This is a genomic window from Janthinobacterium sp. HH106 (assembly GCF_001758725.1).
Taxonomy (GTDB): Bacteria; Pseudomonadota; Gammaproteobacteria; order Burkholderiales; family Burkholderiaceae_D; genus Janthinobacterium.
On record NZ_LRIC01000025.1, the window covers coordinates 113,728 to 160,363 of the forward strand.

The following is a 46,636-nucleotide window of genomic DNA, read 5'->3' on the forward strand; positions in this document are numbered from 1 at the left end:
AAGTTTGCCGCCACCGTCGAGCGCAATCCGAATCTGTTCATGAGCGTACGGGGCTTTTTTGACGACCGTACCGATGACCGCTGGCCCGAGAAAATGCGTGAGCCCATGCTGGGCAAGATGGCCGATATCGCCGCCTATGTGCGCGAACACAATATCAAGATGATATTCATCAGCCAGCCCATTTCGGCGCAGCCGCGCATCCGTAAAATGCTCGATGAACTGCAGGATACGACGGCGTCCGTGTACTTCTTGCCGGATATTTATATCTTCGACCTGATGCAGGCGCGTTTCGACAATGTGGGCGGCATGCCGGTGATCGCCATCCGCGAGTCGCCGTTTACCGGTTTTAACAGCATGGTCAAGCGGGGCAGTGACATCGTGCTGGGCTTGCTGATCCAGATCATGCTGTTACCAGTGATGTTGGTCATCGCCATTGCAGTCAAGGTAACATCGAAAGGCCCCGTGATCTTCCGCCAGCGCCGCTACGGCCTGTATGGCGAGGAAATCATCGTCTATAAATTCCGTTCGATGACGGTCAGCGAGGATGGCGACAAGGTAGTGCAGGCCACCAAGAACGACCAGCGCGTGACGCGCGTGGGCAGCTTCTTGCGCCGCAGTTCACTCGATGAGTTGCCGCAGTTCATTAACGTGCTGCAGGGACGCATGAGCATTGTCGGGCCGCGTCCGCACGCCGTGGCGCACAATGAGCAGTATCGCAAGCTGATCAAGGGCTATATGCTGCGCCACAAGGTCAAGCCGGGCATTACCGGTTGGGCCCAGGTGAATGGCTTGCGCGGGGAGACGGAGACGCTCGACAAGATGGAGGCGCGCATCCATTTCGACCTTGACTACCTGCGCAACTGGTCGCTGTGGTTGGACTTATGGATCATTTTGCGCACCGTCAAGGTGGTGCTGAAGCGCGACAATGCGCATTGAGCGCGCATTGATGGCGGGCCGCCACACCGGACTTGAATATTTTTTGCAGAGATTTAATACGCGTTAAAATGGCGCAATCATGCGAGATGTCCAATAGCCGGTTCCTGGAGCCGGCCGAACAGTGATTCGATGAGCCAGACGACCCTATGAGGCAAGCACGGCGACATGATGTGCACGGTGACATGCTCCGCCTGCCTGACGGCGGGCCAGCTAGTCGACCATGGCATGCGCGCCATGCCCGCTGGAACCTCGCCCTGCCAGCATGGCGTCGGTCTGCTGTTGAACAGCGGCAGACCTCAAGGCACCGGCCCCATTCCTGCCGCTTTCCCATGTTTGCCCGCCTCCGATTATTGTGCGGCGTAGTGCAGGTGCCCCTCGCTACGCAATAAATATTTTCCTGTGGAAATTATTTATTGAGGCATCGCTATTGCAAGGCTTGTGTTTCTGATGAAACAGTTGTTTTTAAGATCTTTTAATAGTTTTTTAAGCAAATATTTCCCTAGTAAGCTAGTACACTGTGTATCATATTTATAATATTGACAATCATGTGGTCGCAAGCCCATAATTTCAATCGAAATCTGCTTTTTTTGACAATGTTTTGTTGCCAAGTGAGTTATCATCACATTCACAAAATTATCAGCGGATTTCCTTACCTGAACTGAAGGAGTCATTTTGAACCAAGTGCAAATCGCCCGTGTGTCTTCGAGCACGTCCGCCATGCCTTCCCGTCTGCTGTGCGCAGGCCTGGTTGTGCTGGCCGTCGCAGGATTGTCTGCTTGTGGCAATAAAGAAAAAAAGCCCGGCCAGGCGCTGGCGAGTGTAAATGGGGAAGAAATCACCGTCCTGCAGCTCAATGAAGAGATGCAGCGCGCCAATGTTCAGGCGCCGCAGCAGGAAGCGGCGAGCAAACAGTTGCTCGAATCGCTGATCGACCGCCAGTTGCTGCAGAACGAGGCGGCCAAGGACAAGACGGACCGCGATCCCAAGGTGGTGCAAGCGATCGAACGCGCCAAGGCGCTGATCGTCGCGCAAGCCTATATGCAAAAGCGCATCGGTACGATCGCCCGCCCCACCAAGCAGGAAGTGGAAGAGTACTTCCAGAAGAACCCGCAATTTTTCAGCGAGCGCAAGCAATTCGACATGCGCGAACTGGTGATTGCCAGCGCGGACATGAACGACCAGTTGAAGGCGGCCATGGATAGCGCCAAGACGCTCGACGACGTGGCTGCCTGGCTCGAGGCGCATAAGGTCAAGTTCGCCCGTACACAGTTGTCGCGCACCAGCGCCGACCTGGCGCCCGAGCTGAGCGCGAAATTGCTGTCGATGCCGAAGGGCCAGTTGTTCATTATCCGCGAAGGGGACCGCACCTTGCTCATTTCCCTCGCCGATATCCGCGACAATCCCGCGACCCTGGCACAGGCTGCGCCGCAGATCGAACAATTTTTATTCAACAAGAAAAACAAGGATGCCGCCGATGCCGAACTGAAGCGTCTGCGTGCCGCCGCCAAGATCGAATACCTGGGCAAGGACGGCCCCCCGGCCGCCGCATCGGCAGCGGCCAGCGCCGCGGCTCCGGTGCCTGCACCTGCTTCGGCGGCCCAGGCAGCACCGGCGAAGAGTTCCTCGGAAGCAAATGATCGTGGCGTTGCTGGCTTGAAGTAAGTCGCAGCATTTTAGGTAAGTAACTCTATCAATGGAATAAGCGAATCATGAAACGACTTTTGATGTGGTGCATGGCCACCCTGTTGGCCCTGAGCGCCGGCTTCGCCGGTGCTGCCGATGTACAGCTGGGCGCCGGCGACGTATTGAAAATTTCCGTCTATGGCAATCCCGACCTGGCGCTCGAAACGCGCGTCAGCGAGGCGGGTGAAATCACCTTCCCCCTGGTCGGCAATGTGGCCCTGGGCGGTTTGTCGGTCTCGGCAGCGGAAAAAAAACTGGGCGGCTTGCTGGAAAGCGGCGGCTTCCTGCGCAAGGCACAGGTCAACATCATCGTGACGCAGCTGCAAAGCCAGCAAGTGTCGGTGCTCGGCCAGGTCAACCGTCCCGGGCGCTATCCGATTGAAGGCAAGCGCAGCCTGATGGACATGCTGGCCATGGCTGGCGGCGTCAGCCAGGACGGCGGCGATGCCGTCAGCCTGATTCGCAAGCGTAACGGCAAGACGACGCGCGAAATCGTCGATATCGTCGAGATGGTGCGCTCGGCTGACCTGAACCGCGACCTGGACGTGGCTGGCAACGACGTGATCTTTGTCGAGCGCGCGCCGCGCTTCTATATCTACGGCGAAGTCCAGCGTCCGGGCGCCTTCCGCCTCGAGCGATCGATGACGGTGCTGCAGGCTTTGTCCGTCGGCGGTGGCCTGACGCAGCGCGGCACCGAGCGCGGCATTCGCATCAAGCGCCGCGACGAGGCTGGCAAGCTGGAAATCATCAACGCCAAGCATGATGACCTGCTGCAAGTTGACGATATGGTGTACGTGCAGGAAAGCCTGTTTTAAGCCTGTGTCCGTATCTTTCCGGCGCAAGCCGGATGTTTTTCATTCTGTGTTGAGGTTTTCCCATGAATTTGTCACAGCTCCTACTGATCCTGCGTGCGCACAAGAAGTTGATCTTGGTCACGCTGCTGGTCACTGTTCTCGGCACGCTGTCGGTCAGTTTGCTCTTGCCTAAAACATACAAGGCGACAAGTTCGTTGCTCTTGAACTACAAAGGGGTCGACCCGCTGACGGGCCTGGCCATGCCGGGCCAGTTGTTGCCTGGTTTCATGGCGACGCAAATCGACATCATCAGCAGCAAGAACGTTGCCTTGCGCGTCGTCGACCATTTGAAACTGGCGGAAAGCCCGGCCGTGATTGCGCAATTCAATGAGGCGACCGAAGGCAAGGGCGGCACCGTGCGCGACTGGCTGGCCGATCTGCTGCTGAAAAAAGTGGAAATCGTGCCATCGCGCGAAAGCAGCGTGGTCGACATCAGCTTCAAGGGCAGCGACCCGCAGTTCGTCGCCGCCGTGGCAAATGCCTTTGCGGACGAGTACCAGAAGACCAGCATCCAGCTGAAGGTCGATCCGATGCGCCGCGTCTCGACGTATTTCAGCGAACAGACCAAGTTGCTGCGCGATAACCTGGAAGTGGCACAAAGCAAGCTCTCCAAATACCAGCAGGACAATGGCATCGTCAGCGTCGACAACCGTCTCGATGTCGAATCGAATCGCCTGAATGACTTGTCGGCGCAATTGGTCATGGCGCAAGGGCAGACGATGGAAGCGTCGTCGCGCCAGCGCATGGCGCAGGGCAGCAATGGCATGGCCTCGCCCGACGTGTCGTCCAATCCGCTGATCCAGAACTTGAAGATTGGCCTGGGTAACGCCGAAGGCAAGCTGGCCGAAATCGCCCAGCGCCTGGGCCGCAACCACCCGCAATACGAGAGCGCCAAGGCGGAAGTCGACAAGCTGCGCGCCGACCTGCGCGAGCAGCTGGCCAATACCTCCAGCAGCGTTGGCAACAATGCGCAGATCCTGCAGCAGCGCGAAGCGGCGGTGCGCGCCGCCCTGCAGGCGCAAAAAGCCAAGGTGCTGGAATTGAACCGTACCCGCGATGAGATGGGCGTATTGATGAAAGATGTCGAGAGCGCCCAGCGCGCCTTTGACGTGACGTCGCAGCGCCTGTCGCAAACGCGCATCGAGGGCCAGGCGGAGCAGTCGGATATTTCCGTGCTCAATCCGGCTGTGCCGCCGATCGATCCTGCCGGTCCACGCGTGCTGCTCAATACCTTGCTGTCGATTTTCCTCGGCACCTTGCTGGGCGTGGGACTGGCCATCGTGATCGAGATGCTGTACCGCCGCGTGCGTTCGGAAGCCGACTTGCAAGAAACGCTGCAGATTCCCGTCTTCGGCGCCATCGACTGGAATGCCCGCAAGTCGCCGCGCAAAAAAGGTGTGTTGAACGGCATTCTGCCGCGCCGCCTGCGCTTACGTTAAAACATGGATATGACGATGAACCAAGCCGCGCTCCCCATTTCGATGAACACCGTGCCACGTACCGGCGACTCCAGTATTGGCGGTCTGCTGCTCGAGTCGGGCAAGATCACGCCCGAGAACGCCGAGCGCGTGCTGCGCATGCAAAAGGAACTCGGCATCCGCTTCGGCGAAGCGGCCCTGCGCCTGGGCCTGATCACGGAGGCCGACATCCAGCAAGTGCTGGCACGCCAGTTCGATTATCCCTACCTGCAAAAAGGCGAGGGCAAGTATTCGGAGCTGCTGGTGGCTGCTTATGAACCGTTCAGCCCGCAAGTGGAAACGCTGCGCGCGATCCGCAGCCAGGTCATGCTGCGCTGGTTTGCTCGTGGGCACAAGGCGCTGGTGGTGCTGGGCGGTGCATCCGGCGACGGTGCCAGCCTGTTTGCGGCCAACCTGGCTGTCGTGTTTTCGCAGCTGGGTGAACGCACCCTGCTGGTCGACGCCAACTTGCGCAATCCGCGCCAGCATGAAATTTTCGATGTTCAGACGCGCCAGGGCTTGTCCGACATACTCGCTGGCCGCGCTCAGCTCGACGCCATCACCAAGGTCGAATCGTTCGTCGATCTGTCCGTGCTGGGATCCGGTACACTGCCGCCGAATCCGCAAGAGCTGCTCAGCCGTAGCTCGTTTGCCAACCTGAACACGGAACTCGAGTCGCTGTTCGACATCGTCATCTATGACGTGGCCGCGTATGCGCTCGGTTCCGACGCGATGGCCATTGCGGCCCGTGCCGGTGGCGTGCTGATCGTGGCGCGCAAGAATCAATCCCTGTTGAGCGACATCAACGCCATGGCCGAGCAGATCGTGCAGAGCGGTGCCAAGGTGGTCGGTTCCGTGATGGTGGATTTCTAAATGAATACCCAAGCCAAGCGGTGGTCGGGCCTGAACTTGCAGCAATGCAAGGAATACTTGCCAGAATGGCTGCCGTTGGCCATCGGACTGCTGGCCATGTACATTCCGTCCTTTGCCGGCCTGTTTGGCGGCATCTGGGCGACGGAAGAGCAGGCGCACGGTCCCATCATCCTGTTTTTGTCGCTGTGGCTGATCTGGCGCAACTGGCCGGACATGCTGGAAAAAACCCGTGGCAGCGAACCCAGCGCGCTGGGCTGGGGGATGCTGGCCATCGCCCTGGTGCTGTACGTGCTAGGCCGTTCGCAACATATCATCGCCTTTGAAATCGGCTCCTTCATCTGGATGCTGGCAGCCGTATTGTTGCTGAAGCGGGGCCTGCGTGCCTTGAAAATATTGTGGTTCCCGTTCTTCTTCATGCTGTTCATGGTGCCCTTGCCGGCCCAGATCGTCATCATGCTGACGATGCCGATGAAGATGGCCGTGTCGTACGTGGTCGAGCACCTGCTGTTTTTTGCCGGCTATCCGATCGCCCGCACGGGCGTGATCCTGCAGATCGGCCAGTACCAGCTGATGGTGGCGGACGCGTGCGCCGGCCTGCAGACCTTGCTGTCGCTGGAGGCGCTGGGCCTGTTTTACCTGAATGTCGTGCGCCACACGTCGGCACTGCGCAATATCGCACTGGCTATCCTGATCATCCCGATCTCGTTCTCGGCCAACGTCGTGCGCGTCATCGTGCTGACCCTGATTACCTATTATTTCGGCGATGCCGCGGGGCAGGGCTTCCTGCACGGTTTCGCCGGCATGGTGCTGTTCATTACGGCGCTGATCCTGATCCTTTCTGCCGATACCCTGCTGCAATGGATCGTTAAATTGCGTGAGCGTAGAGTGTCGGGGAGCCAGGCATGAAATCGATGATCAATTCCGTCAAGGTCAGTGTGCTGGCCGGCATCCTGATGGTGGCGTCGGCCGGGCTGGCCAAGCACTTGACGCCCAGCGTCAAGATCGCCGACAGCAAGAGGCAGTTCCAGCTCGCGGATATCATCCCCGTGGCCTTTGGCGGCTGGACCATCGACACCACCATCATTCCGCTGCAAGTCGATCCGGAAACCCAGGCGCGTCTGGACAAGATATACAATCAGACCTTGTCGCGCACGTATGTCGATCCGCAAGGAAACCGCGTCATGCTGTCGATCGCCTATGGTGGCGACCAGAGCAGTAATATGGCCGTGCACTTGCCGGAAGTCTGCTATGGCGCACAGGGCTTCGAGGTGCAGAAGTCGGGCCGCAGCGAGCTGCGCACCGATTACGGGACCTTGCCGGTGAAACATCTGTATGCGACGAATGGCCCGCGCCAGGAACCGATCACCTACTGGATTACCGTCGGCGACAAGGCGCTCACGCCGGGCCTGGATCAGCGCATGCAGGAATTGCGCTATGGCTTGAGCGGGGCGATTCCCGATGCCATGCTGGTGCGCGTGTCGAGCATCGACAGCGATACGGGCGCCGCCTACGCAATACAGGAAGGCTTTGTGCGCGCCATGTTGTCGGGCATGAAGGCGCAGGACCGTGCGCGCATCATCGGCAACTTCCATGGTTAAGCGGAGCGCGCCGGCGCTGCCTGGCCGTAGCCCCGATATTTTTGTCGATAGGAATTGCCATTAACCTTACGTTGCAGCGCCAGTGCGCCTCCTCCTGTCCTGCGTCGCGCCATGTCTGCCAGCGCTGACGTCAAGAAACGCGCGGTAAGCGCCGTCAAATGGGCCGCGCTCGGCACGGTGACGCGCTTCGTGCTGCAGATGGGCGTGCAGATCGTGCTGGCGCGCCTGCTGGGGCCGGAAATCTACGGCCTGTTCGCCATGGGCTTGCTGGTCATGACACTGAGTACCTTCCTTGCCGATTTCGGCTTTGCCTGGGGCCTGGTGCAAAACCAGCAATTGCATGACGACGACATCCGTTTCGCTTTCACGTGGCAATGCTTGTCCGGCGCGGCGGCCATGCTGGGCCTGTACCTGCTGGCGCCGTGGATCGCCGCCTACTTCAAGGAGCCACGGCTGGTGTCCATCGTTTGCTGGCTGAGCCTGACGTGCCTGCTCAGCGCGATGACGGCGCCCAGCAGCAACCTGCTGCGGCGCCAGCTCAATTTCCGCTGGCTCAATATCGCGCAGATCCTCAGTTATGCGCTGGGCTACCTGTGTGTGGGCATTCCGCTGGCACTGATGGGCGCTGGTGTCTGGACCCTGGTCAGTGCCTGGCTGGTACAGGCGCTGAGCTTGCTGATCCTGACATATTGCCGCAATCCCCATACGCTGCGTCCATTGCTGTGGTACGCGGGTGCGCGCCGCTCGACGCATACGGGCAGTACAGTATTTATTACCAACCTGAGCAACTGGTTCTTGAACAACCTCGATCGGGTTTTCCTGGGGCGCATCCTCAATGCCCACGCGGTCGGGGTATATGCGGTGGGTTACAACCTGGCTAACACGCCCAATTCGCTGTTCCTCAGCGCCCTGCAGCCAGCCTTCCTGGCGGCCGGTGCGCGCTTGCAGGACGACGTGGCCGGCTTGCGGCAGGCGTACCTGTCCGTCATCGCGGCCACCTGGATCGTCATCGGTCCCGTCTTCGTGGTGTTGGCCTGCCTCGCCGGCGACCTGATCGCCACCCTGTACGGCAATGCCTGGCGCGAATCGAGCCGCGTGCTGACGGTGTTGGCGCTGGGCATGCCCGCCTACGTCACGTGGGGCATGTCGACGCCCATCTTGTGGAATACGGGCGGCAAGCACTTGGAAGCGCTGCTGCAGATGCCGCTGATCGTGCTGGCGGGTATCGCACTCTGGCAGTTTTCCAGCCTGGGTGTAGTGGTGGTGGCCGCCATCGCGTCAGGTACCTTGCTGGCGCGCGCGCTGGTGATCGGCATGACGGCATGCCTGCGCTTGCATTTGGGCATAATCGACTTGTGGCCCAGCGTCTGGCGCTCCGTCGTGCTGATGCTGCTGGCGGCGGCCGGCGCCCATGGCGGCTCACTGCTGGGGCATGCCATCGGCCACGGGCCGCTGCCTGCCTTGTTGTTTGGCTCTCTAGGTGGCGGCGGTCTGTGTTTGCTGGCCGGTTTGCTTCAGCCACAATTGCTGGGACGGCGTATCGTCGACCTGCTTGGACGCTTCAGTCCGCCGGTGCCGGCACGGGTCGGTGTTTATCTTCGTAGTAAATGTTCAGTATGATGAGATTGATATGATTGAATTTATTGGCGGCTTGGTGGTGTTGATCGCCGCAATCCTGGTCGTGGCGGGCATGGCTTTGAGTGCCCACTGGGGACACAAGCGGGAATTGGGGTTGATGCAATATATTGCGTACCCGATTTTCCTGACCTATGCCTTGACCATTTTCTTGTCGGGCCGCGACCTGGCTTTTCCAGATGATGTGCTGGCCATTGTCGTCAACAAGAGTTCCATCGTTTCTTGGCTGGGCCGCCTGAGTTCGGTATTTCTGATCTTCTCATGTGGCGAGCGCATATTGCGCTACGTGCTGAACTCTGGAAGCGAGCACAAACGCATGCCCGGCATGCTGCTGTTTGGCTTCTGGATTTTTTACGCGAGCAATACATTGACCCCCGCCCTGTTCGGCATGTATCCATATTTTTCCCATGAATTCCTGTATGCGCTGCTGGCTTGCCAGGCGGCCCTGATGGCCAATACCAAGGCCGACGTGGACGCCATGACGGTTGTGCTGCGCAATGCCCTGCTGGCGTTGCTTGTCGCCAGTGCCGCTTGCATCGTATGGAAGCACGGTCTGGTGATGAGCACGAACTACCACGGTCTGGTACCAGGCCTGAAGCTGCGCTATGCTGGGCTGACCAGCCACGCCAACAGCCTGGGGCCATTGTGTGTGCTGTTCATGCTGTGCCTTTGGTATCGGCCTTTCAAAAATGTCTGGCTGATGCGCGGTGGCTGGATGCTGGGCGGCATCAGCCTGCTGCTGACGCAGTCGAAGACTAGCTGGATCGCCTTTATCCTGTCGGTGGTGGTGCTGGCCTGGTATAGCCGCCGCGATGAAATCAACGCCCGCATTCAGGATTTCCGGCGCCCCCATCTACCAGTATTATTAATACTGATGATGATGTTTGGCGGCGCCCTGCTATGCTTGATTTTCATGTTTGGCGGCGGCGGCGACAAGATTGCGCGCTTCTTCACGACCCGCGACGGCGCCGAACTGATGACCTTTATGGGGCGCGATCAGATCTGGCAGATCGCCGTCGAAGAGTGGCGCAAGAATCCTGTGTTTGGCTACGGACTGAATATCTTCGATGAGGCTTTCCGCAACAGCATCGGCATGCCGTTCGCCACCCATGCTCACAGCCAGTTCTTCCAGAGCCTGTCGAGCGCCGGCAGCGTCGGGGCGTTTGGCCTGCTTTTCTACACGCTGGTGATCGCTTATTTCGTCGCCAATACCGTCCGGGCCAGCCAGGGGCTGTCGCTGGCGCTGTTTATCCTGCTCATTTGCAAGTCGATCAGTGAAGTGCCTCTGTCGCTAGCCAGCATGAGCCCTGATTTGCCGATTCATATGCTGCAGCTGGCGGTGCTCGTCCGCTACTATGTACCGGCTGCACAGCAGCGGCGTGAGAAAGCCTTGGCACGGCGCAATATGATGGAAGGGAGTTTGTCTTGATGTTGTGCTCCGTCATTATCCCACTATATAACAAGGAACAATATATCGTCTCGGCGATCGCCTCTGTGATGTCGCAAAGCCACCAGGATTTTGAAATTGTGGTCGTCGACGATGGCTCGCGCGATGGCGGCGCCGCTCTCGTGGAAGCGATGGACGATCCGCGCATACGCTTGATCCGACAAGCGAATGGAGGCGTGTCACGCGCGCGCAACGTGGGTATCGCGGCCTCGCGAGGAGAGCTGGTTTGCTTCCTCGACGCCGATGATTGGTATGCTGCAGATTTTTTATTGGCAATTGTTTCCATGTACCAAAAGTATCCGGAAAACAGTTTTTTTTCTACATCATTTTTATGCATGAACGATCCATCCGATGGCCTGCTCGACCAGTTTGCCGATGCGCGGTTTGAGCCGATTAAGAATTTCTATGCCTACCGGGCAGCCCACGGAGTGTTCTATTGCACTAACTCGATTGCCGTGCCGCGCCGCCATTTAATGTCCATGTCTCAATGTTTTCCCGAAGGCGATCAGTTTGGCGAGGACCAGGATTTATGGTTCCGCCTGGCCGAGCGCCTGCAGCTGGTCTTCACGCCTGCCAGACTTGTAGCATATCGCACGGATGTGGCTGGCAGCCTGTGTGCCGTGCATGACTTGCGCACCTTGCCACAGGTATTTTTTCGGTTGGAGCAGCGCGCCCTGAGCTTGCCTGCCGGCGACCCATCGCGCCCGGGCGCCTTGAGCATCGTCGCCGATGCGCGCATCAAGGTGGCGCGCTATGCTTTGCAGGATGGGCGCCGTGGCGATGCCTTGGTGGAATTATGCAAGGCATTGCGCGGCGGCATGTCGATGCGCTGGCTGGTGACTTTCGTCATGTGTACCGCTGGCAACGCTTCTTTGCTAAAACGGTGGGAATTGTGGCGCGAATTGAAGCAGAGCAACTAAAGTCATAGTAACCGAAAGTACTTTCGGTATAATGGGCATTGCGCCCATGCAGTGTTGAGGACTTGCAATTCACGAGTCCTTTTGCTCGAGGCGCGCCGCTCCGTCTTGAGGGAAGGCGATTATGCAAAATGAAGCTGCCCCAGAAAAGATGTCATCCTATCTCATGGAGGCTATAAGCATGAAAGCCGCTAAACGTACCTTGCTATGCAGCGCAGCCTGGCTGCTGTTCCCTTATAGTCATTATGCGCGTGCCGACTGGGCCCAGTCGGCGGATGCACTGGTCGTGAAGGCGATGCCGACGAACCGCCAGCTGCAGGCGCAGAACCCGCCGACATTTACGTGGGCGCCCTACTCGGCGACTACCACTTCCTATACGCTCGAGATCCGCATCGGCACCACCGTGGTGCGCACCTATACGAGCAGCCGCAACTGGTATTTGCCCAGCGAGCCGCTTCCTGTCGGCAGCTATACCTGGCGCGTGCGCCCCACCGTCAGCTCGGCATGGTCGGATGACCGCGCCTTCGAGATCGGTGGCAGTTCCAAGCAATTCATTTTGCCGGCCAATGATGTCTTGCGCGCCAATATCCTGAAACGTCCGCGTCCGCGCGGTTTGCCTGCCAGCTTGCCGGTAGCGAGCGCCTGGACCGCTGCCATGAAGGCAGAACGGGGCCCGGCCTTGCAGGGGATGAGCAATGAAGTTGTCCTGCAAACGACCAATGTCGCGCTGCCGTCCGACGCCAACTGGCCCCTGGTTGCCAGCAGCGTCATGACTGCTGCCTATGCGGCGCAGATGACGTCGGTACGTACTTCGATCGTCTTGAACAGCCGCCAGCTCGAGGCCGCCGCGCTGATGTTCCGCCTGACGGGCGAGCAACGCTTTCTGACTGAGGCCTTGCGGCGGGGGGATGCCCTGACGGCGCTCAATCCCAATGGGCCGACCAGCTATGTCAATCAGGCGCAGGGCAGCCGCTCTATTGCCCTGGCGTTGAGCAAGGCGCTTGACAGCCTCGGTTCCAACCTCGACGCGACCCGGCGTGCTGTCTGGATGGCGATGGTCAAGACGCGTACGGCCGTTATCTACCAAGAGCTGCTGAGCAACAATGGTGGTATCGAACAGAAACCTTACGATGCCTTCACGGCTACCAATATCGGTTTTCTTGCCGGTATTTCCGCGCTGGTGCTGGGCGAAATCCCGGAAGCGACCACGTGGTTCGACTTTTCCGTACGCTACTTCTCGGGTTCCTTGATGGTATGGAGCGGCCCGGAGGGCGGTTTTTCGGAAGGTACGGCCTACGCGGAGTTCAGCGCGGATAACGCCTTGCAGATATGGCAGCCCTTGCTGCAGGCCAGCGGCATCGATTTGTTTGCCAAGCCGTGGTCCGCAGGGCTGGCTCGTTTCTTCATGGAATTTGTTCCGCCCGGCGCCAAGACACATATGTTCGGCGATGCGCAGGAGATTGAGCCGGTGTACCGTTTGCTGAAGGCCTATGTATCGCGCTTTGCCACGCCGGAAGCAGCCTGGTACGTCAAGAATATCACTGTGAACGAGGACATGCTGACCTTGCTGCAGGCGCCGTATCCTATGCCTGTATCGACCGTGACGGAAACGCCGCGCCCGCCGGCCAATGGCGCCCTTTTTCCCAGCATCGGCTGGAGCGCGATGCACAGCAATCTTGCTGATTTGAAACGCACTTCCGTGTATTTCAAATCTACGCCCTATGGTTCGTTCTCGCATAGCCATGGCAATCAAAATTCCTTCGTGCTGACGAGCGCCAATGTTCCCCTGCTGATCGAGACGGGCTGGTATGACTGGTTCGGTTCGCCCATGCACACGACATGGTATCGCCAGTCGAAGTCGGCTAACACGATTACTTTCGATGGCGGCGTCGGTCAAATGGTGGATGGCTACCGCGAAACCCTGGTGCGCAACGGCGCCATTACGGCCTTTTCCACGACACCGTCGGTGGACTACGTGGAAGGCAATGCGACCCCCGCTTATGGCGGTGCGTTAAGCCTGGCGGTACGGCAATTGTGGTACTTGCGCGACAGTGATGCCATCGTCGTGCGCGACAAGCTGGCTGCGCCTGTCCAGCGCAGCTTCGAATGGAATTTTCATGCGGCAGCACCAATCTTGGTAGATGGCAGCGGCAATATTTCCATCGTCAACCAGGGCCGCTCCGTGTGCATCAAGCCGATAGCCGATCCGGGGGTGCGCTATGAGAAACGAACAGGGCCGCCACCAAAGGCGGGTAGCTACGAAGAGCACGGCGCCTTGGTACGCACGACCAGTGCCAGCAGCGGCGAATTCCTCGTCCTGCTCGACGTTGGGTGCAAGAACTTGCCCGTAAGTATCACTGCAACGGCAACCGGCAGGCAATTGACAGTCGGCACGCAGAAAATCACCATCGCCAACTGATTACCTGCCGGCATGTCCAGTAAGCCGCTTGCCTTCAAGGCAGGCGGCTTTTTTTATGCCCTGTTCATAGCGATGCAAGCAGGAAAATCAGTTAATCATGGTATTATTGCAATAAATGCATTTATGTTATGAAGAGGTTCACTTGATGAGTACACCGGTAGCTGCAGCCCAGGACAATGCTTCTACGCTGCGTCTCTTGCAATTGGTTCCCGAAGCCTTGCCTACGTTCCGCGTGGACGTCACTACCTTGTTTGGCGACTACCTGCCGCGCCACGGCATCGAATGCGAGCTGGTTGGCAAGCCCGTGCTGGGCGTATTGCCGGACCGCAGCGAAGGAACCCGATTCGCGCGCGTCAGGACAAGTAGCGCGCAGGGCGGGCGGCTGCGGAGGGAAGGGGCTTTTTTACTCACCTGCCTGAGTGCCTTGCTCAAGGTCAACCGCGCGACCTGCGACGTCATCCAGGTGCGCGACATGGTGTCGATCGGCTTGCTGGCGCTCGTCATTGCCCGCCTCAAGGGCATTCCCTTTGTCTTCTGGGTTTCCTTCCTCATGTGCGAGGCGCGCATTGCCAGGGCGCGGGCACAATTGGCGGCGCATGGCGGCTTGCGCAATCGCTTGATATTACTTAAAGGTTTGTTGGAGGAGTGTCTGCTGTACCGCGTCGTGTTACCAAGGGCGCAACACGTCTTCGTGCAAAGCGGGGCGATGCTGGAGATGATGCTGGAGAAGGGCATCCCGAAATCGCGCCTGAGCGCGGTACCCATGGGCGTCGACACGCAGGTGCTGGCCGCTGCGCCTGTGCAGGCGGAGCGTCCGCAAGGGTGGCAGCATGGACCGTTGATCGCCTATCTTGGGACGCTTGATCCCAGTCGCCAGATCGGACGCATGATCGAGGCGCTGGCCAGCGTGCGCGGCACCTATCCTGATGCGCGCCTGCTACTGATCGGCAGCGCCGGTTCGCCAGCGGAAACGGCTGCGCTGCAGGCACAGGTGGACGCTTCCGGCTTGGGCGCCGCCGTGCGCATTACCGGCTGGCTGCCATCGCGGCAAGCTTGGGCCTTGCTGGCCAGCGCCGATGCCGCCGTATCCTATTTTCCCCGTGGCTTGATCCATGACACCTGTTCGCCCACCAAGTTGCTGGAATACATGGCGCTGGGAATGCCGGTGGTGGCCAACGACAACCCCGATCAGGTACGCGTTCTCAAGGAGAGTGGCGCTGGCTGGCTGGTCGACAGTTCGACGCCGGCGATGGCGCAGGGACTACTCGACATCCTGGCCGATCCGGCAGCGGCGCGTGCCCGCGCGGCCAGCGGCCCGGGGTATATCGAGGCGACGCGCAGCTATCGCGTGATCGCGTCGGCCGTTGCCGCACAGTACCGGCGCCTGGTGCGCCGCTAGCGTTACTTCAGGCAGCGGGACGCCGGATCACGAAGCGGTGCTTGCCGTTCGCCTGCACCAGGAAGGGCGCGTTGTGAATGAAGTCCAGCTGCTCAAATGCCAGCGATGCGCCGATGCGTCGGCGATACTCGTCGTCGAGCGCCTGCCTGCCATTCGCTGTGCCATGCAGGTTGATTTCCAGGCGCTGCTCGTCGAACACCACTTGAAACGCGTGAATATGGGGGTCTTCGCGGAAAAGGTGGGTGAAAAATTCTGAATGGACGGCCGCGCCGTGCGGGTCGACCACCATGTCGTTCTGCCGCCCGCCGACTTCATCGATCAGTGGCAGGCTGCGGCCGCACGCGCACAGCCGGCTCGACATGCGCACCAGATCCCCCGTATCGCAGCGCGGCAGAAACATCGCGCGATTTGCCATGTCCGTCGAGATCAGCCGCCCATCAGGCAAGATTTCCGCGTGGCTACGCGACGAGATTAGGTGGAAGCCGTCGCGGTGCTCGCATTCGAAGGCTGAAACCCCAGCTTCGTTGCAGCCATACTGGCTGTAGCATGGCACGCCAAAGGCGGCTTCGATATCGGCCCGCATGGCCGGCGTCAGTACTTCTGCCGTACACACAATGCCGCGTAGCACGTGGTGCAGGCGCTGGCCAGATGCCAGCCTGTGCCGGGCCAACCGGTGGACGGCCGAGGCATAGCCGTACAGCAGCCGGAAGCCGCCCTGGCTCAGGTTAGCATCATATTCATCCATGCGTGCTGGCGACATGTCGAACGCGGACAGGACGCTGACATTCAGCAAGCGGTAGTAGATGCGCTGTTTGTAACCGGTGCCAAACAGGGAGGAGCCGGCAAGAAAAGCCACCTTGTCGCCCAACTGGTAGCCGGCCGCTTCCCAGGCGAGGAAAATGCCGGCCCACAGGTAGGACTGGGCTTCATTGCCTGTGTAGTACACCAGCGGTTCGCCCGTGGAGCCACCTGTTTTCTTGCGCACGACCTTGCCCTTGTAGTGGGGGTTGATCAGTTGTTCGCGATGGGTATTGATAAAACGCTTGTCCAGCACGGGCAGCGCTTCAAAATGGCTGACGTCGCGGAACAGGGGCAGGGCGTGCCGCATTGCATCAAAGTAGTCATTGAGCTGACTGCGCTCCCTGGCCTGCATGGTGGTATGGTCATCGTATTGCCAGTGGCGCAGTGTCTTGAGCAAGCCGATCGAATCGGTGCCGCGTGCAAGGTCGATCAATTTGTAGCGCAACGCTAAAGTCATTCTTGTACTCTCTATTCTTGCGCCGCACGGGAACGCTGTCCCCGTATGTGCAGCTAATTGCGTGTCTCGGGTCGGGTGTTGCTAGTCTGCACGCCGAACCTGTGATTCTTCCGTGCATGGCATGACAATTATTCATAATACAATATTTTTTTGACTGCTGTACGCATTCTGACGTATCCAGGCAAAGATGTCGCGTTCCGCGATTCGATTGAAAAAGTTAATTTTAAAGAAGTATTTTTGTTGTACAATAGTCACTCTTTATAAGCACAACAATAACAGTTTTGCTGTGGTGCAAAATGTATCGCGTGCGCGCTACGGGAATATGTGAGAATAAAAAAAATGCAATGGTTGTCGTAGTCCGACATGTACTGGATAAAAAATTTGGGGGCTGGATGAAGGCTGGATGCAAGGTACTGATGGTAGGCACCCATCCTGGCGGAAAGGGCGGCATCGCCACCGTTGTCGCTGTGCTGCAACAACAAGGTTTTTTTAAAGAGAACGCGGTGCGCTATATCGCCACGCATGCGCAAGGGGGGGGCGTGCGCAAGCTGGGCACGGCCATTGGCGCCGTGTGCACGGTAGCCTGGCTGTGTCTGACGCAGCGTCCGGCCATCGTGCATGTGCATTCTGCGTCGCGCGCCAGCTTTTACCGGAAATCATTGATATTGCTCACGGCGAGGCTGTTGGGCCGCAAGACGATCTTTCATTTGCATGGCGCCGAATTTCGGCAGTTTGCCAATGTCGAATCGGGCCCGCTGGCCCGCTGGTGGATACGCCGCACTCTGGCCAGCAGTTCCATGGTGGTGACTCTGTCGGAAAGCTGGAGCGGTTTCTTGCGTGAACTGGCGCCGACGGCCCGCCTGCGGGTGGTGGCCAATTCGGTCTCCATGCCGGTGCTGCAGGAGCCGGCGCGGGAAGAGGCGGGACGCATTCTGTTTCTGGGAAGGGCCGAAAAGCGCAAAGGCATCTTTGAATTGCTCGACGCTATTGCGCTGCTGAAGCAGGAGTATCCTGAAGTCATGCTGGTGATCGGCGGTGACGGCGACCTCCAGGAGATCGCGCTGACGGTAGAGCGCTTGCAGATCGGCGCGCATGTGAGCATTCTCGGCTGGATTGGCACGCAGGAACGCGACGAGCAATTGGCCCGCGCGGCGGTATTTACCCTGCCATCGCACGACGAGGGCTTGCCTATGTCGATGTTGGAAGCGATGGCCACTGGCAAGGCGATAGTCGTGACACCGGTCGGTGGAATTCCCGAAGCCGTCTATGACCAGGTCAATGGCTTGCTGGTGCCGCCGGGCGATGTTGAGGCGCTTGCCGCGGCATTTAGCCGTTTATTGACGGATATCACGCTGCGCCGCCGCATCGGAGAGCAGGCGCGTGCCACCGTCGCCGAGCGTTTTAGTACGCAAGTGGTAATGGCTCAGCTGGCCAGCCTTTACCGGGAGCTGGAAGGACCGGCGGCGCCGTAGCCAGGTGATGGATAGGCTTGCTGCTGGAGCGTAATGCCGCTGTCAGGATGGCCAGGTATCTGCCTGGCAAATATTGAATTTTTTGAAGGTTTTGTTATGACAACAATTGCAGTGATTGGCCTGGGCTACGTAGGCCTGCCCTTGGTCGTGGAGTTTGGCAAGCTGGGGCGTACCATTGGCTTTGATATTTCCGTCGAGAAAGTTCAGTCTTGCCAGCGCGGCACGGATCCCTCGCGCGAACTGAGCGACCAGCAAATGGCCGCGGCCGTGCAGGCCGAGTATTCGTCCGAGCCGCAAATACTGGCCGAGGCCGATATTATCATCGTGGCCGTGCCGACCCCCGTCGACCAGGCCCATAATCCGGACTTCTCGCCCTTGATCGGCGCCAGCCGCACGGTGGGCCAGTACCTGAAAAAGGGCGCCATCGTCGTCTATGAATCGACCGTGTATCCGGGCGCGACCGAAGAGGTGTGCATCCCCGTGCTGGAAGAGGTCTCCGGCTTGAAGTGGAAGCAGGACTTTTTTGTCGGCTATTCCCCCGAGCGTATCAATCCGGGCGACCGCAAGCATATGTTGACGAATGTCATCAAAGTGGTCTCGGGCGATACGCCGCAGACGCTCGAGCGTGTTGCCACCATGTATGAAAGCATCGTCGAGCCGGGTGTGCACCGCTGCTCCAGCATCAAGGCGGCGGAGGCTTGCAAGGTGATCGAAAACACCCAGCGCGATCTGAATATCGCGCTGATGAACGAGTTGGCGATCATTTTCGACAAAATCGGCATCGATACGTCGGAAGTGCTGAAGGCGGCCGGCACCAAGTGGAATTTCCTGAAGTTCTCGCCGGGCCTCGTGGGTGGCCATTGCATCGGGGTCGACCCGTACTACCTGACGCACAAGGCGGAAATGCTCGGCTATCACCCGCAGGTGATTCTGGCCGGGCGCCGCATCAACGATGGCATGGGCAAGTATATCGCCGAGCAGACCATCAAGAACATGATCGCCTCGGGCAGCTACATCAAGGGCGCCCGCGTCAACGTGCTGGGCCTGACGTTCAAGGAAAACTGCGCCGACCTGCGCAATTCGAAGGTGGGCGACGTCATCCGCGAACTGAAAACCTACGGCGTGGAAGTATTCGTGCACGATCCATATGCGGAACAGGAAGAGGCGATGCACGAGTATGGCGTGCGCCTGTTCAGCTGGGAAGAACTGCCGCGTGCCGACGCGATCGTGGCGGCCGTATCGCATCAGCAATTGCTCGATCTGCCGGTGGAAGAGTTGCAACGCAAGCTGATCAAGAGCGGCTGCTTCATCGACGTCAAGGCGTGTTTCGACCAGCAGGCGCTGGAAGAGGCAGGCATCAAGGTCTGGCGCCTGTAAGGGCCGGCGCCGCGCAGCAGCGCGGCATCTTTTTTCATTGTTGCAAGGGTAATTCATGCGTATCTGGTTTGAACTGACCAACTCGCCGCACATCAATATGTTTGCGGCCATGATCCGCGAACTGGAACGCGAACACGAGGTCGTGATCACGTGCCGGCCGCTGGCCAATACGGTCGAGCTGCTCGACTTGCATGGCTTTAAGTACACGGTGGTGGGCAAGCATTACGGCGGCCAGCTGTCGGCCAAGCTGTTTGGTTTCCCCGTGCGCGTCTACCAGCTGTGCCGCTTTTTGAGCGGCAAGAAAATCGACGTGGCGATCTCGCAGAGCTCTTTCCATTCGCCGGTGGCGGCACGCCTGATGGGCATCCGCTCCATCTACATGAACGATAACGAGCATGCGGCAGGCAATATCCCCGCGTTCTTGTTTGCCAACCGCATCATGGTGCCGGAGTTTCTCGGCATGGAAAAACTCAAGAAGCAGTGGGCCAATCCGCGCAAGGTCTTGCATTATCCGGGCGTCAAGGAAGGGATTTACCTGTGGGAACTTGATCAGCGCCTCGGCGCCAAGGGAGTGCAGCAGCGGGCAGGGCGCGCGCGGCACGTGGTGTATATCCGTCCGGAACCATGGACGGCCCAGTATTACAAGGGCAGCCGCAACTTCCTTGATGAGTTGCTGTTGGGTATGAAAGACCGGGTCGATATCGTGTTATTGCCGCGAGGAAAAGAGCAGGGCGTGCATTACCAGGATCCCAAGTTTGCTGGCGTGCGCGTGGTCACCACTGCCCTCGACATCGCCGATATCGCGCCCGATTGCGACCTGTTCATCGGCGCCGGCGGCACCATGACGCGCGAGATGGCCGTGCTGGGCATTCCCACCATCTCCGTTTACCAGGATGCCTTGCTCGACGTCGACCGCCACCTGCTGGAGGTAGGTGCCTTCGAACACCGGCCCGACCTGACGGCTGCGCAGGCGCTGGCCTACCTGGACAGCGCCACGCAGCAACCACCGAATCGCAGCTTGCTGGAAAAGGGCCGCGCCGCGTATGACCTGGTCAAGCGGCAGCTCGTCAACGGCTAAATTTGATTAACAACATACGGGACGATGGCGGCACAGGCCGTCAGCGTCCCGGCAGCGCTAAAGGACAGGACAATATGATACGCCTCGCAGTAGTAGGCTTGGGCAAGATGGGCTTGTCCCATCACTCGATGATCAATGCACATCCCGGTGTCACGCTGGCGGCCGTCTGCGACGCCACCGGCTACATGCTCGACATCCTGGGTAAATATACGGGCGTCAAGACCTATACGGACTTCGACCTCATGCTCAATGAACAGGAACTCGATGCCGTGATCATCGCGACGCCGTCCAGCATGCACGGCAAGATGGTGCTGGCCGCGCTGAACAAGAATATTCACGTGTTTTGCGAAAAGCCTTTCTGCCTCGATACCGAGGAAGGCGAGCAGGCGACCCGCCTGGCGGCGGAAAAAGGCCTGGTCAACCAGGTCGGCTACCACTACCGCTTCGTCGGCGCCTTCCAGGAGGTCAAGCGCCTGCTGGACCTGGGTGTGATCGGTGAAGTGACGCATATGCTGGCCGAGGCCTATGGCCCGGTAGTGCTGAAGCCGAAAGGCTCCACCTGGCGTACCCAGCGTTCGGAAGGCGGCGGTTGCCTGTATGACTATGCGGCCCATCCGCTGAACCTGCTGAACTGGTATTTCGGCGCGCCGCGCGGCGTGGGCGGCTCCGTACTCAACAAGATTTTCTCCGCTGACACGGACGATGAAGTGTTTTCCACCCTGTATTACGCCGATGGCAAGAGCGCCCAGCTGTCCGTCAACTGGAGCGACGAATCCTACCGCAAGATGTCGACGAAGATCAGCGTGTGGGGCAAGAATGGCCGCATCACCGCCGACCGCCAGGAAGTCCAGGTCTACCTGCGCGACGCCAGCGGCGCACCGGAAGGCTATGGCGAAGGCTGGACCGTGCGCAATACCACGGAATTGACGGAACCGGTCGACTTTTACCTGCGCGGCGAGGAATACTCGGCCCAGCTCGATTACTTCGTCCGTTGCATCGTCGACAAGCGCGCGGACGACAATGTCAACTCGTTCGCCTCGGCGCTGGCGACCGACCGCGTGATCTCGATGCTGATCGCCGACGCGGAAAAAGGTCCTGGCGTGCTGTCCGGCGATGCCTTGCCAGAACAGCCGAAAAAGAAAAAAGGTTTCTTTTTTGGCCGCTGACATGCCGCGCAGCAGGATTTCGATACGAAATATGAATGGAGCAGGAAATGGATCAACTCGATCGTTTGTTATTTGGTGATAATCAGTTCTTCGGTGTGAATCATATGTCGGAGGAAAAAGCGCGGGCCCAGGCCATGCGTTTCCAGGATATCAAGGCCGTTATCAGTGTGCTCGATAATGCTTACGATGAAGGGGTGAAATCCTTCATGTGCACGACCCATGACCGTATCGCACAGGTGTGCGATCACATGCGTGCCGACCCGGTGCGCTACAAGGACTTCAAATTCATGCCTTGCATGCCGTATGCCCACAAATATGCGAATGCCGTCACGGAAGACGGCATCATGGGCGCGCTCAAGCGTTTTACGCCCGATGAAGGCTTCCTGAATGCCGCCCTGCGTGGCGGCAAGGCATTGGCGACCAAGGATATCGAAGGCATCATTACCCTGCTGGTGGATGCGGAAATGAAGATGTTTGCCGGCCTGAATACGCCCGTGATCTTCCTGCAGAACGTGGTGGTCGACCTGCTGCTGGGCCTGGGCTTCAAGGACGCCTTCTCGATCTTCGCCAACCACGTGCGCAAGCGCTACAACGCCGAGCCCGGCTTCATCACGATGAACCTGCCGATGCTGCTCGACGTGCTCGAAGAGCAGGGCATCGACAATCCCATCGTCTGCTCGAACATCAACAAGGTGGGCTTCCGCATGTCCGGCGGCTTCGATGCCTACCAGAGCGCCTTGCGCGACCGCAAGTTCCGCGCGATCGCCATGTCCGTCTTCGCCTCGGGCGCGATCGCTCCCGAAGAAGCGATCGAATGGGTGTGCCAGCAGCCGAACATCGAATCCATCGTCTTTGGCGCCTCCAGCCGCGGCAATATCCGCAATACGCGCGAACTGGTGGACCGCTACTGGCCAGTGGCACAGGGGGAGGCATCATGAAGACGGTCTACCTGGTGGCCGGCGCACGGCCCAATTTCATGAAGATCGCGCCTATCGTGCGCGCGTTGCAAGGCCATGCGCGCCTGGCATTCAAGATCATCCACACGGGCCAGCACTATGACCGCGAGATGAACGACGTGTTTTTCGAAGAGTTGGGCATTCCCGAACCGGACGTCTTCATGGCGGCAGGCGGCGGCACGCACGCGGAACAGACGGGCAAGATCATGCTGGCCTTCGAACAGCTATGCAAGGCCGAACGGCCTGCCGCCGTGCTGGTGGTGGGCGACGTCAATTCCACGCTGGCTTGCTCCATCGCGGCGAAAAAGCTCGGCATTCCCGTGGCACACGTGGAGGCCGGCCTGCGCAGCGGCGACATGGGCATGCCGGAAGAGATCAACCGTCTCGTGACGGACAGTATCTCGGACTGGTTCTTCGTTACCGAGCCGAGCGCCGTCGAGCATTTGCGGCGCGAAGGCAAGCCGGATGCCGCCGTGCATTACGTGGGTCACGTAATGGTCGACAACGTGCTGTACCAGGCTGAAAAGCTGGGCCGCGAATCGCCGCGGCAATTTGAGGCGTCGGCCTTCAAGGCGGCGCACAGCGGCGCTGGAGCCCGCTATGGCGTGGTGACCCTGCATCGTCCGAGCAATGTCGACAGCGCCGAAGACATGCGCAAGGTGGCTGGCGCGCTGGTCGAGATCGCCGCAGAACTACCCCTGATCTTTCCCGTGCATCCGCGTACGCGCGCCAACCTCGACAAGTTTGGCATCGACCTGGGGCCGAACATCACGCTGGTGGGGCCGCAAAGCTACATGGCCTTCCTCGACCTGTGGAAGGATGCGGCGCTGGTGCTGACCGACAGCGGCGGCTTGCAGGAAGAAACTACTGCGCTGGGCGTGCCTTGCATCACCATCCGCGAAAACACGGAGCGTCCCATTACCGTCGACGAGGGCAGCAATGTCCTGGCTGGCACGGATCCGCTGCGCATCGTGGCCGAGGCGCGCAAGGTGCTGCGCGGCGAAGGCAAGCAGGGCCGCCGTCCGTATCTGTGGGATGGCCAGGCCGCGCAGCGCATCGTGGCGCAACTGGACCAGGAACTGGCATAGGCAGCGGCAGGCAAGGGATAGGCTGAAAGAGGATTGGACGGGCGCACAGGGCGGACATGGATAGCGCCGCCCATGCGCTTGCAAGATGGCCGATGGCTGGCGATACGCCGGCCGGGCGCCGCATCCACCCCAAACAACGATGGAAAGCGATCGACGATGAAAGCAATGATACTGGCTGCAGGCAAGGGCACTCGCGTGCGCCCTCTGACCTATGATTTACCGAAACCGATGATACCCATCCTGGGCAAGCCGGTGATGGCTTACCTGGTCGAGCATCTGTCCCGTTACGGCATTACCGAAATCATGGTCAATGTCAGCTATCTGCATGAAAAAATCGAGGAGTATTTCGGCGAGGGGCACCAGTTCGGCGTGCAGATCGGCTATTCCTTCGAAGGTTACACGAATGACGCAGGCGAAGTCGTGCCCGAGCCGCTGGGGTCGGCAGGCGGCATGAAGAAGATCCAGGAATTCGGTAACTTTTTCGATGAAACCACCATCGTGCTATGCGGCGATGCCTTGATCGACCTCGACATCAAGTCTGCCCTGTTCGAACACCGCCGCAAGGGCGCGCTGGCGTCCGTCATCACGCTCGAAGTGCCGTGGGACAAGGTGTCGAGCTATGGCGTGGTGGTCAGCGATGCCGACGGCCGTATCCGCGCCTTCCAGGAAAAACCGGCGCAGCCTGATGCGTTGTCCAATTGCGTCAGCACGGGCATCTATATTTTCGAACCCGAAGTGCTGGAACTGATTCCCAGTGACCGGCCGTTCGATATCGGCTCGGAACTGTTCCCCCTGCTGGTCGAGAAGGGATTGCCTTTCTATGCGCAAAAACGCAACTACAACTGGATCGATATCGGCAGCGTCAAGGATTACTGGGAAGTGCTGCAAAGCGTGCTGATGGGGGAAGTGGCCCAGCTGGACGTGCCCGGTATCCAGATCGACGACGGCCTGTGGGTCGGCTTGAATACCAGCATCGACTGGAGTGGCGGCACGCGCATCGAAGGCCCCGTCTACATCGGTTCGGGCAGCCGCATCGAGGCGGGCGCGACGATCATCGGACCGACGTGGATTGGCCACGGCAGTCACGTGTGCGCGGGCGCCGAAGTGGTGCGCAGCGTGCTGTTCGAGTACACGCGCGTGCTGCCCGGCGTGGTGCTCGATGAAATGATCGTCTTCAAGGATTACAGCGTCGACCGGGCCGGCGAGATGCGGCACGCATCGCAGTATGAGCCCGATGCCTGGGCCAATGCGCGCGACCGGCGCAACCGCCGGCGTGCCGAGATGTCCACGCAACTGCGCGCAGTCAAATAACCAGGAGCCCCGACATGAACATCTATCCAGTGATCTTGTCGGGAGGCTCCGGTAGCCGTCTATGGCCGCTGTCGCGCCAGGCGCTGCCCAAGCAATTGTTGCCGCTGGTATCAAGCCAGACGCTGCTGCAGGAAACCGTGTTGCGCGTGCGGGACCTGGGCGATGTCGGGCTGGCGGTCATGCCGCCGCTGCTGGTGTGCGGCAATGAGCACCGTTTCATGGTGGCTGAACAGCTGCGCCAGGTCGGCGTCGCGCCGCTGGCCATTCTGCTGGAGCCGCTGGGACGCAACACGGCACCGGCCGTGGCGGTCGCCGCGCAATATCTGCTGGCGCACGATGCCGATGCCCTGATGCTGGTCATGCCGGCCGACCATCTGGTCGGCGACGTGGCCGCGTTTCACCAGGCGATCGCGCAAGCCGCGCCGCTGGCCGACGCGGGCGCGCTGGCCACCTTCGGCATCTTGCCGACCGCCGCCGAGACGGGCTACGGCTATATCCTTGCCGGCGCCTCCCTGCCTGGTTCGGCGCAAGGACGGCAGGTCGAGCGCTTCGTGGAAAAACCGGACTTGCCCACAGCCCGCGCATTTCTTTCCGATGGCCGTTACCTGTGGAACAGCGGCATGTTCCTGTTGCGCGCCGCCGCCTGTCTCGGCGAGTTGCGGATGCTGGAACCTGCCATGCTGGGGGACTGCGAGCTGGCCGTCGCGCACGGCTGCCGCGACCTCGACTTTTTTCGCCTCGATCCTGCCGCCTTTGCCCGCTGCCGCAGCGTTTCGATCGACCATGCAGTGATGGAACACACGCAGCGGGCCGTGGTCGTGCCGGCCGCCATCGGCTGGAGCGATATCGGTTCCTGGTCGGCCTTGTGGCAAGCCTTGCCCGGCGACGAGCATGGCAATGTCGTGCGCGGCGATACCTATCTCGATGGCGTGCACAATTGCCTGGTGCGTGCCGGCAGCCGCATGCTGGCCGTACTCGGGGTGGATGACCTGGTGATCGTCGAGACCGATGACGCCGTGCTGGTTGCGCACCGCGACCAGGTGCAGCGCGTGCGGCAGGTGGTCGAGCACCTGGAGCGGCATGCGCGCACGGAACACGTCCAGCACCGCCTCGTGTACCGGCCTTGGGGCAGCTACGAAGGCATCGATATGGGCGAGCGCTTCCAGGTCAAGCGCATCGTCGTCAATCCCGGCGGGCAACTGTCGCTGCAGATGCACCATCACCGCGCCGAGCATTGGGTAGTCGTGCGCGGCACGGCCCGGGTCACCTGTGGCGAGACTGTCAAATTACTGACGGAAAACGAATCCACCTACATTCCCATCGGTATGACGCATCGCCTGGAAAACCCCGGCAAGCTGCCGCTGCACCTGATCGAGGTGCAGACCGGCAGTTATCTGGGAGAGGACGATATCGTGCGCTATGCCGATGCCTACCAGCGCGCCTGAGGCTCAGGGCACGCGGTGCATTACGTCCGGCGTGCAGCCGCTCTTGACGACCTTGCCAGGGTTGCCCACCACGATGGAATACGGCGGGATGTCTTCCGTGACGACGGCGCCGCCTCCGATGCGGCTGCCGCGCCCGATGGTGATGCCGCCCGTGATGATGGCGTGCGGGCCGACCCACACCTCATCTTCCAGGGTCGGGTAGCCGGTGACGCGCTGGCCATCCCTGGCAATGCGGTCGCGACGGCCCAGCGTGACGCCATGGAACAGCGTGACATTGCGGCCGATGACGGCACCCGGGCTCATCACCATGCCCCAGCCATGCGTGAGGGCAAATCCGGGGCCTATCTGCGCCCTCCAAGGGAAATCCACCCCCGCCTGGCTGGCCGCATAACGATGCACGAGCTTGCAGAATGGAAGAAATACGGGCCACAGGCCGCGCGCCTGCGATACCGCCTGGCAGAGGCGGGCGGTGGCGACGACACGGAAGGTTCTACTGCGCAAGATTTCCTTGAAGGTCAAGGGCCAGCTGCTGCGACCGAATAGCCGATACGTGTCTGCCTTTAATGCTGTCCAGGTTGTCATACATTCACCACGTCTTCCCTCCTGTTGTCGTTGGTACTGATTATATCTTTACTATGTTTGCGCACGCCACGGTAACAAGCCGGCATCCGAATTTGATGCTATAAAGAAACTATTTATTAAAAAAAGAATAATCAAATAAATTGCTTTATGATATTATTCTTCTTGGTTAAATTAATTCAATTCCCGTAGGCAATTTATTGTCTGCAATTACGTTTGGTGGAATCGCATGAAGAAACATATTTGCTCAGCTGTGGCCACCGTGGCATTTGCCGGTGCCGCCCTGTTTTCCCAGGCAGCAGCCGCCGCCGTTGTCGACATCAGCTCCGTGCCGACGGCCGTGACGCTGGCGAATGGCGGATCGCTGACCTTTGGCGACAAGTTTAAATCCGGCAATAAAGACAACTTTTTCAACGACCACTTCACGTTCAACGTGGCACAGTTCAGCAATGTGAGCCTGGTGGTCACGTCGACCAGCACGAGCGCGGCGAATGGCTTGAACCTGACGGGCCTGGGCCTGTACGACAGCGCCAATCACAGCCTGTTGCAGGGCGCGCAGGTATTGACGGGCAAGGATGACAAGTGGACCTTGTCTTTTGCCAACCTGGCGGCCGGTTCCTATTACGTCAAGGTTAGCGGCAACCTCGTTTCGGGCGCGGGCGCCACCTTCAGCGGCAACGGCAGTCTGGTGTCGGCTGTGCCGGAACCGGCAAGCTACGGCATGCTGCTGGGTGGCCTGGGTCTGCTGGGCTTCCTGGCGCGCCGCCGCCAGAAGTCTGCCTGAGCATCGCTGCACCGCTTTCCTTCCGCATTTTTATCTTGCGGCCAGCCTGTGCCGGCCGCTGTTTCCTTGGTGAAAAGTATGAACAAAATTCTCAAATCCCTGTTCCTGGCGATCATGCTGGCCGGCAGCAGCCTGGGCGCGCAAGCCGCCCCCGTCGACATCAGCCACGCGCCTGTCGACCTGACGCAGGACTTGCTCGATTATTCGGGCAGCAACCTGTTCGGCTCGTTTACGCTGGCACCGGGCCAGTTGGCCGGCGTCGAGCACAATTTCTTCAGCGACAAATTCCTGTTCACCTTGACCGGTAGTAATGATTTTAGCGGCCTGGCCACTTCCCTGAAGCCCAGCCTGAACTCGGGCCTGACCTTGACGGGTTTCAGTCTGAAGAATGCCGGCGGCGTCGTCTTGCAAGGAACGCTGGACCTGTTGAACTTCACGGCGGCGGACCAGGCCTGGGTGCTTTCGTCGAACGCAGCGCCGCTGGGCGCCGGCGACTACTTCCTGGAAGTGAATGGCTACGTGGCCTCGGCGGCCGGCGGCAGCTATAGCGGCAACGTGTCCGTCAATCCCGTGCCGGAACCGGAAACCTATGCCATGTTGCTGGCAGGCCTGGGCCTTGTGGGTTTCATGGCGCGCCGCCGCAAGCAGCAGGCGTGATGGCCGTGGCGTGAACGGAAAAGCGGAGGCCTCGGCCTCCGTTTTTTTTTGCAGCGCTTCCGCGGCTATTTTCAAGGCTATAATTGTTGGCACCATGGGCGGCCGGCAAACGGCCGTTTTGATCAATCGCACGTGTATTTTTCCCGGTACCCCATTGCGTATTTCATTCTGTCTGTCGCTGGCATTGCTGGCCAGTAGCGCCCATGGCGCCGCACCCGGCTTGCAGCCGTCACAATTGGCCATCGTCATCAATGATGCTGAACCGAACAGTATCGAGGTGGGGGCGTATTACCGCCAGGCGCATGCCATTCCTGCCGCCAATATCGTGCATGTGCATATTCCAAACCGGCCGCGCAAGCTGAGCATGGACCAGTTCGCTCAACTGAAGGAGCGCATCGACGGCCAGCTGAAGCCAGGTATCCAGGCGGTGCTGATGGTATGGAGCGCGCCGTATGCGGTCGAATGCAATTCCATCACCTCGGCCTTTACCTTGGGATATGACGCCGGGCAGTGTTCGAAGAGCTGCGGCGCCGGCAAGCCCAGTACCTATTTCAACAGCGATACGGGCCAGTCATTCAGCCAGCTGGGCATGCGTCTGTCGATGTTGCTGCCCATCGATTTTGTCGAAGAGGCCAAGGCGGTCGTCGATCGCGGCACGGCCAGCGGTTTTGCCGTGCCGGCCGCCAGTGCCTATTACCTGAACACGAGCGAAGGCGCGCGCAACAGCCGCGCGGCATTTTTTCCACCGGCCGGAGTGGTGCGCCAACGCAAGCTGACGATCAAGAACATGAAGGCCGATGTGCTGGAAGGCGCACAGGACATCATGGTGTACCAGACGGGCATGGCGAAGGTGGACAAGCTCGATACCTTGCGTTTTCTGCCGGGCGCTCTGGCCGACCACCTGACGTCGTTTGGCGGCGATTTGCAGGGCACGGCGCAGATGAGCAGCCAGCGTTGGCTGGAAGCGGGCGCGACCGCCAGTTACGGCACCGTCAGCGAGCCCTGTAATTATTGGCAGAAATTTCCTAACCCCACGGTGCTGCTGCGCCGCTACCTGAGCGGCATGACGGCGCTCGAAGCGTACTGGGGCAGCGTCGCCTGGCCGGCGCAGGGGCTGTTCATCGGCGATCCTCTGGCGGCGCCCTACGCCAGCTTCCGCCGCTGACGGCATGCTGGCGTGATTGAAGGCAAAAAAAATGGCTCGTATGAGCCATCTTTTTTATGCCTTGCCGTTGCGGCGGCGGCCGATCCAGCTCAGCAGTCCCAGGCCTGCCAGCAACATCACATAGGTTTCCGGTTCCGGTACGGGAGGAATCGGCGGCACTACGACGCCACTGCCGCCCGTGCCGATCGCGCCGCCGCCGCTGCGGTCGAAACCGCCGCTGGCGCCTCCGCCGCCGACACCGCCGCCACCGGCCGGCGGCGCGATGCCGCCGCCAGACGAGACCAGCAGCGGTTCATACACGTCGCCGGCACGCAGGCTGCGGCCAGCTTGATAGCCACGGCCCTCGATGGCTGGTTCTTCCTGCGCATACACGAAATCGCGGCTGCCGAAATGGTGCTGGCCGGTGCTGGCCAGCAGGCTGGCATTGGCGCCGTATCCTGCATCGGCAGGCTGTCCCAGAGCGTTGGCCAGACGATGGCCATTGCCGGAAAATGCAGGCGTGCGCAATACCTGGTCTGACTCGCCGGTACCAAATTCGGGCGTCGAGCCAACGCCGTCATTGCTGCGCGCGCCAAAGTTGACGAAACCATTCGCCAGGCTGCAGGCGCTGCTTGAACTGTCGGGGTTGAATTCGGCGCCCTTGCCGCCGCCATCCGCATTGCCCGCTTCGCAGCGCTTGCTGTCCGCATTGGCCTGTGCCGCAACTGTCTGTGCCTGCGCCAATCCGGCCGTCATGAACAGGGCTGCCGCCATGGCGGCGCAGAAAACGGAGTATTGCTTGCGTGGTTTTAACATGGTCTATCTCTTCAGAATGCATGCGAGCGTCGCGCCGTGCGCTGTCCGTTCGTGATGCGATTAATATTGCTACCGGTAATGCGACCTTTGTGTGCATGGCCGGATGTGCATCCCAAGAGGCAAGCGAGGCTGGGGCCTGCTCTCATTGTTGCGAAGCTGGTTGTTGTTGTCAGGAACAAAATTTATTTGCCTGAAATATATCACATTTTTCCTGGCGGCGTCTTTTTGACTTGCCACACGGTGCCATATGTTGTTCATAAAATACGTTTCAGCAGGCATCGGAAATAGCTGACGGACGAGGCTTTACTCCATTCGGCTTAATCAAATGTCATCAAGTCGTCATCCCCGGCCTTTAATATGCAAATAACAAGTCTGAAATACTTTTGTTAATTGTGGCGCGCCGGCCCATCATGCGGGACCGGCGTCACTTATTTACCGACCGGGATCCTCATGCACACCTCGTTTTCCCCCTTGCGCACGCCGCTGCGCCTGACCGTCATGGCTACCCTGCTGGCCAGCCTGTCCGTGCCGGCCCTGGCGGCTTCCGATATTGTCATCAGCCAGGTGTATGGCGGTGGCGGCAACAACGGCGCGCTGTATCGCAACGATTTTATCGAACTGTTCAACCGCGGCGCCAGCCCCGTGAACCTGAGTAACTGGAGCGTGCAATACGCGTCCGCCGCCGGTTCGAGCTGGGCCGTGACGGCCTTGCCGGCTATCGATTTGCAACCGGGCCAGTATTTGCTGGTACAGCAAGCCAAGGGGACGGGCGGCACGCAGGACTTGCCCGCGCCGGATGCCTCGGGCAGCCTGGCCATGTCCGGCACGGCCGGCAAGGTGTTGCTGAGTAATAACAAGACGGCCCAGACGGGCACCAGCCCCACGGGCGCCGCCGTCGTCGACCTGGTCGGTTTCGGCACGGCCAACGGTTTTGAGGGCGCCGTCGCGCCCGCGCCATCGAATACCCTGTCGATTGCGCGCGCGAATGGCGGCTGCGGCGACACGGACGATAACAGCGTGGACTTTACCGCCGGCAGCGTGACGCCGCGCAACACGGCTTTCGAGCGCCACGTCTGCGGCGGCCCCGTCGTGCACCAGATCATCACCAGCTGCCCGGCCAGCCTGGCGCTGGCGCTGGGCAATGGCGGCAGCGCCGTGCTGCGCGCGTCCGACGTGGATGGCGTGGTGAATGCTGCTATCTTGAGCTCGCCGGCCGTGGCCGGCATCAGCCTGGCCAACTTCAGCGCGGCCGGCGTGGCGGGCGAGAGCGCCAGCGTGAACCTGCTGGTGGCCGCTGGCGTGCCGGTGGGCAATTATCCCGTCGTCGTCCAGTTCGGCAACGACCAGCAGCAAACGGCGTCATGCAAGGTCGACGTGGCCGTGCAAGGCCTGGCCGCCGTCAGCCACACGATCCCGCAAATCCAGGGCAGCGGTGCGGCCAGCCCCTACGCCAATTCCGTGCAGACGACCGAGGGCGTCGTCACCCTGAAAGTAGGCACGGGTTTCTTCATGCAGGACGCGGCCGGCGACGGCGACCCGTCGACCTCGGACGGCATCTTCGTGTACACGGGCGCGGCCGTTACCACCGTGCAGCCGGGCGAGCTGGTACGCGTGACGGGCACGGTGTTCGAATACACGCCGTCGGGCGCGAAAAATTCCTATACGGAACTGAAGGACGTGACGGCCATCCTCACGCAAAGCGCGGGCCACGGCATCGTGCCGGTGAATGTGACCTTGCCGAACGACAACCTGGCTGCCGTGGAAGGCATGCTGGTGCGTTTCACGCAACCGCTGACCGTCTCGCAAAACGCCTACCTGGGCGCGCGCGGCGAACTGACCCTGTCGGCGGGACGGCGCGAAGTGCCGACCAACCGCTATCCGGCAGGCTCCGCCGAAGCGCAAGCCTTGATCGCCGCCAATGCGAACAACCTGATCGTGCTCGATGATGGCATTTTCGTCACGCCGCCGACGATACCGTATATCGGCCAGGACAACACCGTGCGCAGCGGCGACACGGTGGCCGACCTGACGGGCGTGGTGGATTTCGGTGCCATCGGCGGTGGCGGCGCCGCCTACAAATTGCAGCCGACGCAGACGCCGCAATTCTCGCGCGACAACCCGCGCACGGGCAGCCCGGAACTGCCATCCGGTAACGTCAAGGTGGCCAGCGCCAACGTGCTCAATTTCTTTACGACCTTTACCAATGGCAATAACGTGTTTGGCCAGACGGGGCAGGGCTGCACCGTGGGTGCGTCGACCACCAAGTCGAACTGCCGCGGCGCCGACAACCTGGCCGAATTCGTGCGCCAGCGCGACAAGATCGTGGCCGAACTGAAAGCCATCGATGCGGACGTGGTGGGCTTGATGGAAATCCAGAACAATGGCGAAACGGCCGTCACTTACCTGGTCGAGCAGCTGAACGCGGCCATCGGCGGCGTCACCTACGCCGTGGTGCCGAAGCCGGCCGCCACGGGTACGGACGCCATCCGCGTGGCCATGATCTACAAGCCTGCCAAGCTGGGCCTGGTGGGCGGCGCCCTGTCGGACGCCAACGCCATCAACAACCGTCCGCCGATGGCGCAAACGTTCAAGGCCGCCAACGGCGAGAAATTCTCGCTGGTCGTCAACCACCTGAAATCGAAGGGCAGCTGCCCGTCGAGCGGGCTGGACGCGGACCAGAACGATAGCCAGAGCTGCTGGAACGCCACCCGCGTGCAGCAGGCCCAGCGCCTGGTGGGCAGCTTCGTGCCGCAGGTGGCGGCCGCCGCCGGCGACGCGGACGTGCTGGTCATCGGCGACTTGAATTCGTATGGCGCGGAAGACCCGATCCAGGTCATCACGGGCGCCGGATTCGTCAATGAACTCGAGCGTTTCGTGCGGCCGTCCGGCATGCCGTACTCATACGTATTCGGCGGCCAGAGCGGCTACCTCGACCATGCCCTGGCCAGTGCCTCGCTGAGTCCGCAAGTGGCGGGCGTGGCCGAATGGCATGTGAATGCGGACGAGCCGGAAGTGATCGACTACAACATCGACTCGGCCAAGCCGCAAGACCTGTACAACGCCTTGCCCTACCGCGCCTCGGACCACGACCCCGTCGTCATCAGCCTGGACTTGCAGCCCGCCTACCGCGACATCACGGCCGGCGTGGCGCAAGCCAGCTCGGGACTGACGTTCAACCGCGCGACGCAAAAGTACACGGGCACGTTCTCGTTCACCAACACGGGCGCGGCGGCCATCAGCGGCCCGTTCCAGGTGGTGTTCGGCGGCTTGCCGGCCGGCGTGACCCTGGCGAACGCCACGGGCAGCCATGCGGGCGCGGCTTTCGTCACCGTCAATGCGGCCAGCCTGGCGCCGGGCGCGACGGTCTCGTTCGCCGTCAGCTTCACCAATCCGTCGAAAGTGACGATCAATTACTCCGCCAGCATCTTCGCCGGCAACTTCTAAGGATACGACCATGTTGACAACGAAATTCAACCTTACCCTGCGCCGCGCCGTGCTGGCCGCCTTGCTCGCTGGCAGCAGCAGCCTGGCGCTGGCGGACCCGCTCGGCTATCACGTGGAAATCGACACGAGCCAGTTCTCGGGCGCCGGTTTCCTCGACTTCGCCTTTATCGCCGGCAACAGCCCGGCGCCGGGCGCGACGGCCACCCTCAGCAATTTCTCGGGCGCGTTCGGCGCGCTGGCATCGCAGGAAGGCAACGTCAGCGGCAGCTTGCCCGGCACCTTGACCTTCGGCAATAGTGGCGCCTACAACGACTGGTTTCACAACGTGACCCTGGGCGGCAAATTCGGTTTCAACGTCGTTTTCGGCGGCGACTTCCTGAACACGGCCGGCAACGCGGGCACGACGTTTGGCGTGGGCTTGCTCGACTACACCGGCACGTCCTACCTGGGCAATGTGAACGGCAACCTCGTGCAATTCGAATTGACGCCGCTCAATGGGGGCATTCCGGCCAGCATCGCCGGCAGCACCTACGCCAGCATCGCGTCGATCTCGGCCGTGCCGGAAGCGTCGGAATGGATGATGCTGACGGGCGGCCTGGCGCTGATCGGTTTTGCCTTGCGCCGCCGCCAGCCTGTCATGCCGGCATAAGGTACAGTTTTCCTGCCTGAACACAGCGTGCCCCAGGTGCGCTGTGTTTTTTTGCCTATTTATTTGGAATAGCTATAAATCAGGAAACTAAATTGTATTGGTCACCGTTTTACGCTTGATGCATAGTCAAAAACTTGTCGGGCCGTCTAGTTTTTCATGGAGGGCCGCCAACTTTTTCGGAAGGATGCATCATGCGCCGTCATATTTTGCTGCTCGATCCCGCGCCCGCCATGCAAGCCTTGTTGCTGCATAACCTTGAAGGTGCCGGCTACCGGGTCAGCTGCGCCCCGGACGCGCGCGGCGCGCAGGCGCTGATGGCCGTGGATGCGCCCGACTTGCTGCTGCTGGAATGGGAGTTGCCGGACGCGTCCGGCATCGCGCTGCTGCGCCAGGTGCGCCAGGATGGCCAGCTGTGCGACTTGCCCATCATCATGGTCAGCGCGCGCGACAGCGAACAGGACAAGGTGCTGGCGCTGGAAAGCGGCGCCGACGACTATCTGTGCAAGCCTTTCGGTCCCCGTGAAATGCTGGCCCGCGTGCACGCGCTGCTGCGCCGGCGCACCCCATCGGCCTGGCGCCCAGGCGCAAACACGGCCGGCGCCAGCGTCTTGCGGCTCGACCCGCATACCCAGCGCGTGACGGCCGGCAGCGTGCCCGTCAGCCTGGGCCGCGTGGAATTCAAGCTGCTGCATTTCCTCATGGACCATCCCGGACGCGTGCATAGCCGCGCGCACCTGCTGGACCAGGTGTGGGGCCATGCGGCGTATCTTGACGAACGCACGGTCGATGCCCACGTGGGGCGCTTGCGCCAGGCTTTGCTGCCGGGCGGCTGCGGCCACCGCATCGAAACCGTGCGCGGCAGCGGCTACCGTTACCTGGCCGCCGATGCCGCCAACGCCGCCGTGCGCGCATGATGCTGCTGACGGGGCGGGAGCAGGAATACCTGCTGCACGCCATACTCGGCGCGCATGGCATCGCCGAGTCCGGCGATTTCTTTCTGTGGAGCCAAGGGCCGTTGCAAACGCTGTTGCCGCACGACCTATTAATCTGCGCGCAGCTGGGCGCCGACGGGGCCGTGCTGCGCAGCGAAGCCTGGCACAGCATCGTGCCTGATCACGCGCAGCTGCGCGAGCGCCAGGTCCAGCTGGCGCGCCTGGCGCTGGCCTGGCGCGCGGGCGGACAAAGGGCGGGCGTCATCGACGGTGTGCTGGTGCACGGCAGCGCGGGCGAGGGGGGCGGTAGCTTTTTTGCCCTGTTCGCCATGGGAACCGTGGACGCGGCACGCCAGGCGTATGCGCTGGAATTGCTGCTGCCCTACCTGCACCTGCACTGGCTGGCGCTGCCGGCCAGCCGGCGGGCGCCCCCGGCCGGGCCGGGCGCCACGCGCGCGGCCAGTGCGCGCGAACTGGAAGTGCTGCACTGGGTGCGCGAGGGGAAGAGCAATGACGAGGTGGGGCAAATCCTCGGCATCAGCGGCACCACCGTGAAAAGCCATTTGCAGCGCATCTATAAATTATTGGGCGTGAGCAACCGCACGCAAGCCGTCTCGCGCGGCATCGCGCTGCGCCTGCTCAGCCATTAGCGCTGATCCTGTATTGTATTCTTGCCATTGCCGCCGCCATCCTGCGTGTGTTCGATGCTGCCGGGCGACACCTGCGCCACCTCCGGGCTCGCTTGCAGGCGCGCCACTTCGTCCGCCGTCAGCATGGCGGCAAAGCCGTTGAAAGCCACCGTGTAGCGGTATTGCACCTGGGCGTCCGGCACTAGCGCCAGCACGGCGCGCTGCTGCGTTTCCAGCTGGGCCGTGTAGCGCCGCGCGGCGTCGCTGTTCGTATCGAGCCCATGCACGCCGTCCGCCTGCGAGGCCAGCGGCGGGGCGCGCAATTGCACCAGATACGATACGCGCGCCGCGGCGGCCTGCGCCGCGACAGGCAGCGCATAGATGCTGGCCATGCCTGCCAGGATGGCAATACTGAGGCGAAATGCGGACATGCTAGCTCCCTTGGCGCATGGCGCCCATGCGCCGATTGTACGCGCGTCGCGTATAAAAAACGCGCCCCGCAGGGCGCGCCGTGTTATTGCCTGGAGCGACACCGTTACAGCTTGGCATCCACCTTCACGTTGCGCTGGCTGGGAACGGCCAGCGGCAGCGGGTTGTTGGTCTCCACCGACAGCACGGTGGTGGACGCGGCCGCATTGTTGCCATCAAGGAAGACTACGCCGCCCAGGTAGCGCTTGCCCGTTTCCAGGCCCGACCAGCTGACGCCGGCCGTGGCGCTGCCGCCCACGTACACCTTGCTGGGAAGGGTGGCTTTCAGGTTGCCGCCCTTGTCGGCTGTCGTGACGACGGCCGACGACAGGCCGAAGCCGGTCGACACGCCATTTGCCACTTCGTAGCCGATCACGCACACCTTATAGCTGCCTGCCGCCGGGGTGGTCAAGGTAATAGACTCGTTCGAACCGGCCGTGGCCGAGGTGGCGACGGTCGCGCCGGTACTGTTGAGCAGCAGCAGGTCGAGGTCATTGCCGGCGCCTTCCGTGGTGTCGCGGTCGAAAATTTCGAAGCGCGCCACGACGGTGCTGGCGGGAATGCTGACATTGACCGCGCGCACGCCGCTGCCGCCCGCCTTGCACGCGGCAGCCATCTGTTCCAGCGTGTCGACGCTGCCCGGCGCGGCCTGGCTGATGGTTTGCTCGCTGCGCGCCACTTCCTTCAGGCCGCCCGTCGCCGCGCCCACCTTGCCGGCAAAGCCGGTGGACAGCGTCAGCGAACGCAGGCCGCTGACCTTGTCGGCCTGCAGCAATGCCGGCGACTGTACCGCGCGGCCCGAGCGGGCCGTGACGGGGCTGCGCACCGTGTGCACGCCGTCGCTCCACACGAGGGCGCCGTACTGCCAGGCATTGTCCGGCGCCGTGGTGCGCGTCAGGGTCACGGTGAAGGACTTGGTTTCGCCGGGCGCGAGCGCCAGGGTGGCAGGCGAAACCGCCACGCTGTAGCCGCTGACCGAGGCGCTGGCCGTGTAGGTGGCGCTGCTGCTGCCCACGTTGGTGACGCGGCGTGTCACCGTTTGCGTGCCCAGCACGTTGCCGATGGTGATCGACGGCATGTTCAGGTTGTAGCCGGCCAGGGTGCCGCCCGCGCATTCGGCCGTCATGCCGACGCCGCACATGTATTTCTTGTAGTCGGCCAGGCTGGCGTCATACACGAGGCCGGGATCGGTCGCCTTGTTCGGCGTCACGTGGCCGGCGCCCTGGCCCCAAGGCAGGATGCCGCGCGCGTCGCCCGCCTGAACGTCGGGCAGGGTGGTGCTGCCGGTCGTCATCAGGGCCGATTTGATGGCGGCCGGGCTCCAGTCCGGGTGCTGCTGGCGCAGCAGGGCGGCCAGGCCGGCCACGTGCGGGCTGGCCATCGAAGTGCCTTGCAGGAAGATGTAGGCTTGCGGCGGCACCAGGCTGCCATCCTGCACGGCGTCGCGCTGGGCGCGCGACAGGGCAGGCGTGCCGCCGGCCAGGATGTCCACGCCAGGGGCCGTGACGTCCGGCTTGAGCAGGTTGGCGTCGTACAGGTTCGGGCCGCGTGACGAGAAGTCGGCCACCACGGGGGCGGCGGGGCCGTTGCCGTTGGTGACGAAACGCGAGATGGCGGCCGTGGCCGTGCCCGTTTGCGCCTGGGCATTGATCAGCGCGCCATCGGCGGCGCTCACGTGCACGGCCGGCAGCACATGCGGGTCGGACACCAGACCGATGCCCGTGTCGACCAGCACCATGCCGGCGCCGCCCGCTTCGAGCACGGCGACGCCCTTGTCGGTACGCGCCGTGGTGCCGCGCAGGCAGCTGACGACCTTGCCGGCCACCTTGGCCGGGTCCAGCAGGGCCACGCCGCCGTTGTCGCCGGCGCGGTAGCACAGGGCCAGTTTTTGCGCATCGGCGCCGGGCAAGCCCGCATCCTGGGCGCGGATCAGGGTGGTGGCCGGCAGCGGGTTGTAGTTGAGCGAGGCGCCCGTGTAGCTGGCGCCGTTGCTGAGAGTCACTTTGGCCTGGTTGGCGCGGTTGTGCGTCGAAGCGGCCACGGTGGTGATCCATGGGCTGACGTGGGCCACGGTATTGGCTGGCCCCGCATTGCCGGCGGACGCGGCAACGAAGACGCCCGCGTTCGACGCGTGCAGGAACGCTTGCTCGACCGGGTCGTTGACGGTGCCGCCGCCGCTGATCGAGTAATTGATCACGTGTACGCCGTCCTGCACGGCTTTTTCGATCGCCGCCACGCTGTCGCCGCCGTAGCAGCCGTTTTTCGCGCCGGTCGGCTGGGTGGCCAGGTTGTAGGACCAGCACACCTTGTAGACGGACAGGCGGGCGCGCGGCGCCACGCCGGAAATGGCGCCCAGCGGCGAACCGCCGACGGTGACGGGCACGCCCGCGTTGCCGCCCGCGGTGGATGAGGTATGCGTGCCGTGGCCGCCTTCGCCATTCGGGTCGCCGATGGAATCGCGCGGCGAGGTGTATTCGCTCCAGTGCTGGATCTTGTCCGTCTCGGTCAGGCGCACGGCGTTGAAATACTGCGCGCCGAGCAGCTTGTTGTTGCAATGGTCTTGCGTAAAGCCTTCGCCCGTCTGGCAGCTGCCTTTCCAGGCGGCCGGCGGAGCGCCGTAGGCCAGGGTGGCGTTCGGATCGAAGGTCGGTGCGCCGTTGGCGTCGACCTTGTCCGCATACGACAGGTTTTCCGGCCACACGCCGCCATCGACGATGCCGATGATGATGTCTTCGCCCGCATGCTGCTTGCCGCCCAGCTGGCTCCACAGGCCGCCCGGCTGGTCCAGGCCCAGGAAGGTGGGCGTGTAGTTCGTCTGCAGGGCGCGCGGCTCGTCGGGAGCGATGCTGGCCACCTCGCCGCTCGCTTGCAGCTGGCGCACTTCGGCGTCCGTCAGCAGGGCGGAGAAACCGTTGAGGACGATCTTGTACTGGTATTGCACGGGCGCGGCGGCGACGAGGGCTTGTACCCGGGCCTGTTTCTGCTCAAGGTAGTCGCCGTACAGCTGCACTTGCGCGCTGGCCAGGTCGAGGCGGCCGCCGGCGGCAGGCTGGGTGGCGCCCAGTCCTTCCACCGAGCCGGTGTAGGAGGCGATCGGTTTGTCGGTCAGTTGCACGATGTAGGGACGGCGCAGGTCGTCGGCGTGGGCCTGGAAGCTGAGGCTGGCAAACAGGCTCAGCACGGCGAGCGAAATAGGACGCAAGGCGGGACGGAATGTCATGTAGGGTTTCCTGGTGACGGTAGCGGGAATCGAAAGGGATAAATCAGGCTTGCTGGCGGCGGCGCGCCGCGAAACCGATGCCTGCCAGGCCCAGCAGCATCATCGCGTAGGTCGATGGCTCCGGTACCGAGGCGACGATATTGTCGAGTGCAAACTGGCCCTTGTTGCTGCTGAAGGCGTTGCAACTGCCGGCCGTGTTGCAAGTGAAACCGAAGAAGGCCAGCGAGGCGAACTGCTGGCTGCCGAAGTTGGCGCTGGTGCTGTAGCGCTGGAACTGGAAGTTGCCGCCGATGGGGCCGCCCAGCTGGTACGTTTCATACAGGGAAGAGCCGTCCGCATAGAAGCCTTGCACGCGCAGCAGGCCGGCCACGGCCGGATAGGTGACGCCCTGGGCATAGCCGATGAAGCTGGCGTCGAAGCCCTGCAGGCTGACGCTGCCGCCCGTCTTCAGCGGATCCAGGTAGACGATGCCGTCGTTGAGGGATGCATAGTAATTGCTCGTATTGTTGCTCGGGCACGCCATGCCGCAGGCGGCCGGGTCCGTGCCGTCGAAGACTGCGCCGACCAGGTCGCCATTACTGGCGCCGTCGGCATTTGAGAGGCCCGTCAGCAGGAAATTTTTGAATTCCAGCGAGTCGCCGTGGCCGACGAACTGGCTGTCGAGATTATCGAAGTTGATCACGTCCGCGACGGCGGCGGGAGCCCAGGCGGCGGACAGGGCCAGGATGGCGGCACCAGTCCACTGCTTGGCCGAGAAAGGACTTGCTGCGGCAGTTGCCTTCGAATGCACAATACGAGTCATGAATTTTCCCTTGGTGATTATGTCGGATGCAATATGTTTTGCGTCTTGGATGCTGTCTTGGATGCTCTCTCCTGCGCGGCCGGATAGGATCAATGCGGACCCATGCGTAGAAAATTGATTTTTACTATAGCAAAAGAGGCAATTTCATTGTTTGATATTCTTTCAAATTTAATTTGAAAGTTACAAATAATGAATGAATAAAATTCATCATTCACTATGGTTTGACAACCAAAAGTAGATAGTTTCCGCATTGAAAATAGTTGAATAATTGACTAGCCAGTCAGGCGTGCGCGGCGCCGTGGCCCTTTCGTACACACTGGATGGTTTCCGCAGGAATTTGTTGTTCACAGAGCAAAGAAAAGATTGTATTAACCATAACCGGCATGGTAGGCTGATAAGCATCAGGCAAGCGCGTGTCGCCCGTGCGTGGTCATCCGCCGCGCACAGCGACGCAATGTATTGAAGGTAGGCAATAAGGAGTTACCGGATGCATGCAGCACACAGGCAGAACCTTGCGGCAACGCGCCATGCGCGCGGCTTTACCTTGCTCGAACTGCTGGTGGTCATCGTGATCATCGGCTTGCTGGCCGCGTATGTCGGCCCCAAGTATTTCGCCCAGCTGGGCAAATCCGAAGTGACGGTGGCCAAGGCGCAGATCGAGGCGTTTGAAAAATCGCTCGACACCTACCGCCTCGACGTGGGCCGCTATCCGACCACGGAAGAAGGCCTGGCCGCGCTGCTGGCCGCGCCGCCCGCCGCCGGCACGCGCTGGAATGGCCCCTACCTGAAAAAAGCCGTGCCGCTCGATCCGTGGGGCCATGCGTATCAATACCGTGCACCGGGCAGCAAGGGCGAGTACGACATCGTCTCGATGGGCAAGGATGGCCAGCCCGGCGGCAGCGGCGAAAACGCCGACATCAGCTCGCAATAACGCCAGCGCCATTCTTTTTCCTACGGACAAGCCATCATGCAGTTTGAAGTACGCGCGCTTTCCACGGACCAGGCCGTAGCTACCTTGCATACGTGCGTGATCGACGGCCGCGACGAGGCGGACGCGCGCCGCCAGGCCGAGGCGCGCGGCCTGTTCGTCAGCGCCATCCGCCCCGTGCGGGCCACGCCGTTCAGCGCGGCCGGGCGCCAGCGCGCGCGGGCCTTGCCCCTGCTGCTGTTCAGTCAGGAATTGCTGGCGCTGCTGCAAGCGGGCCTGGGCATCGTCGAAGCGCTGGAAGCCTTGCTGGAAAAGGAAGCGTCGCCGGCCACGCGCAGCGTGCTCACGCGCCTGCTGGAAGGCTTGCGCGAAGGCAAGCGCTTTTCCGCCGTGCTGGCAGAGCAGGCGGAACTGTTTCCCCCCTTGTATATCGGCATCGTCAAGGCGGCCGAGGGCACGAGCGACTTGCCACGCGCGCTGTCGCGCTACATCGACTACCAGCAGCGCATCGATACGGTGCGCAGTAAAATCGTCAGCGCCGCCATCTATCCGACTATTTTGCTGGCCGTGGGCGGCGGCGTCAGCGCCTTTCTGATCAGCTATGTGGTGCCCCGTTTCGCCGAGGTCTACCAGGGCGCCGGGCGCAATCTGCCGTGGATGTCGCAAGTGATGCTCAGCTGGGGCCAGTTCGTCACGCAGCATGGCGTGCTGCTGTTGCTGGGGCTGCTGATCACCGGCAGCGGCGTGTTCACTGCCGTGCGGCGCGCGCTGCGCCATGGCGGCGTGGCGCGCCTGCTGGCGAAGTTGCCGGGCATCGGCGAGCGCGTGCGCATCTATGAACTGTCGCGCCTGTACCTGACCCTGGGCATGCTGGCCGAAGGGGGCATTACCATCGTGCAGGCGATTGCCACCGTGCAAGCGATGGTCTCGCCGGGCATGCAGGCCTCCCTGCAAGGCGCGCGCGGCGCCATCGAGGCGGGCCAGCCGCTGTCGTCCGCCTTCGAGCAGCATCAATTGACGACGCCGATTTCCCTGCGCATGCTGCGCGTGGGCGAGCGCACGGGCGACATGGGGCCCATGCTGACGCAGTCGGCCGCCTTTTACGACGGCGAAATCAGCCGCTGGATCGACCGTTTTACGCGCACCTTCGAACCCTTGCTGATGGCCGCCATCGGCCTGGTCGTGGGCGCCATCGTGATCCTGCTGTACATGCCCATCTTTGACCTTGCCGGCGATATTTCATGATGCAGAGCGCAGCCGAATCCACCGCGGCCATCGCGGCCATCGACCCCGCGCTGCTGCAGCGCGCGCGCATGCTGAGCCGGCAATCGAAGCGCAGCCTGGTCGAGGAATTGCAGGAGCTGAGCGGCATCGAGGCGCGCGCCGTGGTGCGCGCACTGGCGCGCCCGTTCGGCCTGGACGTGCTGGAAACGGCCGACATGCTGGCCTTGTCTCCCGCCTTCGATGTGCTGCCCCTGTCGCAGGCACTGGCGCGCCACAGCGTGCTGCTGCGCGCCGCCGACGGTCAGCTGCTGGGCGTGATCGCCGACCCCTTCGACCTCGACCTGCAAACCTGGCTCGGCGCGCGCGCGGGGCAGGGCGTGTTGGACGTGCGCCTGGCGCTGCAGGCCGACATCGGCGCCTACCTGTCGAAGCAGGAAGAATCGGCGCGCGCCGTCGACAGCCTGCTGCCCGGCGCGGCGAACGATGCGCGGCGCGACGGCAAGACGGCCGCCGTGCTGTCGTTCGCCAGCGTGTCGGAAGCGGCCAGCCCCGCCGTCAAGCTGGTCAACTCGACCCTGTATGACGCCCTGAAGGCGGGCGCCTCGGACATCCACCTGGAAAGCACGGCCGGCGGCCTGGCCGTCAAGTACCGCGTCGACGGCGTGCTCGATCACGCCACGTCCGTCAACGGCATCGAAGTGGCAGAACACATCATCTCGCGCCTGAAAGTGCTGGCCGAACTCGATATCGCCGAGCGCCGCGTGCCGCAGGACGGCAGCTTCCGCGTCGAGGCGGGCGGGCGCGAAATCGATTTGCGCGTCTCCATCATGCCCAGCATCCATGGCGAGGACGCCGTCATCCGCATCCTCGACAAGCGCGCCATGATCGAGGCCTACGGCGCGCTGACCCTGGAAGCGCTGGGCTTTGACGCGCCCTCGCTCGAAGCCCTGCGCGCGCTGGCCCAGGAAGCCTACGGCATGCTGCTCGTGACCGGTCCCACGGGCTCGGGCAAGACGACGACCCTGTATGCGGCGCTGACGGAAATCCATAACGGGCGCGAAAAGATCATCACCATCGAGGACCCCGTCGAATACCAGCTGCCCGGCATCCTGCAAATCCCCGTGAATGAAAAGAAGGGGCTGACCTTCGCCAAGGGCTTGCGCTCGATCCTGCGCCACGACCCCGATAAAATCATGGTGGGCGAGATCCGCGACCGCGAGACGGCGGAAATTGCCGTGCAATCTGCCCTCACGGGCCATCTGGTGCTCACCACCGTGCATGCGAATAATGTGTTCGACGTGTTTGGCCGCTTTACCCACATGGGCATCGATCCGTATGCCTTCGTCTCGGCCCTGAACGGCATCTGGGCACAGCGCCTGATCCGCACCAACTGCCCCCATTGCGCCACCGACTACACGCCCGACGATGGAGAACTGGCCAGCGTGGGCCTGGCGCGCGCCGACGTGGCAGGCTATGAATTCAAGCAGGGCAAGGGCTGCGGCGACTGCCGCGGCACGGGCTACAAGGGACGCCGCTCGATCGCCGAGATTCTCGTGCTGACCGATGAAATCCGCGAACTGATCGTCGATAAAAAACCGATCCGCCAGATCAAGGCGGCCGCGTATGCGAACGGCACGCGCAGCCTGCGCCTGGCGGCGCTGGAACTGGTCAAGCGGGGCGCCACCACCATCACGGAAATCAAGAGGGTCACCCTGCATGCGTAGCGGTTTTGCGAAGTTGAGATTTGGAAGATTTGGACAGGCATTGCGCCTGGGCGTGGCGGCGGATGGCTTGAGCTTGTGGCGGGGCAGCCGCTGGCGCGCGCCCGCCTGGACGCCGTTGGGCGAAGCCGCGTATGTGCCGGACGCCGGTCAAGGCCTGCATGGCGATTTTTCCGCCATGGGCCAGGCGCTGGCGCAGTTGCTGGAGCGGCTGCTGCCGGCGGACCAATACGCGGGCTGGCCCCTGTCCGTGGTGCTCGACGACGCTTTGGCGCGCCTGTGGCAGGTGGACCTGCCGCAGGGCGCCGCGCGTCTGGCCGACATCGAGGCGGCCGCCGCGCTGCGCTTCCAGTCGCTGTATGGCGATGCGCCCGGCCTGTGGCACAGCAGCAGTGCCTGGGATGCGCGCGTGCCGTTTTTCTGCGCCGTGCCCCGTGCGTTGCTGGCGCAGCTGACGCGCGTGGCGGCCGACCGCAAGCTGGCTCTGATTTTTATTACGCCGCAATTCGCGCGCCACTGGAACCGCTGGCACGGCGCATTGAAACCGGGCGCCTGGTTCGGCCAGTTGCAGGAAAACGCCTTGACCCTGGGCGTGCGGCACGATGGCCGCCTGTGCGCCGTGCGCGCGCTGCCCGTGCCGCCTGGTGCCGGCAGGGACTGGCTGGCGCAGACGCTGGCGCGCGAGGCGCTGCTGCAAGGCGTGACCGCACCGGCGCTGCTGCAGCTGTGCGGCGCGCCGCCGCCCGCATGGCTGACGTCGACAAAAGAGTTCCACTGCCAGGTTTTTTCCACGCCGGACGGGGAAGGCGCTTTGTCGCCGGCCGCCCGGCTGGCGCGCAGCGGAGGCGTGGCATGACGCGCCTCGATATCGATTTCGCGCCGCCCGGCTGGCGCCGCAGCCTGCACCGCGTGCCCGCCTGGGCATGGGGAACGGGGGCGCTGGGCATGGTGCTGGTCGTCACGGCGGCGTACAGCGGCAGCGCTGCGCTGCAGCGCCAGCAGCTGCGCGAGGGGCAGTTGCAGCGCGCGCAGCAACGCGTGCTGGCCGCCACGCTGGGCCCGGCGCCTGCGCCGCAAATGGCCATCGCACCGGCGCAGGCGGCGGCCGTGAATGCGGCCATCCTGCAATTGAACCTGCCGTGGCGCGACCTGCAGGATGCGCTGGCCAGCGCCACGCCGCCCGCCATCGCGCTGCTGGCGCTGGAGCCGGACGCGCGCAAGCGCGTGCTGAAGATCACGGCCGAAACGACCGGCAGCGACGCCATGGTGGCCTATATCGCGCAATTGAAGCAGCAGGAGCTGTTCGGCTCCCGCGTGCAGCTGCTGCGCCATGAAATCAACGCGCTCGATCCGAACAAACCCTTGCGCTTCCAGCTTCAAGCGCAGTGGGGCACGCCATGACGGCCATCGATATCAATATCTTGCGCCTGCGCGCGCAACTGCTGCTGCGTCGCCTGGGCGTGCCCGCCTGCCTGGCCGTGATTTTGCTCGCACTGGGGATCGCCGCCTGGGCATGGGCCTGGCAGCAGCGCGCCGTGGCGGCGCAGCTGGAAGCGCGGCCCTTGCCGCAGCCGGCGCTGGCCGTGGCGGCCCTGGCGCCGCCGGCGACGGCCAGCGAAAACCTGGCCCGTTTTTATGCGGCCCTGGGGCAGCAGCGCCATGCGGAGCAGCAGGTCAAGCAGCTGTTCGACCTGGCCGCGAAAAACGGCTTGCTGCTGACGCAGGGCGAATACAAGAGCGGCTACGACAAGGCCAGCCGTGTCGCCACCTGGCAGGTGACCTTGCCGCTGAAGGGCAGTTATGCGGCCGTATGGCAGTTCGCGCTGCAAGCGCTGCGCGCCGTCCCCTTTGCCTCGCTCGACGAACTGAGTTTTCGCCGCGAGCAGATCGCCGATACGCAACTCGAAGCGCGCCTGCGCCTGACCTTCTATCTGACCGATACGCCTGGTGTTGCGGGAGAAACACCATGACCCCGCGCCATTGGCTCATGCTGGCCGGCGTGCTGGGCGCGGGCGCCTTGCTGCTGTTCGGCGAGCGCCAGCCCGTGGCCGACGTGGCCGAGGCGGTGGAGCGGGCCGTCGCGCCCGCGCGTAAGCCGGCCGGCAAAGCGGAGGCAGCGCAGCCGGCCATCCTGGCCCTGCTGCCGCGCAGCGAAGTGGCGGGCGAGGATGGCGACACCTTTGGCGGCGCCGGCGCTGTCTTCCAGAGCCAGAACTGGAATCCGCCGCCGCCGAAAACGGCGGTGACGGCTGCGCCGCCGCCACCGCCGC

The 46,636-nt window shown here is 62.0% G+C and carries 39 protein-coding genes and 1 pseudogene (1 of these 40 cut by a window edge); 34 read left to right on the forward strand and 6 right to left on the reverse strand.

Annotated features, from left to right (window positions below; all coding sequences use genetic code 11):
• From JAB8_RS11650 to JAB8_RS11705, 12 genes are all read left to right on the forward strand, one after another.
• A protein-coding gene (locus tag JAB8_RS11650; RefSeq protein WP_070224588.1) for an undecaprenyl-phosphate glucose phosphotransferase crosses the window boundary here: on the forward strand, nt 1–936 show its 3' portion. It extends 447 nt beyond the left edge of the window; the window shows 936 of its 1,383 coding nt (coding positions 448–1,383); its start codon lies beyond the left edge, outside the window; the stop codon is at nt 934–936.
• A 681-nt stretch (nt 937–1,617) separates the two neighbouring features.
• Nucleotides 1,618–2,598: an EpsD family peptidyl-prolyl cis-trans isomerase gene (locus JAB8_RS11655; RefSeq protein WP_343216103.1), complete on the forward strand. Its 981-nt coding sequence runs from the start codon at nt 1,618–1,620 to the stop codon at nt 2,596–2,598.
• A 47-nt stretch (nt 2,599–2,645) separates the two neighbouring features.
• Entirely contained in the window at nt 2,646–3,434 is a 789-nt protein-coding gene (epsE, locus tag JAB8_RS11660; protein ID WP_070224587.1) for a polysaccharide export protein EpsE, read from the forward strand.
• A gap of 62 nt (nt 3,435–3,496) precedes the next feature.
• Nucleotides 3,497–4,912, forward strand: coding sequence for a chain length determinant protein EpsF (gene epsF, locus JAB8_RS11665; RefSeq protein ID WP_070224586.1), 1,416 nt, complete (start codon nt 3,497–3,499; stop codon nt 4,910–4,912).
• Between the two features lie 15 nt (nt 4,913–4,927).
• On the forward strand, nt 4,928–5,803 hold the full coding sequence (gene epsG / locus JAB8_RS11670) for a chain length determinant protein tyrosine kinase EpsG (RefSeq protein WP_070224585.1): 876 nt from the start codon (nt 4,928–4,930) through the stop codon (nt 5,801–5,803).
• Nucleotides 5,804–6,709 (forward strand): exosortase B, encoded by a 906-nt coding sequence (gene xrtB, locus JAB8_RS11675; RefSeq protein ID WP_070289607.1) that lies wholly within the window; start codon nt 5,804–5,806, stop codon nt 6,707–6,709. It begins immediately after the preceding gene.
• Nucleotides 6,706–7,401: an exosortase-associated protein EpsI, B-type gene (gene epsI, locus JAB8_RS11680; protein WP_083287667.1), complete on the forward strand. Its 696-nt coding sequence runs from the start codon at nt 6,706–6,708 to the stop codon at nt 7,399–7,401. Before xrtB ends, epsI begins: the two co-directional genes overlap by 4 nt.
• A 111-nt stretch (nt 7,402–7,512) precedes the next feature.
• Complete coding sequence (locus tag JAB8_RS11685; protein WP_070289609.1) at nt 7,513–9,021, forward strand: lipopolysaccharide biosynthesis protein; 1,509 nt, start codon at nt 7,513–7,515, stop codon at nt 9,019–9,021.
• 10 nt (nt 9,022–9,031) lie between these two features.
• Nucleotides 9,032–10,465, forward strand: a complete 1,434-nt coding sequence (locus tag JAB8_RS11690; protein WP_070224581.1) for an O-antigen ligase family protein — start codon at nt 9,032–9,034, stop codon at nt 10,463–10,465.
• Nucleotides 10,465–11,403, forward strand: a complete 939-nt coding sequence (locus JAB8_RS11695; protein ID WP_070289610.1) for a glycosyltransferase family A protein — start codon at nt 10,465–10,467, stop codon at nt 11,401–11,403. The genes JAB8_RS11690 and JAB8_RS11695 overlap by 1 nt, the downstream gene beginning before the upstream one ends.
• Nucleotides 11,404–11,524: 121 nt before the next feature.
• The gene (locus tag JAB8_RS11700; RefSeq protein ID WP_227742126.1) at nt 11,525–13,819 is read left to right on the forward strand and encodes a heparinase II/III family protein; all 2,295 of its coding nucleotides are present in this window, start codon (nt 11,525–11,527) and stop codon (nt 13,817–13,819) included.
• Between the two features lie 145 nt (nt 13,820–13,964).
• Nucleotides 13,965–15,218: a glycosyltransferase gene (locus tag JAB8_RS11705; protein WP_175444759.1), complete on the forward strand. Its 1,254-nt coding sequence runs from the start codon at nt 13,965–13,967 to the stop codon at nt 15,216–15,218.
• Between the two features lie 7 nt (nt 15,219–15,225).
• Here the strand turns inward: JAB8_RS11705 and JAB8_RS11710 are convergent, their stop codons facing one another.
• Nucleotides 15,226–16,476: a phenylacetate--CoA ligase family protein gene (locus tag JAB8_RS11710; protein ID WP_139143018.1), complete on the reverse strand. Its 1,251-nt coding sequence runs from the start codon at nt 16,474–16,476 to the stop codon at nt 15,226–15,228.
• 344 nt (nt 16,477–16,820) lie between these two features.
• On the opposite strand from JAB8_RS11710, the gene JAB8_RS11715 reads away from it, so the two are divergent.
• The 8 genes from JAB8_RS11715 (at nt 16,821) to JAB8_RS11750 (ending at nt 26,369) form a co-directional block, all read left to right on the forward strand.
• A complete protein-coding gene (locus tag JAB8_RS11715) occupies nt 16,821–17,948 on the forward strand; it encodes a glycosyltransferase family 4 protein (RefSeq protein ID WP_227742127.1) in 1,128 nt (375 codons plus the stop codon).
• A gap of 96 nt (nt 17,949–18,044) precedes the next feature.
• Nucleotides 18,045–19,325, forward strand: a complete 1,281-nt coding sequence (locus JAB8_RS11720; protein WP_070224576.1) for a nucleotide sugar dehydrogenase — start codon at nt 18,045–18,047, stop codon at nt 19,323–19,325.
• Between the two features lie 55 nt (nt 19,326–19,380).
• A complete protein-coding gene (locus JAB8_RS11725) occupies nt 19,381–20,403 on the forward strand; it encodes a DUF354 domain-containing protein (protein WP_070224575.1) in 1,023 nt (340 codons plus the stop codon).
• A 74-nt stretch (nt 20,404–20,477) separates the two neighbouring features.
• Nucleotides 20,478–21,569, forward strand: a complete 1,092-nt coding sequence (locus JAB8_RS11730) for a Gfo/Idh/MocA family oxidoreductase (protein ID WP_070289612.1) — start codon at nt 20,478–20,480, stop codon at nt 21,567–21,569.
• Nucleotides 21,570–21,616: 47 nt separating this feature from the next.
• The gene (locus JAB8_RS11735; protein ID WP_070289613.1) at nt 21,617–22,507 is read left to right on the forward strand and encodes a hypothetical protein; all 891 of its coding nucleotides are present in this window, start codon (nt 21,617–21,619) and stop codon (nt 22,505–22,507) included.
• Nucleotides 22,504–23,613 carry a UDP-N-acetylglucosamine 2-epimerase (non-hydrolyzing) gene (wecB, locus tag JAB8_RS11740; protein ID WP_070289614.1) on the forward strand — a complete coding sequence of 370 codons (1,110 nt, stop codon included), beginning with the start codon at nt 22,504–22,506 and terminating at the stop codon, nt 23,611–23,613. Before JAB8_RS11735 ends, wecB begins: the two co-directional genes overlap by 4 nt.
• Nucleotides 23,614–23,769: 156 nt before the next feature.
• The gene (locus JAB8_RS11745; protein WP_070289615.1) at nt 23,770–24,924 is read left to right on the forward strand and encodes an NDP-sugar synthase; all 1,155 of its coding nucleotides are present in this window, start codon (nt 23,770–23,772) and stop codon (nt 24,922–24,924) included.
• 14 nt (nt 24,925–24,938) lie between these two features.
• Nucleotides 24,939–26,369 (forward strand): mannose-1-phosphate guanylyltransferase/mannose-6-phosphate isomerase, encoded by a 1,431-nt coding sequence (locus JAB8_RS11750; RefSeq protein ID WP_070289616.1) that lies wholly within the window; start codon nt 24,939–24,941, stop codon nt 26,367–26,369.
• A 3-nt stretch (nt 26,370–26,372) separates the two neighbouring features.
• Here the strand turns inward: JAB8_RS11750 and JAB8_RS11755 are convergent, their stop codons facing one another.
• Nucleotides 26,373–26,870 (reverse strand): serine acetyltransferase, encoded by a 498-nt coding sequence (locus JAB8_RS11755; RefSeq protein ID WP_240453560.1) that lies wholly within the window; start codon nt 26,868–26,870, stop codon nt 26,373–26,375.
• A 307-nt stretch (nt 26,871–27,177) separates the two neighbouring features.
• Here JAB8_RS11755 and JAB8_RS11760 point away from each other — a divergent pair, with 307 nt between their 5' ends.
• From JAB8_RS11760 to JAB8_RS11770, 3 genes are all read left to right on the forward strand, one after another.
• A complete protein-coding gene (locus JAB8_RS11760; protein WP_070289617.1) occupies nt 27,178–27,732 on the forward strand; it encodes an FxDxF family PEP-CTERM protein in 555 nt (184 codons plus the stop codon).
• Between the two features lie 78 nt (nt 27,733–27,810).
• The gene (locus tag JAB8_RS11765) at nt 27,811–28,389 is read left to right on the forward strand and encodes an FxDxF family PEP-CTERM protein (protein WP_070224567.1); all 579 of its coding nucleotides are present in this window, start codon (nt 27,811–27,813) and stop codon (nt 28,387–28,389) included.
• Nucleotides 28,390–28,543: 154 nt separating this feature from the next.
• Nucleotides 28,544–29,554 (forward strand): TIGR03790 family protein, encoded by a 1,011-nt coding sequence (locus JAB8_RS11770; protein ID WP_254679502.1) that lies wholly within the window; start codon nt 28,544–28,546, stop codon nt 29,552–29,554.
• A 54-nt stretch (nt 29,555–29,608) separates the two neighbouring features.
• Here JAB8_RS11770 and JAB8_RS29050 read toward each other — a convergent pair whose 3' ends face one another.
• The gene (locus JAB8_RS29050) at nt 29,609–30,349 is read right to left on the reverse strand and encodes a PEP-CTERM sorting domain-containing protein (protein ID WP_070289618.1); all 741 of its coding nucleotides are present in this window, start codon (nt 30,347–30,349) and stop codon (nt 29,609–29,611) included.
• 450 nt (nt 30,350–30,799) lie between these two features.
• On the opposite strand from JAB8_RS29050, the gene JAB8_RS11780 reads away from it, so the two are divergent.
• The 4 genes from JAB8_RS11780 to JAB8_RS11795 all read left to right on the forward strand — a co-directional run bounded on the left by JAB8_RS11780 (nt 30,800) and on the right by JAB8_RS11795 (nt 36,024).
• The gene (locus tag JAB8_RS11780; RefSeq protein ID WP_070289619.1) at nt 30,800–33,793 is read left to right on the forward strand and encodes an ExeM/NucH family extracellular endonuclease; all 2,994 of its coding nucleotides are present in this window, start codon (nt 30,800–30,802) and stop codon (nt 33,791–33,793) included.
• A gap of 10 nt (nt 33,794–33,803) precedes the next feature.
• Nucleotides 33,804–34,442 carry an NF038129 family PEP-CTERM protein gene (locus tag JAB8_RS11785; protein ID WP_070289620.1) on the forward strand — a complete coding sequence of 213 codons (639 nt, stop codon included), beginning with the start codon at nt 33,804–33,806 and terminating at the stop codon, nt 34,440–34,442.
• 191 nt (nt 34,443–34,633) lie between these two features.
• The gene (locus JAB8_RS11790) at nt 34,634–35,356 is read left to right on the forward strand and encodes a winged helix-turn-helix domain-containing protein (protein WP_070289621.1); all 723 of its coding nucleotides are present in this window, start codon (nt 34,634–34,636) and stop codon (nt 35,354–35,356) included.
• Complete coding sequence (locus JAB8_RS11795; protein WP_070289622.1) at nt 35,353–36,024, forward strand: LuxR C-terminal-related transcriptional regulator; 672 nt, start codon at nt 35,353–35,355, stop codon at nt 36,022–36,024. The genes JAB8_RS11790 and JAB8_RS11795 overlap by 4 nt, the downstream gene beginning before the upstream one ends.
• Here JAB8_RS11795 and JAB8_RS11800 read toward each other — a convergent pair.
• The 3 genes from JAB8_RS11800 to JAB8_RS11810 all read right to left on the reverse strand — a co-directional run bounded on the left by JAB8_RS11800 (nt 36,021) and on the right by JAB8_RS11810 (nt 40,493).
• Nucleotides 36,021–36,434 (reverse strand): protease inhibitor I9 family protein, encoded by a 414-nt coding sequence (locus JAB8_RS11800; protein WP_070289623.1) that lies wholly within the window; start codon nt 36,432–36,434, stop codon nt 36,021–36,023. The genes JAB8_RS11795 and JAB8_RS11800 overlap by 4 nt on opposite strands.
• Nucleotides 36,435–36,538: 104 nt before the next feature.
• On the reverse strand, nt 36,539–39,691 hold the full coding sequence (locus JAB8_RS11805; protein ID WP_070289624.1) for a S8 family peptidase: 3,153 nt from the start codon (nt 39,689–39,691) through the stop codon (nt 36,539–36,541).
• A gap of 43 nt (nt 39,692–39,734) precedes the next feature.
• Nucleotides 39,735–40,493 (reverse strand): NF038120 family PEP-CTERM protein, encoded by a 759-nt coding sequence (locus JAB8_RS11810; protein ID WP_070289625.1) that lies wholly within the window; start codon nt 40,491–40,493, stop codon nt 39,735–39,737.
• Nucleotides 40,494–40,980: 487 nt separating this feature from the next.
• Here JAB8_RS11810 and gspG point away from each other — a divergent pair, with 487 nt between their 5' ends.
• The 7 genes and pseudogenes from gspG to JAB8_RS11845 form a co-directional block, all read left to right on the forward strand.
• A complete protein-coding gene (gene gspG / locus JAB8_RS11815; RefSeq protein ID WP_034782166.1) occupies nt 40,981–41,424 on the forward strand; it encodes a type II secretion system major pseudopilin GspG in 444 nt (147 codons plus the stop codon).
• Nucleotides 41,425–41,460: 36 nt separating this feature from the next.
• On the forward strand, nt 41,461–42,666 hold the full coding sequence (locus JAB8_RS11820; RefSeq protein ID WP_070289626.1) for a type II secretion system F family protein: 1,206 nt from the start codon (nt 41,461–41,463) through the stop codon (nt 42,664–42,666).
• Nucleotides 42,663–44,369: a GspE/PulE family protein gene (locus JAB8_RS11825; RefSeq protein WP_083287671.1), complete on the forward strand. Its 1,707-nt coding sequence runs from the start codon at nt 42,663–42,665 to the stop codon at nt 44,367–44,369. Before JAB8_RS11820 ends, JAB8_RS11825 begins: the two co-directional genes overlap by 4 nt.
• Nucleotides 44,370–44,436: 67 nt before the next feature.
• Nucleotides 44,437–45,222, forward strand: coding sequence for a hypothetical protein (locus JAB8_RS11830; protein ID WP_139143019.1), 786 nt, complete (start codon nt 44,437–44,439; stop codon nt 45,220–45,222).
• Nucleotides 45,219–45,767 carry a hypothetical protein gene (locus JAB8_RS11835; protein WP_070289628.1) on the forward strand — a complete coding sequence of 183 codons (549 nt, stop codon included), beginning with the start codon at nt 45,219–45,221 and terminating at the stop codon, nt 45,765–45,767. The genes JAB8_RS11830 and JAB8_RS11835 overlap by 4 nt, the downstream gene beginning before the upstream one ends.
• Nucleotides 45,764–46,336, forward strand: a complete 573-nt coding sequence (locus tag JAB8_RS11840; RefSeq protein ID WP_070289629.1) for a hypothetical protein — start codon at nt 45,764–45,766, stop codon at nt 46,334–46,336. Before JAB8_RS11835 ends, JAB8_RS11840 begins: the two co-directional genes overlap by 4 nt.
• Nucleotides 46,333–46,636, forward strand: a pseudogene (locus tag JAB8_RS11845) (hypothetical protein); the annotation flags it as partial. The gene JAB8_RS11840 and the pseudogene JAB8_RS11845, both read left to right, overlap by 4 nt.

Coding starts and splice junctions, on each gene's coding strand:
- JAB8_RS11800 (WP_070289623.1), bottom strand. CDS start 36,434: ATGTCCGCATTTCGCCTCAGTATTGCCATCCTGGCAGGCATGGCCAGC.
- JAB8_RS11785 (WP_070289620.1), top strand. CDS start 33,804: ATGTTGACAACGAAATTCAACCTTACCCTGCGCCGCGCCGTGCTGGCC.
- epsF (WP_070224586.1), top strand. CDS start 3,497: ATGAATTTGTCACAGCTCCTACTGATCCTGCGTGCGCACAAGAAGTTG.
- JAB8_RS29050 (WP_070289618.1), bottom strand. CDS start 30,349: ATGTTAAAACCACGCAAGCAATACTCCGTTTTCTGCGCCGCCATGGCG.
- JAB8_RS11835 (WP_070289628.1), top strand. CDS start 45,219: ATGACGCGCCTCGATATCGATTTCGCGCCGCCCGGCTGGCGCCGCAGC.
- JAB8_RS11705 (WP_175444759.1), top strand. CDS start 13,965: ATGAGTACACCGGTAGCTGCAGCCCAGGACAATGCTTCTACGCTGCGT.
- JAB8_RS11720 (WP_070224576.1), top strand. CDS start 18,045: ATGACAACAATTGCAGTGATTGGCCTGGGCTACGTAGGCCTGCCCTTG.
- wecB (WP_070289614.1), top strand. CDS start 22,504: ATGAAGACGGTCTACCTGGTGGCCGGCGCACGGCCCAATTTCATGAAG.
- JAB8_RS11795 (WP_070289622.1), top strand. CDS start 35,353: ATGATGCTGCTGACGGGGCGGGAGCAGGAATACCTGCTGCACGCCATA.
- JAB8_RS11735 (WP_070289613.1), top strand. CDS start 21,617: ATGGATCAACTCGATCGTTTGTTATTTGGTGATAATCAGTTCTTCGGT.
- JAB8_RS11790 (WP_070289621.1), top strand. CDS start 34,634: ATGCGCCGTCATATTTTGCTGCTCGATCCCGCGCCCGCCATGCAAGCC.
- JAB8_RS11820 (WP_070289626.1), top strand. CDS start 41,461: ATGCAGTTTGAAGTACGCGCGCTTTCCACGGACCAGGCCGTAGCTACC.
- epsE (WP_070224587.1), top strand. CDS start 2,646: ATGAAACGACTTTTGATGTGGTGCATGGCCACCCTGTTGGCCCTGAGC.
- JAB8_RS11780 (WP_070289619.1), top strand. CDS start 30,800: ATGCACACCTCGTTTTCCCCCTTGCGCACGCCGCTGCGCCTGACCGTC.
- JAB8_RS11810 (WP_070289625.1), bottom strand. CDS start 40,493: ATGACTCGTATTGTGCATTCGAAGGCAACTGCCGCAGCAAGTCCTTTC.
- JAB8_RS11700 (WP_227742126.1), top strand. CDS start 11,525: ATGCAAAATGAAGCTGCCCCAGAAAAGATGTCATCCTATCTCATGGAG.
- JAB8_RS11825 (WP_083287671.1), top strand. CDS start 42,663: ATGATGCAGAGCGCAGCCGAATCCACCGCGGCCATCGCGGCCATCGAC.
- JAB8_RS11685 (WP_070289609.1), top strand. CDS start 7,513: ATGTCTGCCAGCGCTGACGTCAAGAAACGCGCGGTAAGCGCCGTCAAA.
- gspG (WP_034782166.1), top strand. CDS start 40,981: ATGCATGCAGCACACAGGCAGAACCTTGCGGCAACGCGCCATGCGCGC.
- JAB8_RS11840 (WP_070289629.1), top strand. CDS start 45,764: ATGACGGCCATCGATATCAATATCTTGCGCCTGCGCGCGCAACTGCTG.
- JAB8_RS11745 (WP_070289615.1), top strand. CDS start 23,770: ATGAAAGCAATGATACTGGCTGCAGGCAAGGGCACTCGCGTGCGCCCT.
- epsI (WP_083287667.1), top strand. CDS start 6,706: ATGAAATCGATGATCAATTCCGTCAAGGTCAGTGTGCTGGCCGGCATC.
- JAB8_RS11730 (WP_070289612.1), top strand. CDS start 20,478: ATGATACGCCTCGCAGTAGTAGGCTTGGGCAAGATGGGCTTGTCCCAT.
- JAB8_RS11690 (WP_070224581.1), top strand. CDS start 9,032: ATGATTGAATTTATTGGCGGCTTGGTGGTGTTGATCGCCGCAATCCTG.
- JAB8_RS11765 (WP_070224567.1), top strand. CDS start 27,811: ATGAACAAAATTCTCAAATCCCTGTTCCTGGCGATCATGCTGGCCGGC.
- JAB8_RS11725 (WP_070224575.1), top strand. CDS start 19,381: ATGCGTATCTGGTTTGAACTGACCAACTCGCCGCACATCAATATGTTT.
- JAB8_RS11750 (WP_070289616.1), top strand. CDS start 24,939: ATGAACATCTATCCAGTGATCTTGTCGGGAGGCTCCGGTAGCCGTCTA.
- epsG (WP_070224585.1), top strand. CDS start 4,928: ATGAACCAAGCCGCGCTCCCCATTTCGATGAACACCGTGCCACGTACC.
- xrtB (WP_070289607.1), top strand. CDS start 5,804: ATGAATACCCAAGCCAAGCGGTGGTCGGGCCTGAACTTGCAGCAATGC.
- JAB8_RS11715 (WP_227742127.1), top strand. CDS start 16,821: ATGGTTGTCGTAGTCCGACATGTACTGGATAAAAAATTTGGGGGCTGG.
- JAB8_RS11695 (WP_070289610.1), top strand. CDS start 10,465: ATGTTGTGCTCCGTCATTATCCCACTATATAACAAGGAACAATATATC.
- JAB8_RS11805 (WP_070289624.1), bottom strand. CDS start 39,691: ATGACATTCCGTCCCGCCTTGCGTCCTATTTCGCTCGCCGTGCTGAGC.
- JAB8_RS11710 (WP_139143018.1), bottom strand. CDS start 16,476: ATGACTTTAGCGTTGCGCTACAAATTGATCGACCTTGCACGCGGCACC.
- JAB8_RS11760 (WP_070289617.1), top strand. CDS start 27,178: ATGAAGAAACATATTTGCTCAGCTGTGGCCACCGTGGCATTTGCCGGT.